The organism is Sinorhizobium garamanticum (assembly GCF_029892065.1).
Lineage (GTDB): Bacteria > Pseudomonadota > Alphaproteobacteria > Rhizobiales > Rhizobiaceae > Sinorhizobium > Sinorhizobium garamanticum.
The window spans coordinates 3,522,684-3,578,306 of the sequence record NZ_CP120373.1 but is presented as its reverse complement, the minus strand read 5'-3'; the positions used below and the strand labels follow the sequence as shown (position 1 = coordinate 3,578,306).

Genomic DNA, 55,623 nt, shown 5'->3' with positions numbered 1-55,623 from the left:
CTTTCCAGAATCTAATGTAATGCCCGCGTCTTAATGGATCAATATCAGGCCGAACCTCAGTACCAGCCGAGCGCGACCTGCGCCTCTTCCGACATACGGTCCGGCGTCCACGGCGGATCGAAGGTCATCGTCACCTCGACGCCGGAAACACCCTCGACGGCGCCGACGGCGTTCTCGACCCAGCCCGGCATCTCACCCGCAACGGGGCAGCCCGGAGCGGTTAGCGTCATCTCGATCTTCACCATCCGATCGTCTTCGATGTCGATCTTGTATATGAGGCCGAGTTCGAAGATGTCGGCTGGGATTTCCGGGTCGTAAACGGTCTTCAAGGCAGCAATGATGTCATCGCTAAGACGCGCCAGTTCTTCGGCCGGAATGGCCGAATGCACGATGCCTTCGCGGACATCGATCTTTTCTTCCGTTGCACCGAGACTCATATCCGTCTCCCTGAGCAGGCTCCGCGAAAGTGTGCCACACCTTTACGGCAAGAACCTGCGACAAACCATATTTTGAACAGACGCTTGGCAGTGTCTGTTCACGCAAAGAACTTCCGAGCGTGCTCCAGCGCATCGGCAAGCGCATCGACCTCGGCCCGCGTGTTGTAGAGGCCGAAGGACGCACGGCATGTGGAGGTGACGCCGAAGCGTTTCAAGAGCGGCTGCGCGCAATGTGTCCCGGCCCTGACAGCAACGCCGGCACGGTCGATCACCATCGAAACATCATGTGAGTGAATGCCGGCGATTTCGAAGGAGAAGATGCTGCCCTTGCCGGGCGCATCGCCGAAGACCCTGAGCGAATTGATCGACGACAGCCGCTCGCGGGCGTAGGCCGTGAGATCCGCCTCATGTGCGCGTATCGCTTCGCGACCGACCTTTTCCATGTAGTCGAGCGCATAGCCGAGACCGATCGCTTGAACGATCGGCGGTGTGCCAGCCTCGAAGCGGTGCGGCGGGTCGTTGTAGGTGACCTCATCTTCGGTCACCACCTCGATCATCTCGCCGCCACCCATGAAGGGGCGCATCTCCTTCAGGCGATCCATCTTGCCGTAGAGCACGCCGACGCCGGACGGACCATAAAGCTTATGGCCGGTCATCACGTACCAGTCGCAGTCGATGTCTTGAACATCGACCGGCATATGCACAGCGCCTTGGCTGCCGTCGACGATGACCGGAATGCCGCGCTCACGGGCGATGCGGCAGATTTCCTTCACCGGCACGACCGTACCGAGCGCGTTCGACATGTGGGTAATGGCAATGAGCTTTGTCCGTTCCGTCAGGCACTTGACAAAATCCTCGATGTGAAACGCGCCGTCGTCATCGACGGGCGCCCAGACGAGCTTTGCACCCTGGCGTTCACGGATGAAATGCCAGGGAACGATGTTGGAGTGGTGCTCCATGATCGAGAGCACGATCTCGTCGCCCTCCCCGAGTTTCGGCATGCCGTAGCCGTGGGCGACCGCATTGATCGCCTCGGTCGAGGACTTCGTGAAGACGATGTTGTCGGCTGATGGCGCATTCAGGAAGCGGCGAACCTTCTCGCGCGCCGCCTCATAGGCTTCCGTCGCGGCGTTCGACAGGAAATGCAGACCGCGATGGACGTTGGCATATTCATTGGCATATGCGTGGGCCACAGCGTCGATAACAAGCTGGGGCTTCTGTGCCGATGCGCCGTTGTCGAGATAGACAAGCGGCTTGCCATAGACCGTCCGCGAAAGGATCGGGAAATCCTTTCTGATCGTCTCTACGTCGTAGGCCGGAACCGGCACAGTATGTTCCATCTCGTTATCCAATCAGGTGTGTTTTTCGAGCCAGGCCGAGATTACGCCCTCGAGCGCCTCGACCAGATCCTCGTCGTCTTCCAGCTCCTCAACGATCTCCGCAACAAAAGCGTTGACGAGCATCGCGCGCGCCTTCTTCTCCGGGATGCCGCGCGCCAGCATGTAAAAGAGTTGGGTATGGTCGATATCCGTTACCGTCGCGCCATGACCGCACTGGACGTCGTCAGCGAAGATTTCCAGCTCGGGCTTTGACGAAAAATCGGCGTCGTCGGACAGGAGCAAAGTGTTGCACGACATCTTCGCGTCGGTCTTCTGCGCGTCCTTAGCGACCAGGATCTTGCCCTGGAAAACACCTCTCGCGCGGTCGAAAACGACGTTGCGGATGATCTCCGTCGACGTCGTATGTGGCACGTCGTGCCCAAGCGTGAACGTCACGTCCGTGTGGCTCTCGCCGCCGAGCAGGTTAATTCCGCGCAACGTGAGGTCAGCGCCCTCGCCGCTCGTTTTGCCGTGGATTTCCTGGCGCACCAGCTTGCCACCGGCATTGATGATAAAGAGGTGCAGCTTCGCGTTCTTGCCGAGGTCGAAGCGGATCTGGCCGAGATGCGTATCGGCCGAACCTTGCTGCTGGAGAATGATCCAGATCACGTCGGCACCCTCGGCGAGCGTGACATCGCTCACCGAAGAAACGAAGCTCGCTTCCGCGTTCATCGACAGATGCCGTTCGATCACCGTCGCCTTGGAGCCAGCGCCGAAGGACACGGGAAAGCGCGTGTGCGCCTGGCCGTGGCTCTGGACGACCTGGATCTCGAGCGGTGCTTCCAGCTCGGCACCGTCCGCAATCTCGATTTCGAGACCGCCGCGAACGAGCCCGCCATTGATCCGGCCGATTGCGTCATCCGAACCGAGGACGGCGAGACCGGCTACCGCCGAACCGTCAAGCAGGCTCTCGGTATAGGAGCGCGCCGTCACACCCTTGGGGAGGCTCTTGAGGTCGGCCTGGCCGCTGCGAACAGCAAGCACGGACGATCCCGGAACGACAGCTTCGACCCTCTCGGCAAAGGCCGACGGATCAGCGGCAGGCACCGCGCGCAGCAAGGTGCGCAGGTCCGTATAGTGCCAGGACTCGACACGACGCGTCGGCAACCCCGCCGTCCTGAGTTCGTGGACAAGCGTGTCGCGGAGCGACAGCACGGCTCCGTCGCCAGGCAGATCACCGATCTGCGCGGTATAGGCATCGACCAGCGCCGTTTCGGCGGCCGTCATCTTGATGGCCTGTTGCATATTCATTCGAACACTCCTTCAACAGGCGTCAGGCTGCCGCCTCGATGAGATCCGCATAACCCTTGGCTTCGAGTTCATGCGCCAGCGTCTTGTCGCCCGACTTGATAACCTGGCCCTTGTAGAGGACGTGAACGGTATCCGGAACGATATAGTCGAGCAGGCGCTGGTAGTGCGTGATCACGACAACAGCGCGATCCGGCGAACGCAGCGCATTGACGCCGTCGGCGACGACCTTGAGCGCATCAATGTCGAGGCCCGAGTCGGTCTCGTCGAGAACGCAAAGCTTCGGCTGGAGCAACGCCATCTGCAGGATTTCCGCGCGCTTCTTCTCGCCACCGGAGAAGCCGACGTTCAGCGGACGGCGCAGCATTTCCGGCGCGATCTTGAGGTCACCGGCCGCTTCCTTGACGAGGCGCATGAATTCCGGTGTCGTCAGTTCCTGTTCACCACGATATTTGCGCTGTTCATTCATCGCCACCTTCAGGAACTGCATGGTGGCAACGCCGGGAATCTCAACCGGATACTGGAAGGCGAGGAAGATGCCCTTTGCCGCACGCTCGGAAGCGTCGAGCTCCAGAATGCTCTCGCCGTTATAGAGGATGTCGCCTTCGGTCACTTCATAGTCTTCGCGGCCGGAAAGCACATAGGACAGCGTCGACTTGCCGGAGCCGTTCGGTCCCATGATGGCGGCGACTTCGCCCGCCTTCACGGTGAGGTTCAGGCCGCGGATGATCTCGGTGCCGTCTTCGGCGATGCGTGCATGCAGGTTCTTGATTTCAAGCATTTAGTGTCTCTCAATCTCTTCTTCCAAACAGGAAACGGTCCAATGTGTCACTCTTGACGTTGGCGCTGAGCCAAAAAACGAGAGCCAAAAGCAGTCCGGAACAAATGCCTATCCCCTTTGCCACTGGCCACTCTGCGATCAGGCCAACGACGCCAAGGAAAAGACCGGCGACGGAAACGAGGATGGTCATCACCATCACTTTCGTCCCCGCCGACAACTCCTTCTGCTCGGCCAAGCGGTTTGCCTCGGATTAACCCACCGAGCCTTCCAGCGAGATGCCGATCAGCTTCTGCGCCTCGACGGCGAATTCCATCGGCAGTTCCTGGATAACCTCCTTGACGAAGCCGTTGACGATCAGCGCGATCGCCTGTTCTTCCGGGATGCCGCGCTGCAGGCAGTAGAAGAGCTGGTCCTCGGAGATCTTCGATGTCGTCGCTTCGTGCTCGAACTGCGCCGTCGAATTCTTTGCCTCGATATAAGGCACCGTGTGAGCGCCGCACTTGTCGCCGATCAGGAGCGAGTCGCACTGGGTGAAGTTGCGGGCGTTCTCCGCCTTGCGGTGGGCCGAAACCTGACCGCGATAGGTGTTGTCCGAAACGCCAGCGGCGATGCCCTTCGAAATGATGCGGCTCGACGTGTTCTTGCCGAGGTGGATCATCTTGGTGCCCGAGTCGACCTGCTGGTGACCGTTGGACACGGCGATCGAGTAGAACTCGCCGCGCGAGCCATCACCGCGCAGGATGCAGGACGGGTATTTCCAGGTGATCGCCGAGCCGGTCTCGACCTGCGTCCAGGAAATCTTCGAATTCTTGCCGCGGCAATCGCCGCGCTTGGTGACGAAGTTGTAGACGCCGCCCTTGCCGTGCTTGTCGCCCGGATACCAGTTCTGCACCGTCGAATACTTGATCTCGGCGTCATCGAGCGCGATCAGCTCGACGACCGCGGCATGGAGCTGGTTCTCGTCGCGCTGCGGCGCGGTGCAGCCCTCGAGATAGGACACATAGGCGCCCTCGTCGGCGATGATCAGCGTACGCTCGAACTGGCCGGTGTTCCGCTCGTTGATGCGGAAATAGGTCGAAAGCTCCATCGGGCACCGGACGCCCTTCGGCACATAGACGAAGGACCCGTCGGTGAAGACCGCGGAGTTCAGCGTCGCATAAAAGTTGTCCGACTGCGGCACGACCGTACCGAGATACTTCTTGACCAGATCCGGATGCTCCCGCATTGCCTCCGAGATCGACATGAAGATCACGCCGGCCTTCTTCAGTTCTTCCTTGAAGGTCGTGACGACGGAAACGGAATCGAACACCGCGTCGACGGCGATCTTCGATTTCTGCACGCCAGCGAGGATTTCCTGCTCCTTCAGCGGGATGCCGAGCTTCTCGTAGACCGCGAGCAATTCCGGGTCGACCTCGTCGAGGGAGCCCGGCCCCGACATGCTCTTCGGCGCGGCGTAGTAATGAATCTCGTTGAAGTCGATCTTCGGGTAGCGGACACGCGCCCAGCTCGGCTCGTCCATAGTCAGCCAGCGGCGATAGGCTTCAAGACGCCATTCCAGCATCCACTCCGGTTCGTTCTTCTTGGCCGAAATGAAACGGATGATCTCCTCGGACAGGCCCTTCGGCGCCTTCTCCATCTCGATATGCGTTTCGAAGCCGTATTTGTACTGGTCCACGTCGATCTTGCGGACCTGATCAATGGTCTCCTGCACGGCAGGCATGTCGTTCTCCAATCTTGCCGGATCCAAGGTCCGGTAGCTTGTCAACACGATGCGAACTTTGCGCACCGCTTATGTAATGGCTAAAAGGCGCTTTTCACCCCATTTGCCAAGCGGAAATTTGCTTTTCCGCAAATTCATTCAATCGTTTTGCCTCATGCGGCCTTTCCGGTTGAGCGACGGCGGGCCGCCACTTTCGCAAACACGGTCGCACAACGCTCGATTTCGGCCTCCGTCGTTGCCTCGCCGATCGAAATACGCAATGCACCCTGGCGAGGATCGTAACCCATCGCCGTCAGCACATGGCTCTGCCCGACCTTGCCAGAGGAGCAGGCCGATCCCGCCGAAAGCGCCACGCCTTCGAGGTCGAAGGCGATCTGGCCGGTTTCAGCTTTCAGGCCCGGAAGCGTGAAATAGGTCGTGTTGCCGATGCGTGAAACATCGCGTCCATGGATCACCACATCCGGCGCAGACGACTGCATTTCGGCCTCGAGCCGATCGCGCAACGCGGCAATGGCAGCCATACGTCCGTCTATATTGCCGGCGACCACACGGGCCGCTGCTCCAAAGCCGGTAAGTGCAGGCGCATTTTCCGTACCCGAACGGTGACCTTTCTCCTGTCCACCGCCGTGGATCAGCGCCGAAGGCATCATGACTTCGCCTCGCGCGACGAGCGCGCCCGCACCTTTCGGCCCGCCGATCTTGTGCGAAGAGACGATGAGGAAATCCGCGCCAAGCGCCTCGATCGACAAAGGCAGACGTCCCGCCGCCTGTACGGCATCGACGACCAGAAGGCCGCCGTGGGCGCGAACGATGGCGGCAACCTCGGCGATAGGCTGGACGATGCCTGTCTCGTTATTGGCAAGCATCACGGCGACCATCGGCAGTCCGGCCTGACGATCATGGGCAGCAAGCAGCGCTTCCAGCGCCGCACAATCGACGACGCCGGCAGCCGTCACCGGCACCTCGCAAACGTCTTCACGCGCGAAGCGACCGCCCTCGCGCACTGCCGGATGTTCGATCGCCGACGCGTAGAGCTTGGCGATCCTGAGCGGCGTGCGCCCCATGCGGAAATCCGGGGTCAGCACCATATTGGCGGCCTCGGTCGCGCCGCTGGTGAAGGTGACCGAGGCGGCTTGCGCGCCGCAAAGCGCAGCGACATCACGTCGCGCGCTTTCGACAAGCGCGCGCACCGCCCTGCCCTCGCCGTGAACCGACGACGGATTGCCGACCTGATCAAGCGCCGACAGGAAGGCCTCGCGCGCTTCAGTGCGAAGCGGCGCCGTGGCGTTCCAGTCCATATAAATGCGCGATCCCGACATCGTTTCTTTCGTTAGGACAAGCGGCTCGGCCGTTACAATCGGTGCCGTTGCATTTTCCTTGAATTTTCCGCGTCGCTTGCCTTATGAGACGAAGCACAAGGCGGAATGCCCGCACCGAAGTTTTGAACGGTTCTAAACTAGGTTTTAGAAAAGCTGACTGCTTTCGTCAAGACAAGATCGGCACTGAAACCGCAATTCGAACCAGAAACATTCCCGGAGAGCCAATGCCCGAGATTATCTTCAACGGACCAGCCGGTCGACTGGAAGGTCGTTACCAGCCTTCGAAGCAGAAGAGCGCCCCGATCGCCATCATCCTGCATCCGCACCCCCAGTTCGGCGGCACGATGAACAACCAGATCGTCTACCAGCTTTTCTACATGTTTCAGAAGCGCGGTTTCACGACGCTCCGGTTCAATTTCCGCGGCATCGGGCGCAGCCAGGGTGAGTTCGATCATGGCGCCGGCGAGCTTTCCGACGCGGCCTCTGCGCTCGACTGGGTGCAGAGCCTGCATCCCGATTCGAAGAGCTGCTGGGTTGCCGGTTACTCCTTCGGCGCCTGGATCGGCATGCAACTCTTGATGCGCCGCCCGGAAATCGAAGGCTTCATGGCGGTCGCGCCGCAGCCGAACATCTATGACTTCTCGTTCCTCGCCCCTTGCCCCTCGTCCGGCCTGATCATCAACGGCGATGCCGACAAGGTGGCGCCCGAGAAGGATGTCAACGGTCTCGTTGACAAGCTCAAGGCGCAGAAAGGCATCCTGATCACACACAAGACCGTGCCCGGCGCGAACCATTTCTTCAACGGCCAGATCGAGACTCTGATGGCCGAGTGTGAGGACTATCTCGATCGCCGTCTCAACGGTGAACTGACGCCGGAGCCGGCCGCCAAGCGCATCCGCTGACATATCGACTGGCCACGCCGTCCTCGCGTGCAGTTCAGCAGGCGAGGACACACTGAGACGTAGCGTCTAGCTTCGTCCTACCCAGTGTGGGACTGCAGGCTTGACGACATGTTCCGGCGTTTCGGCGCACTCCACCCTGTTGCGTCCAGCGGCCTTGGCGGCATAAAGCGCCTTGTCCGCTCGCTGCATGGCCAATTCGAGCGGCTCATTTGCGACAACCGCTGCGACCCCGAAGCTGGCGGTAACCGTCGCCTTTTCAGGCAGGCCATCAATTTGCATCGATGCCATCGCCGCGCGTATGCCGTGGGCGAGCACACGTGCCTCCGATAGGTCCGTCAGGGGTAGAAATACGGCAAATTCCTCGCCTCCGAGGCGTCCGGCAACGGCTCGGCTCGGCATCAGTTCGCGAAGGAGGCTGGAAAACCGCCGGATCACCTCGTCCCCGGCATGATGGCCATAACTGTCGTTCACACGCTTGAAATGGTCGAGGTCGGTAAGAACGAGCGCGCCGGGATTGCCCGCGCCGCGTCTTTCCAGCATCGGAGCAAGACGCTCCACGAAGCCCCGGCGATTGTAGAGGCCAGAGAGGGCGTCGATTTCGGAGCTCGCCCGCGCGTCATCGATGATGTCCTTGACCATGACGCCGAGCATCGCCAGGCCGGTTCCGACGATCAGCATGGCGCCAAGAGCCTGAGAAATCAGCGCGAACGGGCTGGAAACATAATCAGCTGCCGTTCTTCCAGAGCCTGCCGCTATCGCGGCGTAGATCTTCGCAAGATAGTAGGCCGCGCTCAGTACCAGAAGACAGAGCAGAGTCCGGTCGGCGTAATTTTGCCGCCGCGACCGGACGATCGTCGAGGCGCACCACGCCTGAATCAGGAAGAACGGCATCTGGTAAAAGAAGGCATGCTGCAAGGTGCCGCGCGGAAGGTCGTAGATCAGGAGGTCGACGATGACCGATGCGACGAAGAAAGCGGCAAGCAGCGCCGGCTGCACCGGCACCTGATAATGCAGCCCAAGCCCGACGCGAAGCAGGCTGAAGCCTGCGAGGACGCTGGCGAATGCGGCTATCGCGAACAGGCGGGGAAAAGCGCTGAAGGGCAGAACGGCTTCAAACACCGCAGACAAAGAGGCGACAACGAAACAGCCGGCGATCCAGATTGCTGGCCGGCCCGAGCGACTCTTCGCCGCGACAATGAGAAATGCGACCGCAAAGATCTGGGCGACGATGAAATTCACGGCCAGAAGGGAAATCGCACCACCCATTCGACAGCTTCCGAAGAGTCCCCATTGCGAATCACGGATCCGCATAATTCTCACACACCGAAAGCTATCCTACCGGCGGAGTGCAAAGAAACAATTAGAGCAAGACAAGGAAAAGTGCGCTGTCAAGGCCGCTCGACCTGCCTTGTCGCTTGCTCAGCTTCGGCATCCACCGACTTCGATGCAAATCGACCACCGCTCACAGGTCGATCGACACCAGTCGTTTCCGGATAGCTCAACGGCAAGCCGCGCAGCGATCTCACCGCCAGATAGGCCCAGGCTTCAGCCTCCATCGAATCGCCATTCAGTTCCAGCGCTTCGGCGGCCAGCACCCGGCCGCGCGCCGCGCCGGCGAGCTTCGTCAGATCCTTCATGATGATCGGGTTGAGGCGGCCGCCGCCACAGATGACATAGGTCGCCGGGGCTTCCGGAAGATGCCCTGCCGATTTGAGAATGGCCGCGGCGGTGACGTAGGCGAGCGTGCGAGCGCCGTCTTCCAGGCTTGCGTCGGCGTCCGTGGGTGGCGCGAAGTCGTTTCTGTCGAGCGAGCGGCGTTTCTCCCCGGTGAAAAACGCATGAGAAAGATACCGATCCGCGAGTTCCGGCACGATCGTGCCTTCGCTTGCGATCATGCCGCCCTGGTCGTAGGGCACACCGGCATGGGCCTCCACCCATTGGTCGATCAGCGTATTGCCGGGACCGCTGTCATAGGCGACGATTCGCCGGTCGGCGCCAACGAAAGTGAGGTTGGAGATGCCGCCGATATTGACGAAGACAGCCGGCGCGTCGATCTCCTGCTTTTGCGACAAGCCGTTCGCCAGCGCGGCGTGGTAGGCCGGGATGAGCGGCGCTCCCTGGCCGCCATGGACCATGTCGTTGGCCCGCATATCGTAGACGACGTCGATTTGTGTTTCGCGCGCCAGCAAGTCTCCATCGCCGATCTGCACCGTCAACGCCTCGTCTGGGCGGTGCAGGACTGTTTGCCCATGGAAACCGATTACATCAATATTTTCCGGTAACAGATTGTTTTCATGCAGGAATGATCCCACTGCCTCCGCATGGCGCAGCGTCAGGTCTCGCTCCAGTTGGGCGAGTGTCCCCGGCCTTTCCGTCCGCACCGCGATCGATTTGGCATCTTCGAGTCCCTGTTTCAGGCGCGCCCGAAAACGCGCATCGTAGGCGTATCCAGCCGAAGGGCCCCTTTGCACGACGTTCTCGCCGTCGGTTTGGAGCAGCGCGACGTCGATGCCGTCCATGCTCGTGCCGCTCATCAGGCCAATTGCCGTCAAGAGCTTTCCCATTGATTCCTCCGCGCGGGTTGCCTCGATCGATGCGACAGAAACCAGGCATTCTTCCTCGTCCCGCCGACCGCCTTCATAACAAAATGTCCGCCAACCAAAAACGTGCACTTTCGATAAAACAATGATAAACGCCGGCCGCAGACGTCCTACCCAGCCGAAAGAAACAGGTCATGTCCGAGTTCAAGTCCGATTTCCTCCATACGCTCAGCGAGCGCGGTTTCATCCATCAGATTTCCGATGAAACGGGCCTCGACGACCTGCTGCGGAAGGAAACCGTCACTGCCTACATCGGCTACGACCCCACGGCATCGAGCCTCCATGTTGGTCACTTGACGCAGATCATGCTTCTGCACTGGTTCCAGGCGACAGGACATCGACCGATCTCGCTGATGGGTGGGGGGACCGGAATGGTGGGAGACCCCTCCTTCAAGGACGAAGCACGGCAACTGATGACTGTCGAGACCATCGAAAGCAACATAGCCTCGATCAAGCGCGTGTTCGCCAACTACTTGGAATACGACAAGGGTGCCAATCGTGCATTGATGGTCAACAATGCCGAATGGCTGCGCTCGCTCAACTACCTTGAATTCCTGCGCGATGTCGGCCGCCATTTCTCAGTGAACCGCATGCTCTCCTTCGACAGCGTGAAGACGAGGCTCGATCGCGAGCACTCGCTTTCTTTCCTCGAGTTCAATTACATGATCCTCCAGGCCTACGATTTCGTGGAGCTCTGCAAGCGCTACGACTGCCGCTTGCAGATGGGCGGTTCGGATCAGTGGGGCAACATCGTCAATGGTATTGACCTTGGCCATCGCATGGGAACGCCGCAACTGTACGCCCTCACCTCTCCACTGTTGACGACTGCTTCCGGGGCCAAGATGGGCAAGTCCGCGTCTGGTGCCGTCTGGCTGAACGCTGAACTGCTTTCGGTATACGATTTCTGGCAATACTGGCGAAACACAGAGGACGCTGACGTCATCCGCTTTATGAAGCTCTTCACCACCCTGCCGATGGCGGAAATCGACCGACTTGCTGCCCTCGGTGGTTCGGAGATCAATGAAGCTAAGAAAATCCTCGCCACCGAAGTGACCGCGATCCTACATGGGCGGGAAGCTGCGGAAAATGCAGCGGAAACGGCGCGCAAGACCTTCGAGGAAGGCGCCCTTGCCGATAACCTGCCGTCGATCGAGGTCCCCGCCGCTGAACTCGAAGCCGGCGTCGGGTTGCTGACGCTCATCGTGCGCGCCGGCCTTGCGGCTTCGAACGGCGAAGCGCGACGTCACGTCCAGGGCGGTGCTGTGAGAATCAACGACGAAGCGATCAGCGACGAACGTCGGGTCGTTGCCGATGACGACATAGCCGGCGGCGTCATCAAGCTGTCGCTCGGCAAGAAGAAGCATATCCTCGTGCGGCCGGCCTGAGCCGCATCGGAGTGAAGTCAAAGCATTCATGAACGGGATGGGAAGCGTGTAGTTTCCCATCCCGTTCGCGCTTGAATCTGCCGTGGACGACAGCGCCTCGGTGGATCCATGGCAGGAGTGCCGGGATCGGGGCCGATCGTCTCACTGAAACTCGAAGATGTTGCGGAACACGCCCGGCGCGATGATCGACAATGGGTTGATCGTAAGCTGCGGCTGCGTGAATTGGCCTGTCAGCTTGAAGGTGATGCCCAGCAGGCCGCGATCACGACCGTTGCCGAGCAGGACTCCGATCAGCGGCAGTTCGCCGAACAGCCGGTTCAGCCCGTAGGCCGGCATGAAGGTACCCGTCATGTCCATCCGGTCCCGTGCGTCGCGGACGGTGCCCTGAAATGTCGCCCCGACGTCGACGCCGCGCAGGACGCCGCTTTCGACGCGGATCGTGCCCTGATCGAGGAAGAGTTGAGCGAAGCCGCGGTCGAACTGCGCCGTGCTCACGTCGATGTCACGCCGAACCGCCTGGTTGAGGCTGCGGCCATCCTGTCCCGCCGGCGTCGAGACCATGGATTGCAACCGCTGTTCGCCGACGAGCGAGAATTTCCGCACATCCACAGCACCGCGCCAGGAACGTGCGCCACGATCGCGCAATCTCAGATGCATCAGACCGCCGCTCATGTTGCGATAGATATCGGCAAAGCGCGCCAGCGAGCCCGCGTCGCCGGTCGTCAGTTCCAGTATGTTGTCGACGCCGGATTTGGCCATCTTGGCCACAACCGCTTGCCCACTCCTGGTCACGGCAGAGAGGTCGATGTCGTCGATCTGTTGCCCGCGGGCCGAATAGGCGAAACGCACATTGGACAAGACTTCGCCGTTGAAGCCCGTGACCCGGTCAAGCCGGGCGTTGAGCGTGATATTGCCGCTGTCAGCCGAACCGGATCCGGATTTCGCTCGCACCAGCGCCGGCCTGATGTCCGCGGCCCCACCGGTCAGACCAACAGAATAACCGCCCTTGCTGCGATCGATCGTGACGGCGAAATCGTCTCCGTTGGCAAGGCGCACACCGTTCAACTCGGCCGATGCGAGGCCCGCGTCATCGACACGCAGGCGACCTGCAGCCCCGAACCCGTCGCCCGCGATATCGAAATCGCCGATCTCCGTCACGCCCTCGGTTGCCTTGATAGTGAATTGGGCTTTTGCGGGAATACCAGCCCCCTTGCTCCAGCCGATCCAGGGCAGCGACAGCGAAGCCTTGCCGAGGTCCGCCTTGACCGATTGGCTGCCGTCTTCCGCCATCGAAACGTCGACGCCGACCGGCCCGCTGACGATGCCCGACAAGGCCGGAGCGATCTTCCGCCGCGCGGCGTCGTCGAGCGTCCCCGAGATCTCGCGTGTTCGCTTCACGTTTGCCTTGCTGTCCACCGGCTCGGTGAGTGCGATCCGCATCTTGGAACCGTCGATCAGTGCATCGGCCGCAAGCACCGCCTGGGCGTTGTCGATCCGCATTGTGCCCGCCAGATTGGCGATGGAACGACCGGAGATGGGTCGGTTGATCGTCACGTCCTGAAGCTGCATCTCCGCTTGCCAGAGAGGCGACGGCGGCTTCTGATCCGAAACCAGGCCGAACCGCGCGCCTACCAGGGCGGTCATCGGCCCGGTGAAATCCTCCGGCACGAATGGCGTCTTCTGGAGGGCACGGATCGGCTTATAGGCGACAAGCTCGGCAATCGCGTCGGCTTGCCCGCCGACTTCGATCTTCATTTCCGCCATCAGCGGCTTCTTGTAGACGTCGGGAATGATAAAGTCGCCGCCTTTCAACGCGACCGAGCGGCCGGACGGGAAATAGGCGGCACCCTTTCCGACGTCGACGACCATGCGCTCGCCGCTGAGCTTGAAACGCCCCGAGGTGTCACGAAGCGGTGGGATCTCCCCGGCGATGTTGATACGGGTGTCGTCGATGGCGAAGCTGATGTTGAGCTCATGCTCGTCGAGCCTTAGTTCGCCCTGGTTGTTGGCGATCCGTCCCTCGGCAATCGAAACCTCGATCCGCGCGTCGGTCACCGTGCCGCCGAAGAGATTGCCGATCGCCCAGCGTCTCGCTCCCTTGGCGAGCCACCAGGGCCACAATTGCTTGACGGCGGTGGAATGCATCTGCTCGCTGAGCGCGACGAAGCTGATCTGCGGCGACGTCTTGCCGAAGGCGACCGAAAGCGAACCAGCCATGGAGCCAAGCGGGCTCGATATCGCCAGTTGGTCGAAAATAAGCCGGTGGCTGCCGGCCTCGAACCGTCCGCTTGCCTTGGCGTCGAAGGCAAGCGGTTTCTCCTGGATATCTTCAGGGTCCGTGCTTGCGTTCTTCAAGAGAAGGTCGACGGCGAAGCCCGTTTCGCTCGCCTCCGCAACCTTGTCGAGATCGATGAGGGCGCCCGTAAAAGGAAAGCTCGAGCGTCCGATCTTGACGACGGACGGCAATATCTCGACCGAGGCGCGGCCAAAATCATAGGAGACGTTCAGTTCGGACGGATTGAGAGCGGAAACAAGGCCACCGGCATGGAACGAACCTTGCGATGTCCTGACGCCGACTTCCAACTCCGGCTTCTGGCCGTCAGCCGCACGGGTGGCCCTCAGGCTGACGTCCGCCGCCGCCTCGACACCGAAGGCTTCCTCGCTTCCCGACTTGCCGTGATAGAGAAAGGGGGAGAGCGGCAAAGCGCTGACCGTCCCTTCGAAACCGCCGATCCGGCCGTTCTCACCGAGAGCTTTGGCGGTCAATTGCGCTTCGATGCCGTCGATCGCGACAACTCCATCGATGCGCATGGAGCTATTGGGGTCGTGGGTGAACTCCAGCGTTTTCACTTCGACGGGAACGACGCGACCGCGTGACCCTGTGACCGACAGGCTGAAATCCGAGAGCAGCACCGTTTGTGTCGCCCTGCCCGCGGTCAGCCTTGACATGCGGTCCGCCTGCGCGAACAACATCTCGAGCGCATCGCCGACATCCGCGATTCGGATTGTGGTGAGGTCGATCGGTTCGCCGCGTGGCAGCAGTCCCGTATCGAGTTCGCCTTCTTCTGCCTCGAGCCGCGACACGGCTATGCGTCCGGTCATCAGGGCGAAGGGATCTAGCGCTATCGAAATTGCGCCGAGCTTGGCAAGGTGGCGGCCCGACCCGCTTTCCTTAAGCGTCACCCCGCGCGCCTTCAGCGCAAGCGCGCCGCCGCTCGTCATGCGGAGCACCGTGCTCTCGACATCGGCATTGTAGTTTTCGCCAAGCGCGGCGTTCAGCGCCGTGCGCGCACGCGAATTGAGCGGCCCGTCGACCAGGCCGGTTTCGATGATGGCGACAAGGGACGCCACGACGACAAATGTGAGCAACGCGCAGCACAGTATGATCTTGCCGAGAAAACGCAGGGCGCCGCCCGGCCGAGGCGCATGCACGATGACCGGGTCATGGGCTTGCGCCGAAGGCAGTTCGTGCAGTGCGATGATGTCTTCCTTGCGAAAGCAAACCCTTTCGCCGCGGATGTCGCTCATCGGTGCCGGCGCCCTCCACCTAAGTGCGGCATTGCATATTTCCTTGTAAGGCCAGTCGCCGCGCGCGAGGGCCGGACCTTTTGTTCACCCATGTAGATCACAATTTGTCGAGCCACGTCACCACGCGTCCCTACCGATGCTGTGGAAAGGCTCGCTGTCGCCCCGGTTTTTTGCACGACGAAACGCCGACCAGACTCCTAGCCAACAAAGCCGTCCGCAACCTGTCTATCACAAATCCGCTGGACGGCTGTCGCCGATTTTCGGTATGCCCTACCTGCCGAATGTCTGCAAAACTTGGCGTAAGAAAGGTTAAATCATGGCACGATTGGGACCAGGTGATGTCGCCCCGGATTTTGAGCTTCCTCGCGACGGTGGTGGTTCGATCTCGCTCTCTGCCCTTCGCGGCAAGCCGGTGGTGCTCTTTTTCTATCCCAAGGACGATACCAAGGCCTGCACCGAGGAGGCGATCTCCTTCTCCGGCCTTGCCGACGAATTTGAAGCCGCCGGCATTGCTCTGATCGGTCTCTCGCCCGATTCGGTCAAGCGGCACGACCGCTTCGCCAAGAAGCACAATCTAACCGTCGCTCTGGCGGCGGACGAAGAAAAGAACGTCGTCAATGCCTATGGCGTCTGGGTGGAGAAGAGCCTGTACGGGCGCAAATACATGGGGGTCGAACGCACGACATTCCTGATAAACCCCGATGGGACCATCAACCGGGTTTGGGAAAAGGTCAGGGTTGCAGGCCATGCGAGCGAGGTTCTGGCGGCCGCAAAGACGCTTTGAACCGAAAGGGGCCAGAGATGACCGACCTTCCGCAGTTCCACAGCTTGCGAGGCGCTGCCGTCGAGGCGATTCGCTCACCGGACCTCCACCAAAAGACCGAGCTCGCACAGGAGGCGGCGCGACGTTGGCAGGGCAGAAAGCTGTCGCTGCGCTCCCCGCTGGATCGCTCGGTTCCCGAGCGGCCGGGACGTCCGGCGAAGCCTGTGCTCACACCGCCGACTCAGGTCAAGCGGCGCTCGCTCGGCTCATTGAAGGGGCGCATCGCCCTGCTCCATGCGATCGCCCATATCGAATTGAACGCCGTAGACCTGGCGCTCGATATCGTTGCCCGCTTTGCCTCGGAACCGGTGCCCAATTCGTTCTTCGACGGATGGATGCAGGTCGCCTTCGAGGAGGCGAAACACTTTCGGATGATCCGGCGACGGCTGAACGACCTTGGTGCGGACTATGGCGACCTGCCCGCGCATGACGGGCTGTGGCAGGCCGCGCACGACACACGGAACGACTTGACCGCGCGCCTTGCCGTCGTGCCGCTCATACTCGAAGCCCGCGGTCTTGACGTCACGCCGGCTTTGCAGGCGAAAATGCGCGAAACCGGCGATCACGAGAGTGCCGCCGTTCTCGATGTGATCTACGAGGACGAAAAGGGTCACGTCGCCGTCGGCGCAAAATGGTTCCGCTTCCTTTGCGCACGGCAAAAGAAGGATCCGGCCGCAACCTTTCAGGCACTCGTGCGGGCGAATTTTCGCGGACCGCTGAAGGCTCCGTTCAATGACATTGCGCGTGCGGAAGCCGGTTTGACGCCGTCCTTCTACCGCTCGATGACGGCGTCCACCAACATCTGACGCCGATCCTCACTCAATGGTTTGTTAACCCTAATAAAGTGTAATCGCTCCCGGGCAACGCGAGCTAGTTCGCATCCGGCTGGGGGTGATGTGGTGTCTGTTCGTTCGGCAAACGGCGCCTTTCGCAAGCGCAGGCAAAGCCACGTGCTTATCCTGGCGAGCGGCGACAAGGTGCGGCACATGACCGTTCGCCCGTGGATGGCGGCGCTTGTTACATCTGTCGTCGGGGTCTTCAGCATCGGCTATCTGGCGGCCACGACCTATCTGGTCCTGAGAGACGACCTGATCGGCGGCACGATCGCTCGCCAGGCTCGCATGCAGCATGAATACGAAGACCGAATCACCGCGCTTAGGGCGCAGGTAGACCGGGTGACGAGCCGGCAATTGCTGGACCAGCAGGTCGTCGAGGAGAAAGTCGAGAAACTCCTGCAGCAGCAATCGGCGCTATGGTCGCGCAGCGGCAAGCTTGGCGCCTTGGCGGCAAGTGCCGATGCTTCCGACGGCCTCGGTGAGGACACATCTCCTGTGGTCGATCCCCTCGCTTTCGAAAAGCCCGAGGATGGGAATGGTGGGGTGGAGGCAATTGAAGAAATCATGGGCTTGAACGGGCAAGCCGGCGCGACGCCGACGCGCCTCGGCGCCCTCGCCTACGCACCTGCCCTGCCCGAGGGCCGCGAAAGGGAAATCCTCTCGGATCGAGCGGACCGAATTTTTTCCAAAGTTACGCATTCACTCAAAGATGTCGAACGCGATCAGATGGCGCGCATGGCGCATCTGACGAGCAGCGCGACCCGGGCGACCGAAGCGATCAGGACGATCGTCGAATGGACCGGCGTCACGCTATCGGCCGGAAAGCAGGAGGCTTCTGCGAACGAGACCGATGGAAACGCGATCGGTGGGCCGTTCGTCGAACCACAGAATGAGGATCCCTTCGGAAAGTCGCTTGCAGCACTCGATAGCGCGCTTCTGGAACTGGAGGAAACCCGCGACGCCGCCCGCAAGCTGCCGCTCCAAAGTCCTGCGCCCACCAGCGACGTCACCAGCAATTTCGGCAATCGACTGGATCCGTTTCTTGGGCGACTGGCGCTCCACGCGGGCATCGATTTTCGGGCACCGATCGGCACACGGATTCGCTCTGCTGCCGCTGGGACCGTCACAACCGCCGGACCGACAGGCGGATACGGCAATATGGTCGAGATCGATCATGGCAACGGCGTCGTGACGCGTTATGCCCACCTGTCGGTCATTCTCGTCAATGAAGGTGACCATGTGCGAGCATATGACGTCATCGCCAAGTCGGGAAGCACGGGGCGGTCAACGGGTCCGCACCTGCACTATGAAGTTCGCTTGAACGGCCGCGCCGTCGATCCGGTGCTTTTTCTTCGTGCCGGCACGAAGCTTGCGGGCTTGATGAACTGACGTTTACGGACGCCAGCATTGTCTCCTTCCGCTTGACAAGAAATGGGTAGATTCGCAGTCGTTTACCTTTCACCGCTTCAACGTGCTGGATTTCTTGACTTTCGGCGCCTTTCGGCTTAAGAGCGCCGCCACGTGGTGGCGCATTTTCCATCGATCGATCAGAGTTCTATTGAACCGGAACGGAAACAGTTTCCCCTTTGACCAATTTTGCTGACCTTGGCCTGAGCCAAAAAGTTCTCTCCGCCGTTACCGATGCGGGCTACACAACTCCTACACCGATCCAGGTCGGGGCCATCCCTCCGGCGCTGCAGCGCCGTGACATTCTGGGTACTGCACAGACCGGAACCGGCAAGACGGCGTCCTTCGTTCTGCCGATGTTGACGCTGCTGGAAAAGGGGCGCGCCCGCGCCCGCATGCCGCGCACGCTGATCCTCGAGCCGACGCGCGAGCTCGCCGCGCAGGTCGCGGAGAACTTTGACAAGTACGGCAAGAACCACAAGCTCAACATCGCGCTTTTGATTGGTGGTGTTTCCTTTGAGGATCAGGACCGCAAGCTCGAGCGCGGAGCCGATGTGCTGATCTGCACCCCCGGCCGTCTGCTGGACCATTTCGAGCGTGGCAAGCTTTTGATGTCAGGCGTCGAGATCCTCGTCATCGACGAAGCGGACCGTATGCTCGACATGGGCTTCATTCCCGACATCGAGCGCATCGCGAAGCTTATTCCCTTTACCCGCCAGACGCTGTTCTTCTCGGCGACGATGCCGCCGGAAATCCAGAAGCTCGCAGATCGCTTCCTGCAGAATCCGGAGCGTGTGGAAGTGGCTCGCCGCTCCTCAACGGCGACCACCGTTACCCAGCGTTTCGTTGCCGCGCACGCCAAGGACTATGAAAAACGCGCCGCCCTGCGCGATCTGATCCGTTCCCAGGACGAATTGAAGAACGCAATTATCTTCTGCAACCGCAAGAAGGATGTTGCCGATCTCTTCCGTTCGCTCGACCGCCACGGCTTCTCCGTCGGCGCACTGCATGGCGACATGGATCAGCGCTCCCGCATGGCGATGCTCGCCAGTTTCAAGGACGGCAACATCAAGCTGCTCGTCGCTTCGGACGTTGCCGCTCGCGGGCTGGACATTCCGGATGTCAGCCATGTCTTCAATTTCGACGTCCCGATTCACGCGGAAGACTATGTTCACCGCATCGGCCGCACCGGTCGCGCCGGCCGTTCCGGCGCCTCCTTCACGCTCGTCACGAAGCGCGACACGAAGTTCGCCGACGCCATCGAGAAGCTCATCGGCCAGAAGGTCGAATGGCTGAACGGCGATCTTTCCGAGCTTCCGGAACCAATGGAAAGCCATGACACCGGCCGCAAGGATCGTGGCCGCGATCGTCACAAGGACCGCAAAAAAGATGTGGAACGCTCCGGCAGAGGCCGTTCCGATCATAGAACTGATACCGCCTATGCCGATAGTGCGGCTGAACTTGAACCAGTCGCAGAAAGGGCGGAAGCGGTGAAACCGGAACGCAATGCAGACAACGGGCGCGGCCACGCCGGCCGCAACGATCGGCCGGGCCGGACGCAGAATGCCGCCAATGACGACAATCGCGACCGCCGCAACCGGCATCGTCGCGATCATGACGACGGTCCGACGCCGGTCGGTTTTGGCGATGAGATTCCGGCCTTCATGCTGATCGCCGGCAAGGCCTGACACTCGGCCCCATGGCTCTCCCCGGCATCGATTTTCCCGGTGTTGGTTGCGGTCTCGCGATCATGCGCGACGGCAAGATCCTGCTTTGCCGCCGCCTCAAGGCGCCAGAAGCGGGTCACTGGAACATCGTCGGGGGCAAGGTCGACCATATGGAGCGCGCCGAGAATGCGGCGCGCCGGGAGGCGGAGGAGGAAAGCGGTCTTTCCATCCATTCGACCCGCTTTCTCTGCATCAGCGAACAGGTGATCGAAACCGACCAGCAGCACTGGGTTTCGCTGATCTATGTAACGGATGATTTTTCAGGCGAGCCGCGCCTCACCGAACCGGACAAGCTATCCGACATCGGCTGGTTCGATCTCTCCGCCCTACCCCAGCCGCTGTCGCGGTTCGCCGCCGATGCCGTTCGGGCTCTTGGCTAAGTCGGTAGCCCCGCCGGTTCGGCCGCGCCACTCTATTTTCTTGTCCTGAGCGCTGCCGCATAGGCAATCCTCACCCAGCGGGCCATCTCGTCCGGATCGTCGAGTGCCGGATCCGGAATGCTCCAATAGGGCATCTTCACCAGCTTGCCTTTTCCGTCGTACGCCCATTGGCGGCAGCCCGCCTGCTCGTATTCCGGTGCCGATTCGGCATCCCCCTTGAGTAGGATTTCGCCGTCGACCTCGAGCGCGAAAATGACGCCTTCGAAATAGATGCCTTTGCCACCGAACATGCGGCGTATCGTCACCGGTCCCAGCGTTTCGAACATCTCTTCGATCGCAGCATTGTCCATTCTTCACTCCTTCAGTACGCCGCCCGCGGCGATGATCGCTTCCGGGGTGTCGAGGTCGAGGCGCGCTGCTTCACCGAGCTCGACGTCGATGACCGGGAGCCCGCACCGCTCGATGATATGTCGTGCTCCGACATCGCCGACGAGCTGCCGGACCGCGGCGAAGGTCGCTTTCGGCAGAATGACCGGATTGCCGCGCTGGCCTTCCGAGACCGCGCGCACGACCGCTTGGCGTCCCTCGTTGTCGAAGACTTCGATCATCTTTCGCAGGTGATTGGCGGTAATACCCGGCATATCGGCCAGCATCACGAGAACGCCGCCCGCCTCGGTTCCGAGTGCGTTCACGCCGGCCACCAGCGAAGAGCCCATGCCGGCCGCATAATCCGGATTCGAGACAAACTCAACGGGCAGGCCTGCGAGCGCGCCGCGAATATCCGCTTCGCGGTACCCGGTTACCACCACCACCTTCCCGGCATTAGTGGCGAGTGCCGTTTCGACCGACCGCCGGACCAGTGGGACGCCGTCGAACTCGGCCAAGAGCTTGTGACCGCCGCTCTCACCCATCCTGCTTGCCCGCCCCGCAGCCAGGACGACGATTCGTGCCGGATCTCGCGGTGGACTGACGGTTTGCTCACGCGGTTGCGGCCGCGTCGGAATTTCCTTAAGCAGGCCGCCGACACCGAGGCCGGTTATATCTTCAGAATTCGGCCATTCGCCGGCAAGCAGGCGGTCGAGTATCCAGTCGAAGCCGTTCTCTTTGGGACTGCGTGCGCAACCCGGCGCCCCGACGACGGGCAGTTCGGCAATTCGACCCAGGACCAGAAGATTGCCTGGATCGACCGGCATTCCGACATGTTCGACGACTCCGCCGGCCCGCCTGATTGCCGCCGGAATTACGTCGTCCGGATCGGCGACTGCCGATGCGCCAAAGATGATGATCAGGTCATGGGTCGGCTTGAGATCGGCGATGGCTGCGGTGACGGAGCCTTCCGAATGTGCCACGCGACGTTCCGTAACGAGATGGCTTCCGGAGCGCAAGAGCCGGGCAGCGAGAACCGTATGTGTCTTGTCCATGACCTGCCGCTTGAGCGACGGCAACTCGGTTGCGATAAGGGCCGCGCGGTGCGGCACAAAGGGCTTTACCTCGAAGGCTGCCTCCGCCAGCAGCATATTCTCCGCCTGCGCGACGAACCGCTCCGGCACCGCCAGCGGAATGATCTTGATCGTCGCTACCATGTCGCCCGTTGCGACCGCCGTATGATCGGCGAGGCAGGCGAGCGTGATCGCCGGATCGATCCGGTTCACCCGGTCGACGGCGGCGCGGTTTGCGACGAAAAGGCCAGAGATGGTGGCGTGGACGTTCACCCGGCCGGTAGCTGCTTGTGAAAAGCGCAAGTGGTCGGGAGCGATCGCCGCGGCGATGCGCGCCGCCGCCTCGTTTTCGAGCAGGTCATCCGCATCGAGCCGCGCGACAATGACCTCCTCCACACCGGCTTCGGCAAGTGTCGCGATGTCCGTTCGGCTCAGCAGATGTCCTTTCGGCAATCGCTGCGCTCCGGTTTTCATTGCATGCGCAAGAACAGCGCCCTCGGCATCGGCGAGCCGTACGGGACCGAACTTCATTTTGCACCTCCCTCCCGGCCACTCGGATCACGGCGGCGCAAGGATTCGATGATTTCAGCCAGGATGGCGATGGCGATTTCGGCGGGGCTCGCTGCGCCGATGTTGAGGCCGATCGGGGCTTTGATCCGGCCGATGGCGTCAGCAGGCACACCTGCTTGTTCCAACCTTTCCACGCGTGCCGCATGCGTCTTGCGGCTACCGAGCGCGCCCACATAGAAGCATCCCGCTTCCAGGGCCGCCCGGATCGGATAATCGTCGATCTTCGGATCATGCGTGAGCGCGGCGAGTGCCGTGTAGCGGTCCAGTGGCCTCGAGGGCAGAATGTCTTCCGGCCATTCAGCGAGGAGTTCGATAGCGCCGAACCGCTCCGCTGTCGCGAACGCCGTGCGCGGATCTATGATCGTCATGTCGAATCCGGCAACCGCCGCTAATTCGGCAAGCGCTTGGGAAATATGAACGGCACCGATCGCAACGATGCGCGGTGGTGGCAGATGGACATTGACGAAGAGCGATCGTCCTTCTACCGCCGCAACGCCGGCGCGTCCTGAACGCAACGCTTCGACGATCAGGTTATCCCATTCCGGCGGAAAGCTCGCGCCTTCAAGAAAGACCTCACTGGCGCCGTCCGAAAGATCGGTAACGACCACAGCTGCCCGTCGCGCGGCTCGCGCCGCATTGATTGCCTGAAGGGTGGAGCTTTTCATCGTCAGCCATCAATTCTTTCGACATAGACCCGAATGCGGCCGCCGCAGGAAAGGCCGACGCGCCAGGCAGTCTCGTCGGCAACGCCGAATTCGAGGATCTTGGGTGTTCCTGAGTCGATAATCTCCATTGCCTCGGCGATGACGGCGCCTTCGACGCATCCGCCGGAGACGGACCCCTGGAAATTTCCCTCCTCATCGATCACCAGATGGCTGCCGATCGGTCGCGGCGCGGAGCCCCAGGTCTCAATGACCGTCGCAAGCGCCACTTTGCGTCCGTCACTGCACCAGGTTTCGGCGACCTCCAGCGGGTCGAGGATATTGGGCTCTTTCGACATGTTGCCTACCAGTTTTTTGTGTCTCATGCCGCTCGCGTGTGCAGGAAGCGCCGCGGATCGGCGTCTTGCGCGCCATGACCGGACAGCGATTTCACCAGCTCGGCCACAGATTCAAGATTGTGCACCGCCCGGAATTCGTCAACATGCGGCAGCATGGCTCGCACGCCCCGGGCGCGCGCCTCAAATCCGTCGAACCGCAGCAGCGGGTTGAGCCAGATGAGGCGCCGGCAGGAGCGATGCAAGCGATCGACCTCGACCTCGAGTTCCGCTGTATCATCGCGCTCAAGGCCGTCGGTGATCAGGAGGACGATGGCACCCTGACCGAGCACCCGGCGCGACCAACGCCGGTTGAATTCGCGAAGTGTTTCTCCGATGCGGGTGCCGCCAGACCAATCCTTGACCGCCGCCACGCATTCGTCCAGCGCTTCGTCGGGATCGCGATTGCGCATTTGGCGAGTGACATTCGTCAGCCGCGTCCCGAAAAGAAAAATGTGAACGCGTTGTCGCTGTTCCGTCAGCGCGTGCAGGAAATGCAGGAAAATCCGCGTGTACTGGCTCATCGATCCGGAAATATCGGCAAGCACGACGAGCGGTGGATGAACAAGCCGCGGTTCGCGAAAGCGCGGCAGGATCAACTCGCCGCCAAAGCGCATCGCATCGCGCATGGTGGCGCGTGGATCGATCCGTGCCGGCCGATGGGCGGCTCGAAAGCGTCGGGTCCGCACACGATCGAGCGGCAATATCAGCGATGACAATGCCTTCCTGGCCTCGGCGATCTCCGCTGCGGTCATCTGCGCGAAATCCGCCTTGCGGAAAAGCTCGCGACCGGAGCCCGTGTAGCGGGCATCGACCTCGATTTCCGGTTCGTCGCGCGGCGAACGGGCGTCGTCCCTTCCGTCGAGGAGTGCCTCGCGGAGTCGCTCCTCGCCGGCGCGCCTGGTCCGATCTTCACCCCGACGCTCCGGCGCAGTCGGCGACAGAAGCGCGATCATCTTCTCGACGAGGTCGCGCGAGCGCCAAAACAGGTTGAACGCTTCGTCGAATAGAACCTGATCTTCATGACGCTTGACGAAGGTGCATTGAAGGGCGGCGTAGAACTCGCTGCGGGAACCGATCCCGATCAAGGCAACGGCGTTGATGGCGTCGGCAATGGCCGCCGGACCAATTCTCATTCCCGCTCTTCGAAGCGCGCGGGCAAAGAAGACGATGTTGTCAGCAAGTTTGCCGTCGCCAAGCGCGATTGGAGAAACTGTCGTGCGATCAACCTGCTCGTCCACCATGACGGTCAGCCCTGCGCCAGGAGGTCGGCCTTGACGTCGGCAAGCAGCTTGCGCCCCTCCGTGCCCTCGATCCGGGCGATATCGTCCTGGTATTTGAGCAAAGTACCGAGCGTGTCGGCGATCGTTTCCGGATCAAGCGCTAACCGGTCAAGTTCGGTGAGCGCCGTCGCCCAGTCGATCGTCTCCGCCACGCCGGGGTTCTTGAAAAGGTCGATCGCCCGCAGTCTTTGGACATAGGCGACGATTTCCCGCGATAGAGTGGCGTTGCAGCCGGGCACCTTGCGCCGAATGATCTCCAGTTCCTGCGCCGCCCTCGGATAGTCGACCCAGTGATAAAGGCAGCGTCGCTTCAGGGCGTCATGAATTTCGCGGGTGCGGTTGGTCGTGATGATGACGATGGGCGGCTCGTCCGCCCTGATCGTCCCGAGTTCGGGGATGGTGACCTGAAAATCGGAAAGCACTTCCAGAAGGAAAGCCTCGAAAGCTTCGTCGGTGCGGTCGAGCTCGTCGATCAAGAATACTGGAGCCCGCCCCGTGCTGGCGGATATCGCCTGCAGCACCGGGCGGCGGATGAGAAAGCGTTCGGAGAAGATGTCGCCTTCGATCCTTTGGCGGTCGACCATGCCGGCCGCCTCCGAAAGGCGTATCTCCAGCATCTGCGCCGGGTAGTTCCATTCATAAACGGCCGAGGAGACGTCTAGCCCTTCGTAACATTGCAGCCGGATCAGGGGGCGATCGAGCGAACGGGCAAGGACCTTGGCGATCTCGGTCTTGCCGACGCCCGCTTCGCCTTCCAGAAACAGCGGGCGCTTCATTTTCAGGGCCAGGAAAAGCACCGTCGCAAGCTGAGTTCCGGCGAGGTAATTCTGCGCCTCCAGCATTGCCAGGGTCTCATCGATGGATTGCGGCAGCTTTCCCGTCTCGTGCTTCGCCATGTTTCCTCCGTGGCCCGAGAAAACTTATAGCGTGTGATATCCCCGGTCCACATAAATGAGCGGCGGCTGCTTCTTCCCGAGGTGCAGGTCGACGACTTCGCCGAAGAGGATGAGATGGGTCGCCATGATCTTGACCTCGATGAGGCGGCAGTCGAAGGCGACAACGGCGTCGGCTAGGATGGGCGCGCCGGTGGCAAGCTGCGTCCATTGGCCGAGCGCGAAGCGCCGGTCCATGTCGAGCTGATCGCGACCGGAGAAGGCATGGGCGAGCGCCCTGTGCGGCTCGCCAAGCACGTTAAGCGCGAAAGCACCAGAGCGAGCGAAGATATCATTGCGAGGATTTGCGGCATTGAGGCATGCAAGGATCGTCGGAGGATCATCGGACACGGAGCAGGACGCCGTAATCGTGACGCCGCGCCGCGCCCGCCCATCGGCCGTGGTGATGAGTTGCACATGAGCAGACATGCGGCTCATCGCGTCGCGGTAACTTATCGGGTCCAGTCGGGTCTTCTCCAACACATCTCTCTCCGGATCGATGTCTTGCACATACATAGACTCTCACGGAAAATATGAAACCCGGCGGCGCGAGATTCTTGCGAGGCAGCGGCATAGTCATGGCGTGTTCAGAATGACGAGCTCTTGCGGTGCGATCTTTTCCTTTGACGGAGAGAGACACATGCTTAAAACATGGCGTCGTTGCGGGAAAAATACATGTTTAGATTGATTATTAAGAGCATCGTCGTCGTCGGATTGATATCGGCCTCCCCTGCCTTTGCCGCAGGCCTGAAAGTTGCCGTCGTGGCTCCCATGGACGGACCTTTCGCCACGCTTGGAAAGCAGATGGTGGACGGCGCCGCCTTTCAGGCGGACGAGCGTGGAAGTCAGATTATCCCGATCGCCGAAAGCTGTGATCCCGCAGGCGGCGAGGCGCTGAAGAAGGCGCTTCTGGCGAGCGGGGCGGAGGCAGCGATCGGCTTTCTCTGCACGGAGAGCCTCGAAGCTGCCCTGCCCGCCCTTGCCGAGGCTCGCATTCCCGCCATCACACTTAGCGTCCGCTCCAACATTCTGATGGAGGACGCACTCAAGAAGAATTGGCCGTTTTTCCGGCTGGCGCCAAACGGAAAGGCCGAAGCCGCGGCAATCACCGACGTCATCGTCGCGAACTGGAAGGGCAAACCGCTCGCGCTCATCGACGACGGCACGATCCATAGCCGGGAGCTTGTCGAAAGCGTTCGAAACGCGCTTGCCGAGATCGGCGTGACACCCGTGTTCACCGACACCTATCGCCCGGCGCAGGAACAGCAGGTTGGCCTCGTCCGTCGACTGGCGAAGAGCGGCGCCACCCACATCTTTACCGGAGGCGACCGCTACGACACCGCCGTGATCGCGCGTGATGCGAAGGCTGAGAAGGTCTCGATAACCCTGCTTGGCGGCGACGTACTGAATGCCGCCGACATTGATGTGCCGCTCGAGAGCGGAGTGCTCGCCGTGACGGTTCCGGAGGCGTCTCGGTCGAACGAAGCTGGAGCCGTCGTCAAGGCGATGCGCGCGAGCGGAATCGAACCGGAGGGTTATGTCCTGCCGGCCTTCGTCGCCATGTCGCTGCTCGAACAGGCGAAGGACCAGGCTGCCAAGGACGGGAGCGCGCTTCCCGAAGCCCTGCTGAAGGGGCCTTATGCAACAATCCTCGGGCCAATAAAGTTCAACGACAGCCACGAAAGAACCGATACGCCCTACCGGCTGATGGAATGGCGGGACGGCCGATTCGTCGCGGCCACGGGCGCGGGCGGTGCGGACTGATGCGCAAGGGGCCGAACAATCTGATTACCGATGTCGCGGGCCTTTTGGTCGGCAACGCCGAAGACCACCGACTGAAGTCCGGTGTCTCGGTCGTGCTTTGCGAACAGCCGGCAACGGCAGCGGTTCAGGTTCTCGGCGGCGCGCCGGGCACGCGGGAGACGGATCTGCTCGCGCCGGAAAATACCGTCCAGACGGTGGACGCCATTGTGCTTTCCGGCGGTTCGGCCTTCGGTCTGGACGCCGCCTCCGGGGTACAGGCGGCCCTTCGGGAGATGGGACGCGGTTTCGAGGTCGGCCCCCACCGCATTCCGATCGTTCCGGCGGCAATTCTGTTTGATCTCGTCAATGGTGGCGACAAGGATTGGGGACGCTTTTCGCCCTATCGCGACCTCGGTTACGACGCCGTGCGGGCTGCTGGTGCCACATTTCTGACCGGGACCGCCGGTGCCGGTACGGGCGCACTGACGGCTACCTTCAAAGGCGGCCTGGGCTCGGCGTCGACGGTGCTCGCCAATGGCATCACGGTCGGCGCGCTCGTCGCCGTCAATGCGCTCGGCTCGGCCACGATCGGCAGCACACGCCATTTCTGGGCCGCGCCCTTCGAGCTTGACGACGAGTTCGGCGGGCTCGGATATCCGGCCCCCATGCCGCCGGATGCGGCGCTGCCGCGCCTCAAGTTCCGTGAGAGGCAATCGGCCGCTGCGAATACGACGATCGCCGTCATCGCGACCGATGCGGTGCTCAGTAAGGCTGAGGCGAAACGGCTGGCCATCGCCGCCCATGACGGCTTTTCTCGCGCGCTATGGCCGTCGCATACGCCGCTCGACGGCGACCTTGTCTTCGCGCTGGCGACCGGAGCGAGCGGCAAGGCGCCCCTGCTCGAAGATTTCATCGATCTTAGCGCTGCCGCGGCCTCTACGATGGCGCGCGCGATCGCACGCGGCGTTCACGATGCTGTTGCGGCCGACAACGATACGAGGCCGTCCTGGTCGCAATAGAGCGGGATGAGGAAAAGGGTGCGCGGTTTTCCGCCTGCATCCCCTCTAATCTATTGGAATCGATTTAACCTGAAATCATCGCGATCCAGGCGTTGGGCCGCAGGCTTGCTTCGGATGTTGTTTGCGCGTCGGCGGAATGCTATGGCGCGGGAAACATCGGAGCCTGTCATGACCCATCCCATTCGCATTGCCCCGTCGATCCTGGCGTCCAACTTCTCCAAGCTCGGCCAGGAGGTTCGCGATGTCGTCGAAGCCGGCGCCGACTGGATCCATCTCGACGTCATGGATGGTCATTTCGTGCCAAACATCACTTTCGGCCCGGACGTCATCAAGTCGCTGCGTCCGCATACGGACGCGACTTTCGACTGTCATCTGATGATTTCGCCCGCCGATCCCTATCTCGAAGCTTTCGCCAGGGCCGGCTGCGACATCATGACGGTGCACGCCGAGGCCGGCCCGCATTTGCACCGGTCGCTGCAGACCGTGAAGTCGCTTGGCAAGAAGGCCGGCGTCTCGCTTAATCCGGCAACCCCGGAAAGCGCAATCGAATATGTGCTGGACATGGTCGATCTGATCCTGGTGATGACGGTCAATCCTGGCTTCGGCGGACAGAAATTCATCCACGCCACCGAAGAGAAGATCCGGCGGATCAAGGCCATGGTCGGCGACCGGCCGATCGAGATCGAGGTCGATGGCGGTATCACGCCGGAGACAGCCGCGCTGCCTGTCAAGGCCGGTGCCAACGTGCTGGTCGCGGGCTCGGCCGTCTTCAAGGGCGGTTCCGTCGAGACCTATCGCACTGCCATCGAGGCGATCCGCAAATCCGCGGAAAAGGCGCGCGAATGAGCATGCGGACGGTAGTCACCACAACGCTTCTGGCGGCGACGATTGCGGCCGCTGAGGTGCGTGCTGGAGACTTTGCCGCCCTGCAGCCGATCGGATTTTCGTCTGATGGCAACGTCTTCGCGTTCGAGGAATATGGCGTCCAGGACGGCTCCGGCTTTCCCTATTCGACGATTTATGTCCTCGACACGCGCAAAGACACCTTCCTCCCTGGCGCACCTGTCCGCGCCGTCATCGAGAAAGATGGTGGCGCACAGCACGAAGCGCGCCGCGAGGCGCACAGCCGTGCCGCACCACTGATCGATGCTTACCGCTTGGCGGACACGCCTGGGATACTGGTCGCGTACAATCCTGTAACTGAAAGAAGCAGCGCGGCGCACACGCTGAGCTATGATGCCTTTCCGGCCAATGAGCCGTTCCGCAAGAGTTACGCGCTGAAGCTCGAGGAGAAGAGCTTCGAGCCTCAGGGCGTGTGCAGCAGCTTCTTGAAGGAGGTGAAGGGCTTCCGGCTGGTGATGACGGAGAAGGCCGGGAAACCTGCGGCGGAGCTGCTGCAGGAGGACACGCGCATCCCTGAAAGCCGTCGCTGCCCGACGGGTTATCGCATTGGCGGCGTCGTAACCCGCATCAATAATGACGGATCCGAAGTCCACGTGGTGATGATCCTGGTCAAATCGCTCGGTTTCGAGGGTTCAACCGATGGCCGCTGGATTGCGCTACCGGTCCGGCTTCCCAAATGACAAGTGACGAGCAGGCCGCCAAATCGCCAGTGCTCCCTTCGGATGTCGCACCGTCAAAACGATCCCGCTTAGTGCGTTCCCTTCCCAAGCCGCATGAAGTGCTGATCGGTGCCCCCAGTTGGGCCGGGGCAATGGCGACATCTGCCTGGCTGGCGCTTTGGCTGCGTGGCGACGAGGCGGCCTTCCACATCAGGGACATCTTGCTGCTCTACGCGCTCGGCGGCCTGTTGGCGTGGCCGATTTCACTGTTTGCGGCGCGGTTTGCAGCACAGGAGCGAGTGGCCGAGACCCGCTTCTCGGCCTTTTTCCTGTGCCTCATCGCAGGCACGGTCGGTACGACGGCGTGTCTCTTCGCCTTTGACTACCGGATATTCTATGCGCAGTGGCATGCGGCCACGGGCACGCGCATATGGCTCTTCCAGTTCCTGTTCACGTCGCTCGCCGCGCTCTACCAGTTTCTGGTCCTGGGCGTTCGGCTCTACCTGCCGCTCGGACTTGCCGTCCTTGTCGCCGCCAGCCTTTGGCTTGCGCGATCGGACATGCACCAACGGCGTTGAGCTTGACCAACATCTTTGATAGAGGCACAGCCATCCTTCACTGATGACGAAAGCTTAAGCCCATGATCCCCCGTTACTCCCGGCCGGAAATGGTGGCCATCTGGTCGCCGGAAACGAAATTCCGTATCTGGTTCGAGATCGAGGCGCATGCCTGCGATGCTCTCGCCGAAATCGGCGTCATCCCCAAGGAAGCGGCGAAGACGATCTGGGAAAAGGGCGGCGCGGCAAAGTTCGACGTTGCCCGGATCGACGAGATCGAGGCCGTCACCAAGCACGACGTCATCGCTTTTCTCACTCATCTTGCGGAATTCGTCGGGCCGGACAGCCGTTTCGTCCATCAGGGCATGACCTCGTCGGACGTGCTCGATACCTGCTTCAACGTGCAGCTCGTTCGCGCGACGGACCTCTTGCTCGCCGACCTCGACAAGCTGCTTGAAGCCCTGAAGCGCCGTGCTTTCGAGCACAAGGATACGGTCACCATCGGCCGTTCGCACGGCATCCACGCCGAGCCCACCACCTTCGGCATCAAGCTGGCGCTTGCCTATGCGGAATTCGATCGCTGTAAGCAGCGCCTCCTGGCCGCCCGCGAAGAGGTTGCGACCGGCGCCATTTCCGGTGCTGTCGGCACCTTTGCCAATATCGATCCACGAGTCGAGGAGCATGTCGCAAAGGCTCTCGGCCTGAAGCCGGAACCGGTCTCGACGCAGGTCATCCCGCGCGACCGCCACGCCATGTATTTCGCGACGCTCGGCGTCATCGCCTCCTCGATCGAGCGTCTTGCGACGGAAATCCGCCATCTGCAGCGCACCGAGGTGCTGGAAGCCGAGGAATATTTCTCCCCGGGCCAGAAGGGCTCTTCGGCCATGCCGCACAAGCGCAATCCGGTGCTGACGGAAAACCTCACCGGTCTCGCCCGAATGGTCCGCGCCTTCGTCGTGCCAGCAATGGAAAACGTGGCACTTTGGCATGAACGCGATATTTCGCACTCCTCGGTCGAACGCATGATCGGACCGGACGCGACGGTGACGCTCGATTTCGCACTGGCGCGGCTTACCGTCGTGATCGACAAGTTGCTCGTCTATCCCGAGAACATGATGAAGAACTTGAACAAGTTCCGCGGTCTTGTTCACTCGCAGCGCGTGCTGCTTGCGCTCACCCAGGCCGGCGCTTCACGAGAGGACGCCTACCGGCTCGTTCAGCGCAATGCCATGAAGGTCTGGGAACAGGGCAAGGATTTCCTGGAGGAGCTGCTGGCCGACACTGAGGTGCGGGCCGCACTTTCGGAAGAGGAAATTCGCGAGAAGTTCGATCTCGGGTATCACACCAAGCACGTCGACACGATCTTTAAGCGCGTCTTTGGCTGACAGGAATAAGACAGCCTGCTGCATGTTTCCTTAAATCGTATCCGATTTAAGGACAAAAACATGCAGCAAATCAAAGTGCTACAGCGACCTTTGCGCGTCTAATTAGACGCGCGGCGCTGTAGTCTCGCTGCGGGACATGATGACGTTGTCCATGAATACAAACGCTCGCATTCGGTGCATTTTGTTCGAGTGCGGGCGAGCTTATTAGCAAGTTGTTTAGAAGTGGTGTGAGAGCTTCCAGAACTGTCTAATCAGGTTTCGAGGAAGCCATGACTTACAGGGACAGTGTTCAGCGCGGATCACCGCGCACGCAGACGAAAATAACAGGTAAGGTTACCTGCAAATTCGGGTCCAGCAACGGGGTTGTCAGGGACCTTTCCGACGAGGGTATCTGTTTCCAGCTCCTGTTCGATATCGGGGCGCAAACGGGACAGGAAGTCACCATTCAAAGTGAAGAGCTCGGCTATCTGACGGGGATAGTGCGCTGGTATCGCGGCGACAAGATCGGCATCAAGCTCAAGCTTTCGTCGAACACCGCAGCGCAGATATCATCCTACTATAAGTTCTTCCGCCAATAACCGCGCCGTTGTCGGGCGGCGAACCGGTGAACTCTCGCAAAAACAATCGCGGCGATCTTGGGTCATTCAAGATCGCCGCGATGTCATTGGAGGACCTGCCGTTCAGCTTTTGCGGCCGGCCGGCTCTGGCTCCACGATCTTGCGATAGAGATGCCACGTGGCGTGGCCAAAGATCGGCATGATAACGGCCAGGCCGACGAAGACCGGAATCGAGCCGATCACCAGTCCCGCTGCTATGATGAGGCCCCAGCAGGCGACCGGCACCGGATTGGTAAGCGTCGCCCGGATCGAGGTCTCGACGGCCACGACGGCGCCGACATCGCGGTCAAGCAGCAACGGGAATGTAACCACGCTGATCGAGAGCACGATGACGGCGAAGACAAAGCCGACGGCGTTGCCGATAACGATGAGATTCCAACCCTCTGGCGTGCCGATAATGCCGTTCCAGAAGGCCGAAATCGAATTCGGCGGCGTCGTTCCGAAAATTCTGACGTAAAGCGCCTGTGCAACCAGAAGCCAGGCGATGAAGATAACGAACAGCACGGCGGCGACCGCCAAAATGGAAGGCAGCGCTGGTGAACGGTAGAGCCGCAAAGCGTGCGGCCATGACGCATCCATGCCCAATTCACGGCGCCGGCTGATCTCATAGAGGCCGATTGCCGCGACAGGACCGATGAGGGCGAAGCCGGACGCAAGCGGATAGAGTAGCGGCAGCATATTCGCGCCCGCGCTCCAGGTTATCAGTACTGCACCGGCGATAGGGTATATCAAGCACAAGAAAACATAATGCGACGGCTTCTCGCGAAAATCATTGAACCCGAGACGCAACGCATCAAACACATCCGCAATGCCAATCTTTCGTATACCGGGATGCGAGGCTCTCGCATTCGCCCCCGACAGGACATGGAAGGTTGTCATGGCTCACACTCCTCAACGAACCAGAGCGGCCACGGACTCGCGACAGCGATAAAACTCGCCGCTGTCAACCGCGACCGGCGTCTTGGATTATACAGAAAATGCGGCCTCTGTCGCCTGTGCCTTGACTTCGGCGCTTTTCACCTCCAAATCGCCGCAATCATGAAGGTTTCAGAAGCTGACATCCTGATCGTGCCGGGCTACACCAATTCCGGCCCGGCCCATTGGCAAAGCCGTTGGGAGCGAAAGCTGTCGACCGCGCGCCGCGTCGAACAGGCTGAGTGGTCGAAGCCTGTGCGCGAGGATTGGGTGGCGCGGATGGTCGGGGCCGTCAATGCCGCGCAAAAGCCGGTCGTCATCGTCGCACATTCGCTGGGGGTCGCCACGGCGATCCATGCCCTGCCCCATTGCGCGAACGCGAAGAAGATCGCAGGCGCTTTCCTGGTCGCGCCGCCGGACGTCGCCAATCCCAAGATCCGACCGAAGCATCTGATGACCTTCGGCCCGTACCCACGCGATCCTCTACCCTTCCCGTCGCTGATGGTGGCAAGCCGCAACGATCCCTTCGGATCCTATGAGCACGCCGGAGACATCGCCAACGCGTGGGGCTCGTTGTTGGTCGATGCCGGCGAAGCCGGTCACATCAATACCGAATCCGGCCACGGCCCGTGGCCCGAGGGCACGATGGTTTTTGCCCAGTTCCTCAGCCGCCTGCGGTCATAATGGTTATCGGCGGAACCGCGCACCATTAATCTGAATTTCATTGCTAGGAGATCATGATAGGCTGGCAACTCTCAGGATCCGGGATAAGTGACCGAACCGCGGGAACCAATCGACACCGGCAATGAGCCGACGACACAAGACAGCTTGGCGGGCGCAATGGATCAAATCCCGGCGGGCATCATTCTTATTGATGCGGACGATGTCATATGCGCCGCCAATGCCCTCGCACTCGAGATGCTTGGGCGAACCTCCGACGAACTCATCGGCACACCGATCGCCGCATTCGTGGATGACGAAGATCTTCCGGCAGTTGTGCCTATCCCGGAAACGCAGCGATCGGCGGAGCCGGCGGTCGTGCGCTTTCTCGGCGCATCCGCCTCTCGTTCCATGCTCGTTTCGCTGGCGCCTCTTCCTGCTGCACAAGGAGCCGAGGCGAAGAGGATGCTGGCGATGCTTCCGGCCGATAGCGTGGTTTCGCAAATCGCTAACCTGCGCAAGGACGAGACACGCTGGAAGTATGCCCTTGAAAGCGCGTTGGAAGGTGTCTGGGATCACGACTACGAAAGCGGCAATCTATTCTATTCCTCAACCTGGCGACGTCTACGAGGACTGGCGGATGACGCGGAGGTCGATGGCACGCTGGAGAAATGGATCGAAAACGTCCATCCGGATGACCGAGCGCACGTTCTCGCGTGCATCGAACGCCAAGATTCGGGCGAGGCTCAGTTCAACACATTCGAGTATCGTGAGCGCCATGCCGACGGACGCTGGATCTGGATCGAGAGCCGGGGCGCATCGGTCGCTTATGGCCCTGACGGCAAGCCGTGCCGCATCATCGGCACCGATACCGACATAACCGCGCGCAAGGAAGCGGAGGCCCGGCTCGAAGAAGTTTCGCGCCGCCTGCAACTGGCGCTCGATATTTCGAGGATTGGCGTCTTCGAACACAATCTCGACACTGGCGTCTCGCTCTGGGACGAAGCCATGTTGAGGATGTATGGCCTGGACCCTGCCGGCAAAGCGCCCTCCTCGGCCGGTTGGGAGAACTTTCTGCATCCGGAGGACAAGGCTGCTGCGATTAAACGCGTCAATGACGCGATCGCCAGCGGCACGCCTTTCACCAACGCGTTCCGCATCATCAGGCCCGATGGGGTCGTCCGCCACATCCGGTCCAACGCCGCGTTCCATACCGACCTGGATGGTGCAGGGAGGCTCGTTGGCGCCAATTGGGACGTGACCGATGATATCGCCCTGCAGGAGGAGTTGAGGCGGGCAAAATCCTTTGCCGAGGCGCGCAACTGCGAACTCGAAGCGGCGCGTGTCAGCATCGAGTACAACGCGCTGCACGATCATCTGACGGATTTGCCGAACCGCCGCTATCTCGATCGGATCCTGACGGAAGCGCGTGTCGTCAACGCCATACTTCATATCGACCTGGATCGCTTCAAGCAGATCAACGACACGCTCGGTCATCAGGCTGGCGACGCAATGCTCGTGCATGCCGCGACCGTGCTGAGGTCGCACTCCGAGCGGGACGATTTCATCGCGCGCATCGGTGGCGACGAATTCGTCATCGTATGCCGCAGCGGTCGGGATTCGACGCAACTGGCAGAGCTTGCCGCACGCATCATTCAGGCCTTCCGCCGTCCCGTCCCCTACGGCGGGCAATTGTGCCGCCTTGGCGCAAGCATTGGCGTTTCGCTGGATGAAGGCAGGCTCACCGATCCCAGGCAGCTTCTGATGGACGCCGACATCGCGCTTTATCGCGCCAAGAGCCTTGGCCGCGACCGTTTTGAACTCTTTTCCGACGAGATGCAGAACGAGATCCTGACTGCGAAGCGGATCGGCGACGAGCTGCGCGAAGCACTCGAAAAGAGACAGTTCGTTCCCTTCTACCAACCCCAGTTCGACGCCCGCACTCTGGAGATCACGGGGGTCGAGACGCTGGTGCGCTGGAACCACCCGGAACGCGGGGTCCTGGCGCCCGTGCAATTCCTTAAGGTCGCCGAAGACATCAATCTGCTCGCAGCAATAGACCGGATGGTGGTCGATATGGCCTATGCCGACTTCCGCGCTTGGCAGCGGCAGGGGCTCGCCATCCCCAAGATCTCGGTCAATATTTCCTCGCGCCGTTTGCGCGACCCTCAACTCGTGGCCGATCTGCGGGAAATGAACATCCCGCACGGCGTCATGTCGTTCGAACTGCTCGAATCGATCTTTCTCGACGAGTTCGAGGATGAAGTTGCGGAGACGATCGCGGCCTTGAACGAGCTCGGCATAGATATCGAGATCGATGATTTTGGAACCGGTCACGCGTCGATCATCGGGCTCCTCAAACTCAATCCGGCGCGCCTCAAGATCGATCGCGCACTGGTAGGGCCGGTCACGGAAAGCAGCAAACAGCAAAAGCTGGTGCGCGCGATTATCGACATCGGCCATTCGCTGAACATCGAAGTTGTCGCCGAAGGCGTCGAAACCTGGGCCCACGCCGCACTTCTCGCCGATCTTGGCTGCGACATCCTGCAAGGCTATGCGCTGGCGAAACCAATGAGCCGGCAGGATTTCGAGACGTTTGCCCGGGAAGGTTTCGATGTGCCGCGGAGCTTTTCAGAGGCGCGCAGGATGCGCTGAGCATCGAGGCGCCGCAAAATCCGGGTGAAGCTTCGCTCGATACAAAAAAGCCGCCCGATTCTGCTGCCGGGCGGCGCCACCATGTCTCTTTTCGCTGGCTGCGAGATCAGTTGTTCTGAAGCTGCTCTATCGCTTGGGCCAGAAATTCCAGCATCCGCAAGCGGATTTCGTCTTCCGACTGTGCGATGCCGGCGGCGTCGAAATCTGCCTTAATCTTGCGCACCACGTCCTCGTGGCCAATTTCTGCGAGGTCGGCGGTGATGACTTCCCTTGCATAGGCGTCCGGGTCGGCCTTGTTCAAGAGACCAGCCGCCCAAAGACCGAGCAGCTTGTTGCGTCGCGCCACTGCCTTGAACCTCAGCTCTTCGTCCAGCGCAAACTTCGCCTCAAAACCCTTCTCGCGATCCTGCATCGTGGTCATCGATAAACTCCCTGAGAATTTCGTCCCGGTAACAGTTATCGCCATAACACTACTGAAAGCGCAATGCGAAGTTTTCGTCTTCGGTGACTTTCATGATACCCTAATCTAAATCGGGGGATGGGAAGATACGCCGATTGTGAAATGCGTTCTTTTCAGATATGGACCCGCTGAGAAAATTCCAATTGCGCGACCCAAGAGCGCCACCAACCAACAGAGATAAAATCCATGAATCGTCGCCGCCGTATCTACGAGGGCAAGGCCAAGATCCTTTACGAGGGTCCGGAACCGGGCACGCTCATCCAGTTTTTCAAGGATGACGCGACCGCTTTCAACAAGAAGAAACACGATGTCATCGACGGTAAGGGTGTGCTGAACAACCGGATTTCTGAGTACATCTTCACCCATCTGAACAAGATCGGCATTCCGACGCATTTCATCCGCCGCCTGAACATGCGCGAGCAATTGATCAAGGAAGTGGAAATCATTCCGCTCGAGATCGTCGTGCGCAACGTCGCCGCCGGTTCGCTCGCGAAGCGCCTTGGCATCGAGGAAGGCACCGTGCTGCCGCGCTCGATCATTGAGTTCTATTACAAGGCCGACGCGCTTGACGACCCGATGGTCTCCGAAGAGCACATTACTGCCTTCGGCTGGGCAAGCCCGCAGGAACTCGACGACATCATGGCGCTTGCCATCCGCATCAATGATTTCCTTTCCGGCCTCTTCCTGGGCGTCGGCATCCAGCTCGTCGATTTCAAGATCGAATGCGGGCGCCTGTTTGAAGGCGACATGATGCGCATCGTCCTTGCCGACGAGATTTCTCCGGATAGCTGCCGCCTCTGGGATGTCGAGACAAAGGAAAAGATGGACAAGGATCGCTTCCGCCGCGACATGGGCGGTCTCGTCGAAGCCTATCAGGAGGTGGCGCGCCGCCTCGGCATCATCAACGAGAACGAGCCGCCGCGCGGCTCTGGTCCGGTGCTGGTCAAGTAATTCAGGGAAAAGCAAAGTGATCAAAGCGCGTGTAACCGTGACGCTGAAGAACGGCGTTCTCGATCCTCAGGGTAAGGCAATCGAGGGTGCACTCGGTGCGCTCGGTTTTGACGGCATCGGCCAGGTTCGCCAAGGTAAGGTCTTCGATCTGCAGATCGAAACGGCGGACAAGGCCAAGGCCGAATCCGACCTCAAGGCCATGTGCGAGAAGCTGCTGGCTAACACCGTGATTGAAAACTACACCATCTCCCTCGCCTGAGGCGGGGGGAATGGTCTTTGCTGGTGATCCGCTGGTCGCCTGCCTTAAATCCCTTTTTTGGCGGCCTTAGCTGGATTGACTGACCAGCGCTACACTGCGCATTGAAACCGCCTCGAACTGCTCAGACGCCGAGGCCAAGGCAAGGTTTGAACATCCCATGAAGTCTGCCGTCGTCCAGCTCCCCGGTCTCAACCGCGATCGCGACATGATCGCGGCGCTCACCAAGATCTCCGGCCATAAGCCTGCGACCGTTTGGCAGACGGAAACGGAAATTCCGGACGTCGACCTGATCGTCATACCGGGCGGCTTTTCCTATGGCGACTACCTGCGCTGCGGTGCGATCGCCGCGCGGATGCCGGTGATGCAGGCGATCAAGGCCAAGGCCGATCAGGGCGTCAAGGTCCTCGGCGTCTGCAACGGCTTCCAGATCCTGCTTGAAGCAGGCCTCCTGCCCGGCGCGCTGATGCGCAATGCGTCGCTGAAGTTCGTCTGCCGCGAAGTGAAACTGGAAATCGTCAACGCGGACACCGCGTTCACCCGCGCCTATTCCAAGGGCCAGGTGATCCGCAGCCCCGTCGCTCACCACGACGGCAATTATTTCGCAGATGCGGAGACGCTGAAGGCGATCGAGGGCAATGGTCAGGTCGTGTTCCGTTACGCCGAAGGCACCAATCCGAACGGATCGATCAATGACATTGCCGGCATCATGAATGCCAAGGGCAACGTGCTTGGGATGATGCCGCATCCGGAAAACCTGATTGAGGCGGCACATGGCGGTTCGGACGGACGCGGGATTTTCGCTTCCGCCCTCGACGTAATCGCTGCTTAACCATCGCGCTGATAGAAGACGGCCTCCCGCCACCGACCGACGATCGAGACCGCCGATGCCTTCATTCTCCTCCGTACGCCTCCCGGTGCTTGCCTGCGCCATCGCGAGCTTCACGCTTGTCGCCGGTTGCCAATCGAATCGTCCGGCTGCGCCGCCGGCGAGCTCCGCCGCATTGCCGACGATGGAGCGCGTGGCGCTCGGCGCCAATGGTTGCTGGTTCAAATCGGGTGACCCGGCCTTCAAGGCCTATCGCCTCGCGCCCGAGCTCAACTCCTTCTCGGGCCGTCCGCGCATCCTGATCGTGCCGCGCAAGTCGCCCGAGGCGCGCCCGCTCGCCGTCATCCAGGCCGAAGGGCACCCTGCCCGCCTGCAGGCTTTCGGTCCGCTCCTGAGCGAGCCGGTGGGCGCGCGCATGACGACGGATGTCCGCCGTTGGGCGGCCGGCGGCGAGGGCTGCAACTGATCTCGGGTCGCAGGGATCCTGCGGCTCACGAAGCTGACGGTTGCGGGCTGTCGTAACCCTCGACGATTGCCAGATCCATCACCGATTTGCCCTGCCTGAGCGCCATGGCTTTCGCATATTCGGGCGAACGATAGCACTCCAGCGCCGAGCTGTAGGTGGGGAACTCGATCACGACGATGCGAGAGCGCAGCTTTCCTTCGGGCATCTCACATTGGCCACCACGGGTAAGAAAGCGCGCGCCGTACTTTCGAAAGACGTCAGCGTTCTCGGCTTTGTAAGCCTTGTATCCCTCTGGATCGGTTACATCGACGGACGCCACCCAATATCCCTTTGTCATCGCTGCTCCCCCAGTTCCTGTAGGGACGCAACAATACCATTCTGCTATACGCATCGCTACCGCCAGAACGGAACGGCCGCCTCGCGCCGCGCCTCGGTTTCCGTCAGACCGATATCCTTAAGCAGGTGCGGGCTCAGTTCTTCGAGAGCCAGGCGGCTGCGTCTTTTCGCGGCTAGCGTGCAGTAAAGGTGCCAGAGCCGCGACAGCACATTCCGCTGCGGCCGTTGGAGGCCATAGCCGAAGCGTGCCTCGCGAGCCGCGATTTCTCGCCACGGCGAAAGATGGATTGTATCAATTGTATTCATTGTCTATACCATTGCGTCGCTTTCCTCTATTGATTAGAGATAATTGACATGGCCGGCGGTGCAATATAGACAATTGTCACTATGACAACTTGGCTACCCGATATTCAGCAGGGCCAAGGCCCCCTCTACGCCCGGATCGCCGATCAGATCGAGCAGGCGATCGGCAGCGGGACCTTGCCGGTGGGAGCGAAGCTTCCGCCGCAGCGCAATCTAGCCTTCGACATAGGCGTGACGATCGGCACGATCGGCCGGGCATACAACATTGTCCGCGAACGAGGACTTGTCAGTGGCGAAGTCGGCCGCGGCACCTATGTCCTCGATCGCCCGGAAAGCCGCCCGCCCGAACAGTCCGATCCTCTGACGACCTCGTTGGCTGGAACGCGGCCGATCAATGCTCCGGCTGGCAAGTTGCGTTTCGACAGCACGGCTGCGCCGGACGTCGGCCAAGGTGACATTCTGGCGAAATTGCTGGGTGACATCAGCCGTGAGCACCATGCGGACATTGCGAGTTATGCCCGCAATTTCCCGGATGACTGGTTCGAGGCGGGCTGCCAATGGCTGGCACGCGGCAATTTTCGGCCGGCCCGCGAAACCATCGTGCCGACGCTCGGTGCCCATGCCGCCGTCATTGCCGTAATCTCCGCGGTCACCTCCCCCGGTGACCGGATCGCCTTCGAAACATTGACCTATTCGCAGGTCAGCCGCAGTGCGGGTCTGATTGGTCGTCGAACGGCATTGGTGGAAAGCGACGAATTCGGCTTCGTTCCGGGCGATTTCGAACGTGTTTGCGCCCAGCAGCATCCGAAACTCGCCTTCCTCATGCCGAGCGCGCAGAACCCGACCGTCGCCGTCATGCCGTTGGACAGGCGCCGGGCCGTCGCCGAGATCGCGCGAAAATACGGCGTCTGGCTGGTCGAGGATGAAGTCTATGGTTCGATGACGGGCGATCAGGTGCCGTTGCTCGCGGAACTGGCGCCGGAGCGGACCTTCCTTGTCGGCGGCTTGTCGAAGTCCGTTGCCGCCGGCGTGCGCGGCGGCTGGGTCGCCTGCCCGCCGAACTTTAGCCAGCGAATCCGCATCGCGCACAAGATGGTGAGCGGCGGTCTTCCCTTCATTCTCGCCGAGCTTTGCGCGCGCTTGGTTCTTTCGGGCGCAGCATCCGCCTTGCGCAACCGCGCCGTCGAGGAAATCACCGCGCGTGAAACGATGGCGCGCGAAATCTTTTCCGGACTGGAGTTCAATTCCCACCCGAAGGTGCCCTTCCTCTGGCTGAAGTTGCCGGATCCCTGGCTTTCGGGAACCTTCAAGCAAGCGGCGCTGCAGGAAGGCGTGCTGGTCGACGACGAGGACGAGTTCAAGGCGGGGCGCGCGGAGCGCGTCTTCCATCGTATCCGCGTCGGCTTTTCTTCGCCGCCCGAGCGGTCCGAGGTGCAGAGAGGATTTCAAATCCTGCGTCGGCTACTCGACAGCGGTCGCACCGGCTACGACAGCTTCGATTGAAGTCACTTTTTTTGGAGGGGGACTTCGACGATCATTGGAATCTCTCGGCCACTCTCGAACATGCCTCGAACGCAAATCTTTGCAACGGCCCCAACGATGGCCTGACGCGCGCGGGTCTGATGCTCGGGTACAAGTTTTAATAGCACGAATTTTCCCGCATTCGCCTCGGCATGCACGCTCCCGCGCCCTGTTGATCGACCTTATTTTTCTGTCGCGCCGCGCCGCAGCATAGGCTAAAGAAGCCGCAAAGCGCCCCCTACAGCGCCGCGCGTCTCAATCGACGCACAAAGGTGGCTGTAGCACTTTGAGTCTGTTGCGGTTCGCACGCGCCGTGTCCCTTGGAAGGGTTGCGCGCCGCCCGAAGGATTGACGGTCGACGATGACGATTTCCAACACCCGCCCCATCACCCCGGACCTTATCGCCTCCCACGGGCTGAAGCCTGATGAGTACGAGCGCATCCTGAATCTCATCGGGCGCGAGCCGACATTTACCGAACTCGGTATTTTCTCGGCGATGTGGAACGAGCATTGCTCCTACAAGTCTTCGAAGAAGTGGCTGCGGACACTGCCGACCAAGGGGCCGCGCGTCATTCAGGGGCCGGGCGAAAACGCCGGCGTTGTCGATATCGACGATGGTGACTGCGTCGTCTTCAAGATGGAGAGCCACAACCACCCGTCCTATATCGAGCCCTATCAGGGGGCAGCGACCGGCGTCGGTGGCATCCTGCGCGACGTCTTCACCATGGGCGCACGTCCTATCGCCGCGATGAACGCGCTGCGCTTCGGCTCGCCGGACCACCCAAAGACCCGCCATCTGGTGTCCGGCGTCGTGGCTGGTGTCGGCGGCTACGGCAACTCCTTCGGCGTTCCGACCGTGGGCGGCGAGGTTGAGTTCGACGCGCGTTACAATGGCAACATTCTCGTCAACGCATTCGCCGCCGGCCTCGCGAAGAGCGATGCGATCTTCTATTCGAAGGCGGAAGGTGTCGGCCTGCCGGTCGTCTATCTCGGTGCCAAGACCGGCCGCGATGGCGTCGGCGGCGCGACCATGGCGTCGGCCGAATTCGACGAGTCGATCGAGGAGAAGCGCCCGACCGTGCAGGTCGGCGATCCCTTCACCGAAAAATGCCTGCTCGAGGCCTGCCTCGAACTGATGCAGACAGGCGCGGTGATCGCCATCCAGGACATGGGGGCGGCAGGCCTTACCTGCTCTGCGGTCGAGATGGGCGCTAAGGGCGATCTCGGCATCGAGCTCGATCTCGACAAGGTGCCGGTGCGCGAAGAGCACATGACGGCTTACGAGATGATGCTTTCCGAAAGCCAGGAGCGCATGCTGATGGTGCTGCGCCCGGAAAAGGAAGACGAAGCCAAGGCGATCTTCGTCAAGTGGGGGCTCGATTTCGCGATTGTCGGCAAGACCACGGACGATCTGCGCTTCCGCATCCTGCACCAGGGCGAGGAAGTGGCAAACCTGCCGATCAAGGAACTCGGCGACCAAGCGCCGGAATATGATCGTCCTTGGACGCCGGCAACGACCCCCTCGCCGCTCGCCACCAACGACATCCCGCAGGCAGACGTCGCAGAAGCGCTTCTCAAGCTTGTCGGCTCCGCCAACAATTCGTCGCGCCGCTGGGTCTACGAGCAATACGATACCCTGATCCAGGGCAATTCGCTGCAATTGCCGGGCGGCGATGCCGGCGTCGTCCGTGTCGAAGGTCATGAGACGAAGGCGCTGGCCTTCTCATCAGACGTGACGCCGCGCTATGTCGAGGCTGATGCTTTCGAGGGCGGAAAGCAGGCGGTTGCCGAGTGCTGGCGTAACCTCACGGCAACCGGTGCGCTGCCGCTCGCTGCGACCGACAACTTGAACTTCGGCAATCCCGAGCGCCTGGAGATCATGAGCCAGTTCGTCCATGCCATCAAAGGCATCGGCGAAGCCTGCCGCGTGCTCGACTTCCCCATCGTTTCGGGCAACGTGTCGCTCTATAATGAGACCAACGGCCAGGCGATCCTTCCGACCCCGACGATCGGCGGCGTTGGTCTGATCAAGGACTGGTCGAAGATGGCGCGCATCGGCTTTGCGGCAGCGGGCGAGACGATCCTGCTTGCTGGCGCACCGGAAAGCTGGGGCAGCCATATCGCCCAGTCGGTCTACATGCGCGACATCCACGGCCGCACCGACGGTCCGGCACCGCATGTCGATCTTGCGCATGAGCGCAAGGTCGGCGATTTCGTTCGCGGTCTGATCGAAGCGGGCCTTGCGACGGCGGTGCATGATTGCTCCTCCGGCGGCCTCGCCCTCGCGGTGGCGGAAATGGCGATGGCGTCCGCCATCGGGGCGACGATCGATGCCCCGGCGGGGCATGATCCCATTCCGGTTTTCTACGGCGAAGACCAGGGACGCTACGTTGTGACCGTTGCTGCCGGCAATCTTGATGCGGTGCTGGAGCGCACGAAGGCTGCGGGCGTTTCGGTCCCGGTCATCGGCAAGACCGGCGGCGACACCGTCAAGCTCGGTGAAGCGCGAGCGGTCGCAATCAATGACCTGCGCTCTGCGCATGAATCCTGGTTCCCGGACTACATGGGCGGCGATCTCGCGCCGGACAATTAATGCATGTCGCGCAAAAGTGTGCAGCGGTTTTGCGATAACGACATGCATGAAGACATGATCTAAAGCCTGTCCGTGAATTCTTTTTCACGCGACAGACTGTAGCCGCGGAGACTTCGGGAATAGGCCGATTCAGCATTTGCTTTCAGCACCTGAATCGTGGTTCCCTGAAAATATGAAAGGCGTCGGCAGCGCAGCCGACGCAGAATAAAAGGGAGTTGGCGTACCATGCCCATGACACCAGGCGATATCGAAGACTTGATCAAGGCCGGGATCCCCGGTGCAAAGGTCACGATCCGCGATTTGGCCGGTGACGGCGACCACTATGCCGCCGAAGTCGTGGCTGAAGCGTTTCGCGGCAAGACCCGCGTGCAGCAGCACCAGATGGTCTACAACGCATTGAAGGGCAATATGGGTGGCGTGCTTCACGCACTCGCTCTCCAGACCAGCGCGCCGGAGTGAGCCGGAATGGCGGATCTGATCAAGGAACTCGTCAGCGGTGTTGTTGACAGCGCGCTGAAGGAGATCCTGAAGAAGACCGGTGCGAGGCGTACCGCAACGAAGCGGACGAAGCGCCGGACCAGGAAAGCCGCGTCGGGCGGTCTGCTCGCGGAGATCATCGAAGCTGCGGTGCGCAAACCCGCGAAGAAACAGGTGAGTCGTCGCCGTACGGCGGCCGCGAGGAGCAAGCTGCGCCGCCGCTCCTCGTAGCGAGTGGCATCAAGGCCACATTTTGAGGACCATCAATATTTGTTGCGATGGGGTGGTGAAAATCACGCGCACGCATGCTATCTAAGCCCCAATCGACATCCGGTCCTTGAAACCGGCGCAGGAAGGAAGACAAAATGAGCGGAATTCACGATTTCATCGATAACGAAGTCAAGACGAACGACGTCGTTCTCTTCATGAAGGGCACGCCGCAGTTTCCGCAGTGTGGCTTCTCCGGCCAGGTTGTCCAGATCCTCGATTATATCGGCGTCGACTATAAGGGCATCAATGTGCTCGCGGATGCGGATCTTCGCCAGGGCATTAAGGACTACTCCAATTGGCCGACCATTCCGCAGCTTTATGTGAAGGGCGAATTTGTCGGCGGCTGTGACATCGTACGGGAGATGTTCCAGGCCGGCGAATTGCAGTCGCATCTTCAGGGACAAGGTATTTCTGTGAAGGGTGCCGCCTGACCCGGAAGGCATCCTTCCAAATATCGGGAAAGGCGGGCGACCGCCTTTTTTGATTCTGAAGCTATATTTCGACTGTCTAATTTCTAATGTGCTTCTTGAGCAGTCAGGCAATTTCCGGCTGCGGGAAGCGTTCTCGATAGCCTGATATAAGCTGCCCGCGAGGGGCACCTTTCCATTCAAGGGCACCAAAAGGCGGATATCGCTTTGCCCGGACCTCCGCTCGCCGCTCGTTCTGACGAGCGAGCGCGTCCCACCTCCATACCCGACGTGACGATCGGTGCTCGCCGGTCGCCTGTCCTTTCGGAGTCACTGACCGCATCGTTCGGGCCGGACGCGGCCCGCAGCAGATGCGGAAACTCAACGCGTTGCAGCCCTCTCCCGCTCGGAGAGCAAATAGTTTTCAAGACCGATTGCCAAACCCCGGCCATCAGCAGGACAAGTGAGATGACGAGGCCCATTGATCAGACCGCCACCCTCTCGGGACTGACGAAGTTCCAGTTCATTGCGCTGATGGCAATGCTGATGTCGATCAACGCGGTCTCCATCGACATCATGCTGCCGGGCCTGCAGGAGATTGGTGCGAGTCTCGGCGTAGCCGACGAAAACGACCGGCAGTTTGTCATCACGGCCTACCTCATCGGCATGGGCTTCGCGCAACTGTTCTTCGGCCCACTTTCCGACCGCTTCGGGCGAAAGGGGCCGCTGCTGGGTGGGCTCGCCTTGTACGGCCTCTGCGCGCTTGCAATCGTGTTCGTGCCGACCTTCGCTGCGCTCCTTTTCTTTCGCTTCGTGCAGGGTGTGGGCGCGGCCGCAACCCGCGTCATCACCGTTTCCGTCGTGCGTGACGTGTATGGCGGCCGCCAGATGGCGGAGATCATGTCGCTGGTCATGATGGTGTTCATGACCGTTCCGATCGTCGCGCCGAGCATCGGTCAGTTGATCATGCTCTTTTCGGAATGGCACATGATCTTCGTCGTGATCGCGCTGTTCGCAGTAGCCATCGCCGTACCTGTAGCCTTTCGGCTTCAGGAGACGCTGGCACCGGCCAATCGACGCGCCTTCACGTCTACAGTGATACTGGACGGCTTCCGCATCGTGCTGACGAACCGGTTGGCGCTCTTTTACACGCTGGCGACAGCCGCCCTCCTCGGCGGCCTCTTCGGCTTCGTCAATTCGGCCCAACAGATCCTCGTGGGCATATACGGGCTCGGCATCTGGTTCCCGGCGGTTTTCGCAGCCTTCGCCGGAATGATGGCGGTCGCGTCCTTCACCAATTCGCGCCTCGTCCAGCGATTTGGCATGCGGACGCTGTCGCACGCGGCACTTCTCGGTTTCACTCTGGCAAGCTTCGTCTGGGTGTCCCTGTCGCTGATGGGGCCGCTGCCGCTGCCGCTCTTCATCATTCTGCAAGCCGCGACGATGTTCCAGTTCGGCCTGATCGCGGCGAATTTCAACGCCATGGCGATGGAGCCACTTGGCCATGTAGCCGGAACGGCCTCCTCTGTGCTGGGCTTCACGCAGACGATCGGCGGCGGGATCATCGGTGCATTTATCGGCCAGGCCTTCGACGGCACCGTGACGCCGCTTGCCGCCGGATTTTTCATTGTCGCCGTTTTCGCCCTCGCCTTCGTGCTGATCGCCGAGGGCGGCCGGCTCTTCAAACCGCACAATCCGGCGGGGTAGCCCGAAATGCGGCATGGAGGCGTCCCTCGCCTCCGCCGCGGACGCGCCGGTCCGATGTCTCCTCCCAAGCTCATATTACGGATATTTCGACAATGTCTTCCGTCTCAGAACGATCCTCCATCCCTCAAAAAGCCGAACATGGCGATGGGCTTTCGGGCGCGGCACGCATCCGTATGGGCATCGCCGAGTTCATCGTGACAATCGCGCTCATGACCGCCAGCGTCGCGCTCGCAATCGACAGTATGCTGCCCGCGCTTCAAAGCATCGGCCAGTCGTTCGACCTTGCGAATGCGAACGACGCGCAGCTCGTCATCGGCATCTTCCTGCTTGGATTCGGCCTCTCGCAGATCTTCTTCGGTAGCCTTTCCGATGCCTTCGGTCGACGCATCGTTCTGTTCGGCGGCCTGGCCTTCTTCACGCTCACCTCATTCACGGCGTCGCAGGCCTCAAGTTTCGAAGCGCTGCTTGTGATGCGCTTCGTCCAGGGGATCGGAGCTGCCGCCATCCGCATCACGACGATGGCAATCGTGCGCGATTGTTTCGGTGGCCGCGAGATGGCACGAGTCATGTCTTACGTGATGATCGTCTTCATGATCATCCCGATCGTCGCTCCTTTCCTTGGCCAACTTGTGCTCGCCTCTGCGAGTTGGCACTGGATCTTCATCCTGATTGGCGGCATTGGGGCAGTCCTCTTCACCTGGGCGCTGACCCGGATGAAGGAGTCTCTGCCGGTAGAGGAGCGTCTGCCGCTTTCGGTCGGCGCCGTCCTCTCCGGATTCCGCACGGTACTGACGAACCGCATAACCTGCGGCTATATGATCGGCCTTACGCTCTTCTCCGCCGTGATCTGTGCCTACATCGTCAGTGTTCAGCAGGTCTTCGGGGAGGTCTATGGTCTTGGCGATTGGCTGCCGATCGCCTTTGCAGGGACCGCTGGCGGTATTGCAGTCGCCAACTTCGCCAACGGCTTCTTCGTCCGCAGCTTCGGTATGCGCCGCATCTCACATGCGGCGATGATCCTCTTCACGTCGCTGGCGTCGATCGGTTTCGTGCTGTCGCTCGCAGGCACGCCCGCCTTCGTCATCAGCTATCTGCTTTTCTCGATACTGCTGATGTTCTTCGCCGTCATCGCCACGAACTTCACCGCCATCAGCCTTGAGCCGATGGGACACGTTGCGGGGACGGCAACCGCGATTACCGGCTTCGTTTCGACGACGGGCGGCACGCTACTCGGCGCCGCCGTTGGCCAGCTCTTCAATGGTACGCTGCAGCCCTTGTTCGGTGGCTTTGCGCTGTTCGGCCTGTTCACCATTCTCGCCACGCTCTGGGCAGAGAACGGCAAGCTCTTCACGCATCCCGGTGACAAGGACATGGCGCACGAGCACGGCGGCCACGTCTAGTTCTCAGTTCACATCCAGCGGCGGCCCGGTGAACCGCAGATTGTGCCGACCTGCGGCCTCCACGATTGCCGGCATATCGTCGGGAATGGAGAACTGGCCCGCCGCCATTTCCGCGAAGAACTCCTCGAAGCCGCCGGGCGTCAGGGTCACGAGATGGCGGCAGGAAATATCTCCGATGACCTGAAAGGTGTGCTCCGATCCGCGCGGGATAAATACCGCCTCTCCCGGTCCTCGCATGAACTCTTCGCCTTCCAGCCAGAATTTGCACCGGCCCGTGAGGATCACGAAAACCTCGTCTTCCGCCTCGTGGACGTGCCGCGGAGGTCCGCTTCCGATCGGAGAGAGGCTGTCAACGATCGACAGTTTGCCGTCGGTCGCCTTGGTGGACAGAATTGTCCTGTATTTGACGCCATTCCAATCGATGGCATTGGCGCAAAAGATCTCGTGCATGCTCAGCTCCGTCAAAGCGTTCTTATTGACTCGAGCTTATGCGGCGGGACACTATCGATCCAACCGATTGTACAGATACAAGCTATCGTGAAAGTCAATTTCGCAACGTTCGACCTTAACCTTATGCGCGTGCTCGACGCCATTCTGCGCGAAGGCTCGACTGTTCAGGCGGGCAAGCGGCTGAACATGTCCCAATCGGCAGTGTCGGGCGCACTGGCCAGATTGCGGCACGCGTTGAAAGACGAGCTGTTCGTCCGCCATGGCAACCGCCTGGTTCCGACCGACTATGCAAGGTCCATCGAATTGCCGCTCAGGGAGGAATTGGACCGACTTGCAGTCCTTTTTGCGCCGCCGAGCACGTTCGAACCCGCAACGGCCGAGGGAACCTTTCGGATCACGGCAAGCGATTTCTTCGCCGAGATGCTGATGCCGGCGCTCGCGGACCTGCTGCGCAAGCAGGCGCCCAATATCAGGGCCCAACTCGTCGATCTCGTTCCAAACAGCTATATCGACAGCCTCGAGAAGTATCATGCCGATTTGGCCTTGATCCCGAACCAGCCCGTTCCAGACTGGGCCAGCAGCCAGCCGCTCTTTTATTCGACCTTCGTCGTGATCACGCGACGCAGCCATCCCCAACTGACAGCGGCGGGGTTAGGACCAGGCGAAATCGTTCCGATGGACCTGTTCTGCGAGATTGGACACGTGCTTTTCTCGCCCGAGGGAAATTTCTCGGCCATGGGCGACGCCGCCCTGGCCAAGGTGGGCCGCCGCCGAAAGGTCATGATGACCTTGCCGGTGTTCTCGGGCGTTTGCCGCGCAGTTGCGGCAAGCGACCTGATCGCGTTGGCGCCGCGTCAGCTGGCCGAGCGGGTCGCCCCGCAGATCGGCCTGGACATCTACCACCCGCCGATGCCGATTGTTCCGCCCTTGATCATCGCGGTCTGGCACCGACGTTCGACGGCCAGCCCGCTGCACAGATGGATGAGGGAGAAGATCATCGGGTTGATGCGCCCCCTCAACGAAGGCGAACGGACGGCCATCGCCTAGATGTCAGACGGTGAAAACCTCTCGCCGCAGCGCGTCCCAGCTCTCCTTGTCGGTTGCCAGAAGCAGGCCGCCGTTCGTATGGGCGGGCAGATAGCGCGAGCCATCGAAGCGCGCGGCATAGGCGCCCGCCTCTTCGGCGATCAACGTACCGGCCAGATGGTCCCACGGCATCAGCTTCTGGTACATCAGGAAATGCAGATGGCCGCCGACAAAGATGCGATACTCGTGCGCCGCGCAACGGTAACTCGTCGCAATCCTGACCTTGGCCAAATTGCCCATGACGATCCGGCGGTCGTCTTGCTTGTAGAAGGCCGTCGAAGCACCGCCGACCATGGCCTCGAGTGGCACGCCGGCAGTCACCGCCAATTTCTCCTGCGATCCGTCGGGCCGGCAAAGCCAGGCGCCCGCCCCCTTCTCGGCAATGACCCAGTCGTTGCCAAGCGGATCATAAATGATGCCGGCGACGGTCTCGCCTTTGGCGACCACGCTTGCCATCACGCCAAAGAGCGGCAGGCCGGCCGCGAAATTGAACGTTCCGTCGATCGGGTCGACGACGATGGCGAGATCGGCATCGGCAAGCTTGTCGAGAAGCGCCGGCTCGGCGGCGACGGATTCCTCGCCGATGAAGACAGCACCGGGCGCGACCGTGTCGATCTTGGCCTTGATGAGCCTTTCCGCTGCTTCATCCCCCTCAGTGACGAGATCGATCGCCTCCGACTTCATGCGTACATCGCCTGAACCAAGATTGCGGAAGCGCGGCAGGATTTCCTTGACCGCCGCCTCCTGCAGAAGGTTGGCAAGCGCAGCGATGTCGACCGATTGGCTCATTCTTTGGGCTCCGGGGAAAGGGATTGGAAATCGAAAAGTCTCGGATCAAGCAGGTGCGACGGGTTCACGTGTCCGAGCGCCCGCAGCATCGTGTCCTTGCGGCCCGGCATGCGCCGCTCGATGTCGGCAAGCATCGCCTTCATCGCATTTCGTTCGAGACCATCCTGCGAACCACAGAGGTCGCAGGGGATGATCGGAAATTCCATGGCGGCTGCGAACTTCGCGAGGTCGTCTTCCGCCGCATAGGCAAGCGGTCTCAGAACCATGAGATCGCCCTCGTCGTTGAGAAGCTTTGCCGGCATCGATGCGAGACGCCCGCCATGGAAGAGGTTCATGAAGAAGGTTTCGAGAATATCTTCGCGATGATGACCGAGGACCAGGGCATCACACCCCTCCTCCCGCGCGATGCGATAGAGATTGCCGCGTCTCAGCCGCGAACAGAGCGAGCAGTAAGTCGCGCCGGCTGGCACCTTTTCCTTCACGACGGAATAGGTGTCGCGGTACTCGATCCGGTGCTTGATGCCGATCGAAGTCAGGTATTCCGGCAGGATATGCTTTGGGAAATTCGGCTGGCCCTGATCGAGGTTGCAGGCGATGAGTTCGACCGGGAGCAACCCGCGCCATTGCAGGTCCATCAGCAGTGCGAGCAGGCTGTAGCTGTCCTTGCCGCCGGAAAGACCGACCAGCCAGCGCTTCGCGCCCTTCAGCATGCCGAAATCGTCGAGCGCCTGACGCGTCTGCCGCAGCAGGCGCTTGCGAAGCTTGTTGAAGGAAACAGACGACGGCATCCGGGCAAAAAGCGGATGGGCGCCGGCGTCGAAGCCGGTGTCTTCCTCGTCGACGATGATGTTCATCCCATCGCGCTCTGACGATCGTGCGAGTTCCATAGCGACAGTCTCGGATTAGGCGGGCCGCAACAGCTGCGCCCAGGTGCATCAACCAGCACTTGCCCTGTCCGGCGCCGGAGATCAAGGGGAAACGGTCCGGAACGGCATTATCAAGGGCCAAACACGGACCAGCCCGTGCGCGCGGCCAGCATTTCGAGAGCCAGGGAGCCGAGCAGCGAATTGCCGTTCTCGTTGAGACCCGGTGACCAGACGGCGACGGAAGCCTTGCTCGGCGCGACTGCCATAATCCCGCCGCCGACGCCGCTCTTGCCTGGCAGACCGACGCGATAGGCGAAATCGCCGGAGCCGTCGTAGTGTCCGCAGGTCAGCATCAGGGCATTGATGCGGCGCGCACGTTGACGCGAGACGACGGAATGCCCCGTCAGGGGGTTGGCGCCGCCGGCTGCCAGGAACAAGCCGGCCTTGGCGAGTTGCACGCAGGTCATCGCCAAGGCGCAATGATGGAAATAGACGCCGAGCACGTGCTCGGCCGGATGATCGAGTTTGCCGAAGGAACGCATGAAATTGGCAAGCGCGACATTGCGGAAGCCGGTTGCCGTCTCCGAGCGCGCTACCTCGTGGTCGATCACGATCGTGTCGTCGTCGGCAAGATAGCGGACGAACTGCACGATTTCGCCGATCAGCTCCTTGGGCGTGTGGCCTGCCAGGATGAGGTCGCTGATGGTGATCGCGCCGGCATTGATGAAGGGATTGCGTGGCTTGCCGCCTTCGTGCTCGAGCTGCACGATCGAATTGAAGGCGGAGCCGGACGGCTCGCGCCCGACACGGTGCCAGATATTCTCTCCATGCTTGCCGAGCGCCAGTGTCAGCGTGAACACCTTGGAAATGCTCTGGATCGAAAACGGCACCTCGGCATCGCCAACCCGATAGATCTGGCCGCCCGTCGTGACGATTGCCATGCCGAAACGGCGGGAGTCGACGCGCGCGAGTTGCGGGATGTAGTCGGCCACCTTGCCTTCGCCAAGCCTTGGCGTCAGTTCGCGGTAAATGTCATCGATGATCGCCTGCAGATCTTGCGGCGCTTGCTGCTCCGGCATGCGGCATCCCTCGACACGGATTGATCGGTATTTCGTACAAAAAAACCGCCCGTCTCCGGGCGGTTTTTCGAAAGCTCACAAGGCCAAAGCCCGGATTAACGCGAATAGAATTCGACGACCAGGTGCGGTTCCATGACGACCGGATACGGAACGTCGGTGAGAACCGGAACGCGGACGAAGGTCGCGACCATCTTGTTGTGGTCCGCATCGATGTAGTCCGGAACGTCGCGCTCAGCGAGCTGTACGGATTCGAGAACCGAAACGAGCTGCTTGGACTTTTCCTTGACTTCGATGACGTCGCCCGGCTTGCAACGGTAGGAACCGATGTTGACGCGGACACCGTTGACCTTGACGTGGCCGTGGTTGACGAACTGGCGTGCAGCGAAGACGGTCGGAACGAACTTGGCGCGGTAGACGATCGCGTCGAGGCGCGATTCGAGCAGACCGATCAGGTTTTCCGGGGTGTCACCCTTGCGGCGCGAAGCTTCGGCGAAGATCGCGCGGAACTGCTTTTCACGGATGTCGCCGTAGTAGCCCTTCAGCTTCTGCTTGGCGCGCAGCTGCACGCCGAAGTCGGAAAGCTTGGACTTGCGGCGCTGGCCGTGCTGGCCCGGGCCGTATTCACGGCGGTTGACCGGGGACTTCGGACGACCCCAGATGTTTTCGCCCATGCGGCGGTCAATTTTGTACTTGGACGATTCGCGCTTGCTCATCGCATTTCCTTTCAATCAGTTACACCGGCTTGTTGCCAAGCCGGATCAAGGAAACACGCCCTCCTCTGAACCCATTTTGGGAGTTCTGACAGGCCTCTCACGATCACGCGGACGCAAGAAACCACGGGACATGTCAAATGAAACACCGGACATCGCTGCCCGGCGTTGGGCGGGTCTTTACGCATCGGTCGCTGGTTTGTCAACGGAATATGACAGAAACATAGCGATTTTCGCCAGATAGCGTCACTCGGCGGCCGCCTGTTCCCCATTGCCGACATCCGGACCATTCGCATCGCCCGGCGCGGTTTCGCTCCCGAGATCGGGGAAAGCGACGATACGCTTGCCGGAGAAATCCGCATGCACGACGATCAGGCCGTGTTCCTCGAAATAGCCGAGCAACCGCCGCGCGCGGCGGGCGGAATGGGTTCCATAGGCGCGCGCGATCATCGCGTCCGAAGGACATGGCAGGCTGCGCACGGCCGCCTGCGCCATCATCAGGAACACGGCTTGCAAATCCTCGCTCACGCGGTCGGCAAGCCGGAGCGCCGATGCCCATGTCTCGGTCGCAGCCGTCTCGGCGTCGACGCCGGACCGGGCGACGGCCATCTTGCGGCGGAAGGCGCTCAAGGAGAGCGCGGGCCCGGGCACGCGGCGAATACGGCAGCGCACGAGAAAATCCTGGAACAGTTCGGCGTCTGGGCGGAACGCCGCGTCCGGATTGGCCAGGATCTCGGCAAACAGGCTGTCGAGCAACGCCTCGCGCTCCTCCGGCGACATTTCCGGCGGGGCTGGCTTGGTCTCCACCGGCGCCAAAGGCTCGGGGCGTGGCCGTGACAGTTCGGCGAGGATATCGGTCGCCGGACGTGGCTGCGGAGCCGGCCGGCGCATGATCGGCCGTGTCAACTCTTCCAGATCCGGCGTGAAGATCAGGTCCTCGACATCCTGCGGCGCTTCCGGCAGCGGCATCAACTTCGGGCTGGTGGAGCGGGCGGAGGTCTCGACGGAGCCGATCGTTACCTTCAGGGGCCGACGCGACAGCGCGGGCCCGAGCGCGACGAAAGAGCCGCGTTTCAGGTCGCGGAACATCTCGGCGGTGCGGCGGTCCATGCCGAGGAGATCGGCGGCGCGCAGCATGTCGATATCGAGAAAGGTGCGCCCCATCAGGAAATTCGAGGCTTCGGCGGCGACATTCTTTGCGAGCTTCGCCAAGCGCTGCGTGGCGATAACGCCGGCAAGCCCCCTCTTGCGGCCGCGGCACATGAGATTGGTCATCGCGCCAAGCGATACCTTGCGGGCTTCTTCCGAGACATCGCCGCCGACCGATGGCGCGAACATCTGCGCCTCGTCGACGACGACGAGGACGGGATACCAGTATTCGCGATCCGCATCGAACATCGCGTTCAGGAACACGCCGGCGCTGCGCATCTGTTGTTCGATGTCGAGACCTTCCAGCGAAAGGACGCAGGAGACGCGGTGCTGGCGGATGCGCGTCGCGATGCCGATCAACTCCGCATCCGTGCGCTCGCCATCGATGACAACATGGCCGAACTTGTCGGCGAGGGTAACAAAATCGCCTTCGGGATCGATGATGCACTGCTGCACCCATGGCGCGGACTGTTCGAGCAGACGGCGCAAGAGATGCGACTTTCCGGAGCCGGAATTGCCCTGCACCAGGAGACGTGTTGCCAGAAGCTCCTCGATATCGAGCGAGGCCGAAGTCCCTTCGGACGTCGTTCCCATGTCGATGCCGACTTTCATTCCCACCTCTTCGTCACGGATTGATTCGCGATCCGCCGGGATCGTCAAACGGGCGACACCT

General features: G+C 61.1%; 55 protein-coding genes and 1 pseudogene. 29 read left to right on the top strand and 27 right to left on the bottom strand.

What is annotated here, in order from left to right; all coding sequences use genetic code 11:
* Nucleotides 1-56: 56 nt before the first annotated feature.
* The 7 genes from PZN02_RS16850 to PZN02_RS16820 all read right to left on the bottom strand — a co-directional run bounded on the left by PZN02_RS16850 (nucleotide 57) and on the right by PZN02_RS16820 (nucleotide 6,884).
* Nucleotides 57-437 carry an SUF system Fe-S cluster assembly protein gene (locus PZN02_RS16850; protein WP_280659097.1) on the bottom strand — a complete coding sequence of 127 codons (381 nt, stop codon included), beginning with the start codon at nucleotides 435-437 and terminating at the stop codon, nucleotides 57-59.
* A 98-nt stretch (nucleotides 438-535) separates the two neighbouring features.
* Nucleotides 536-1,777 carry a cysteine desulfurase gene (locus tag PZN02_RS16845; protein WP_280659096.1) on the bottom strand — a complete coding sequence of 414 codons (1,242 nt, stop codon included), beginning with the start codon at nucleotides 1,775-1,777 and terminating at the stop codon, nucleotides 536-538.
* 12 nt (nucleotides 1,778-1,789) lie between these two features.
* The gene (sufD, locus tag PZN02_RS16840; protein WP_280659095.1) at nucleotides 1,790-3,067 is read right to left on the bottom strand and encodes a Fe-S cluster assembly protein SufD; all 1,278 of its coding nucleotides are present in this window, start codon (nucleotides 3,065-3,067) and stop codon (nucleotides 1,790-1,792) included.
* A gap of 22 nt (nucleotides 3,068-3,089) precedes the next feature.
* Nucleotides 3,090-3,845 (bottom strand): Fe-S cluster assembly ATPase SufC, encoded by a 756-nt coding sequence (gene sufC, locus PZN02_RS16835; RefSeq protein ID WP_280659094.1) that lies wholly within the window; start codon nucleotides 3,843-3,845, stop codon nucleotides 3,090-3,092.
* A gap of 10 nt (nucleotides 3,846-3,855) precedes the next feature.
* Complete coding sequence (locus PZN02_RS16830) at nucleotides 3,856-4,080, bottom strand: hypothetical protein (protein WP_280659093.1); 225 nt, start codon at nucleotides 4,078-4,080, stop codon at nucleotides 3,856-3,858.
* A 15-nt stretch (nucleotides 4,081-4,095) separates the two neighbouring features.
* The gene (gene sufB / locus PZN02_RS16825) at nucleotides 4,096-5,565 is read right to left on the bottom strand and encodes a Fe-S cluster assembly protein SufB (protein WP_280659092.1); all 1,470 of its coding nucleotides are present in this window, start codon (nucleotides 5,563-5,565) and stop codon (nucleotides 4,096-4,098) included.
* Nucleotides 5,566-5,717: 152 nt separating this feature from the next.
* On the bottom strand, nucleotides 5,718-6,884 hold the full coding sequence (locus PZN02_RS16820; protein ID WP_280659091.1) for a cysteine desulfurase family protein: 1,167 nt from the start codon (nucleotides 6,882-6,884) through the stop codon (nucleotides 5,718-5,720).
* A gap of 224 nt (nucleotides 6,885-7,108) precedes the next feature.
* Between PZN02_RS16820 and PZN02_RS16815 the strand changes: the two genes are divergently transcribed.
* Nucleotides 7,109-7,786 (top strand): alpha/beta hydrolase, encoded by a 678-nt coding sequence (locus PZN02_RS16815; RefSeq protein ID WP_225106982.1) that lies wholly within the window; start codon nucleotides 7,109-7,111, stop codon nucleotides 7,784-7,786.
* A 66-nt stretch (nucleotides 7,787-7,852) separates the two neighbouring features.
* Here the strand turns inward: PZN02_RS16815 and PZN02_RS16810 are convergent, their stop codons facing one another.
* Complete coding sequence (locus PZN02_RS16810) at nucleotides 7,853-9,052, bottom strand: GGDEF domain-containing protein (RefSeq protein ID WP_280659090.1); 1,200 nt, start codon at nucleotides 9,050-9,052, stop codon at nucleotides 7,853-7,855.
* A 122-nt stretch (nucleotides 9,053-9,174) separates the two neighbouring features.
* Nucleotides 9,175-10,350, bottom strand: a complete 1,176-nt coding sequence (locus PZN02_RS16805) for an anhydro-N-acetylmuramic acid kinase (protein WP_280659089.1) — start codon at nucleotides 10,348-10,350, stop codon at nucleotides 9,175-9,177.
* A 170-nt stretch (nucleotides 10,351-10,520) separates the two neighbouring features.
* Between PZN02_RS16805 and tyrS the strand changes: the two genes are divergently transcribed.
* Nucleotides 10,521-11,771, top strand: a complete 1,251-nt coding sequence (gene tyrS, locus PZN02_RS16800; RefSeq protein ID WP_280659088.1) for a tyrosine--tRNA ligase — start codon at nucleotides 10,521-10,523, stop codon at nucleotides 11,769-11,771.
* A 141-nt stretch (nucleotides 11,772-11,912) separates the two neighbouring features.
* Here tyrS and PZN02_RS16795 read toward each other — a convergent pair whose 3' ends face one another.
* Nucleotides 11,913-15,299 carry a YhdP family protein gene (locus PZN02_RS16795; protein WP_280659087.1) on the bottom strand — a complete coding sequence of 1,129 codons (3,387 nt, stop codon included), beginning with the start codon at nucleotides 15,297-15,299 and terminating at the stop codon, nucleotides 11,913-11,915.
* A 316-nt stretch (nucleotides 15,300-15,615) separates the two neighbouring features.
* Between PZN02_RS16795 and PZN02_RS16790 the strand changes: the two genes are divergently transcribed.
* The 5 genes from PZN02_RS16790 to PZN02_RS16770 all read left to right on the top strand — a co-directional run bounded on the left by PZN02_RS16790 (nucleotide 15,616) and on the right by PZN02_RS16770 (nucleotide 20,472).
* Nucleotides 15,616-16,083 (top strand): peroxiredoxin, encoded by a 468-nt coding sequence (locus tag PZN02_RS16790; RefSeq protein WP_280659086.1) that lies wholly within the window; start codon nucleotides 15,616-15,618, stop codon nucleotides 16,081-16,083.
* Nucleotides 16,084-16,100: 17 nt separating this feature from the next.
* A complete protein-coding gene (locus PZN02_RS16785) occupies nucleotides 16,101-16,928 on the top strand; it encodes a ferritin-like domain-containing protein (RefSeq protein WP_280659085.1) in 828 nt (275 codons plus the stop codon).
* 93 nt (nucleotides 16,929-17,021) lie between these two features.
* Complete coding sequence (locus PZN02_RS16780) at nucleotides 17,022-18,347, top strand: M23 family metallopeptidase (RefSeq protein WP_280659084.1); 1,326 nt, start codon at nucleotides 17,022-17,024, stop codon at nucleotides 18,345-18,347.
* 197 nt (nucleotides 18,348-18,544) lie between these two features.
* Nucleotides 18,545-20,053, top strand: coding sequence for a DEAD/DEAH box helicase (locus tag PZN02_RS16775; protein ID WP_280659083.1), 1,509 nt, complete (start codon nucleotides 18,545-18,547; stop codon nucleotides 20,051-20,053).
* Nucleotides 20,054-20,064: 11 nt separating this feature from the next.
* A complete protein-coding gene (locus tag PZN02_RS16770; RefSeq protein WP_280659082.1) occupies nucleotides 20,065-20,472 on the top strand; it encodes an NUDIX hydrolase in 408 nt (135 codons plus the stop codon).
* Nucleotides 20,473-20,504: 32 nt separating this feature from the next.
* Here the strand turns inward: PZN02_RS16770 and PZN02_RS16765 are convergent, their stop codons facing one another.
* The 7 genes from PZN02_RS16765 to PZN02_RS16735 are packed head-to-tail and all read right to left on the bottom strand — an operon-like array spanning nucleotide 20,505 to nucleotide 26,248.
* On the bottom strand, nucleotides 20,505-20,822 hold the full coding sequence (locus tag PZN02_RS16765; RefSeq protein ID WP_280659081.1) for a TfoX/Sxy family protein: 318 nt from the start codon (nucleotides 20,820-20,822) through the stop codon (nucleotides 20,505-20,507).
* 3 nt (nucleotides 20,823-20,825) lie between these two features.
* On the bottom strand, nucleotides 20,826-22,442 hold the full coding sequence (locus PZN02_RS16760) for an NTP transferase domain-containing protein (protein WP_280659080.1): 1,617 nt from the start codon (nucleotides 22,440-22,442) through the stop codon (nucleotides 20,826-20,828).
* A complete protein-coding gene (locus PZN02_RS16755; RefSeq protein ID WP_280659079.1) occupies nucleotides 22,439-23,146 on the bottom strand; it encodes an XdhC family protein in 708 nt (235 codons plus the stop codon). Before PZN02_RS16755 ends, PZN02_RS16760 begins: the two co-directional genes overlap by 4 nt.
* A 2-nt stretch (nucleotides 23,147-23,148) precedes the next feature.
* The gene (locus PZN02_RS16750; protein ID WP_280661524.1) at nucleotides 23,149-23,481 is read right to left on the bottom strand and encodes an XdhC family protein; all 333 of its coding nucleotides are present in this window, start codon (nucleotides 23,479-23,481) and stop codon (nucleotides 23,149-23,151) included.
* Nucleotides 23,482-23,504: 23 nt separating this feature from the next.
* Nucleotides 23,505-24,761 (bottom strand): vWA domain-containing protein, encoded by a 1,257-nt coding sequence (locus tag PZN02_RS16745; protein ID WP_280659078.1) that lies wholly within the window; start codon nucleotides 24,759-24,761, stop codon nucleotides 23,505-23,507.
* A gap of 5 nt (nucleotides 24,762-24,766) precedes the next feature.
* On the bottom strand, nucleotides 24,767-25,696 hold the full coding sequence (locus PZN02_RS16740) for an AAA family ATPase (protein ID WP_280659077.1): 930 nt from the start codon (nucleotides 25,694-25,696) through the stop codon (nucleotides 24,767-24,769).
* Between the two features lie 24 nt (nucleotides 25,697-25,720).
* Nucleotides 25,721-26,248 carry a flavin reductase gene (locus PZN02_RS16735; RefSeq protein ID WP_280659076.1) on the bottom strand — a complete coding sequence of 176 codons (528 nt, stop codon included), beginning with the start codon at nucleotides 26,246-26,248 and terminating at the stop codon, nucleotides 25,721-25,723.
* Between the two features lie 159 nt (nucleotides 26,249-26,407).
* Between PZN02_RS16735 and PZN02_RS16730 the strand changes: the two genes are divergently transcribed.
* From PZN02_RS16730 to PZN02_RS16700, 7 genes are all read left to right on the top strand, one after another.
* Nucleotides 26,408-27,496: a branched-chain amino acid ABC transporter substrate-binding protein gene (locus PZN02_RS16730; RefSeq protein WP_280659075.1), complete on the top strand. Its 1,089-nt coding sequence runs from the start codon at nucleotides 26,408-26,410 to the stop codon at nucleotides 27,494-27,496.
* Entirely contained in the window at nucleotides 27,493-28,494 is a 1,002-nt protein-coding gene (locus PZN02_RS16725; protein ID WP_280661523.1) for a P1 family peptidase, read from the top strand. Before PZN02_RS16730 ends, PZN02_RS16725 begins: the two co-directional genes overlap by 4 nt.
* A 168-nt stretch (nucleotides 28,495-28,662) precedes the next feature.
* Nucleotides 28,663-29,340 carry a ribulose-phosphate 3-epimerase gene (gene rpe / locus PZN02_RS16720; protein ID WP_280659074.1) on the top strand — a complete coding sequence of 226 codons (678 nt, stop codon included), beginning with the start codon at nucleotides 28,663-28,665 and terminating at the stop codon, nucleotides 29,338-29,340.
* 2 nt (nucleotides 29,341-29,342) lie between these two features.
* Entirely contained in the window at nucleotides 29,343-30,077 is a 735-nt protein-coding gene (locus PZN02_RS16715) for a DUF2259 domain-containing protein (protein WP_425336295.1), read from the top strand.
* The gene (locus PZN02_RS16710) at nucleotides 30,074-30,634 is read left to right on the top strand and encodes a hypothetical protein (RefSeq protein ID WP_280659072.1); all 561 of its coding nucleotides are present in this window, start codon (nucleotides 30,074-30,076) and stop codon (nucleotides 30,632-30,634) included. The genes PZN02_RS16715 and PZN02_RS16710 overlap by 4 nt, the downstream gene beginning before the upstream one ends.
* 62 nt (nucleotides 30,635-30,696) lie before the next feature.
* Nucleotides 30,697-31,998, top strand: a complete 1,302-nt coding sequence (purB, locus tag PZN02_RS16705; protein WP_280659071.1) for an adenylosuccinate lyase — start codon at nucleotides 30,697-30,699, stop codon at nucleotides 31,996-31,998.
* Between the two features lie 269 nt (nucleotides 31,999-32,267).
* Complete coding sequence (locus tag PZN02_RS16700) at nucleotides 32,268-32,576, top strand: PilZ domain-containing protein (RefSeq protein ID WP_280659070.1); 309 nt, start codon at nucleotides 32,268-32,270, stop codon at nucleotides 32,574-32,576.
* 102 nt (nucleotides 32,577-32,678) lie between these two features.
* Here PZN02_RS16700 and PZN02_RS16695 read toward each other — a convergent pair whose 3' ends face one another.
* Entirely contained in the window at nucleotides 32,679-33,494 is an 816-nt protein-coding gene (locus PZN02_RS16695; protein WP_280659069.1) for a DUF2189 domain-containing protein, read from the bottom strand.
* 159 nt (nucleotides 33,495-33,653) lie between these two features.
* Here PZN02_RS16695 and PZN02_RS16690 point away from each other — a divergent pair, with 159 nt between their 5' ends.
* Together PZN02_RS16690 and PZN02_RS16685 are read left to right on the top strand one after the other, a co-directional pair.
* The gene (locus tag PZN02_RS16690) at nucleotides 33,654-34,214 is read left to right on the top strand and encodes an RBBP9/YdeN family alpha/beta hydrolase (RefSeq protein ID WP_280659068.1); all 561 of its coding nucleotides are present in this window, start codon (nucleotides 33,654-33,656) and stop codon (nucleotides 34,212-34,214) included.
* Between the two features lie 156 nt (nucleotides 34,215-34,370).
* Entirely contained in the window at nucleotides 34,371-36,845 is a 2,475-nt protein-coding gene (locus tag PZN02_RS16685; RefSeq protein WP_280659067.1) for a sensor domain-containing protein, read from the top strand.
* A gap of 106 nt (nucleotides 36,846-36,951) precedes the next feature.
* Here the strand turns inward: PZN02_RS16685 and PZN02_RS16680 are convergent, their stop codons facing one another.
* Entirely contained in the window at nucleotides 36,952-37,266 is a 315-nt protein-coding gene (locus PZN02_RS16680; RefSeq protein WP_280659066.1) for a DUF1476 domain-containing protein, read from the bottom strand.
* 225 nt (nucleotides 37,267-37,491) lie between these two features.
* Here PZN02_RS16680 and purC point away from each other — a divergent pair, with 225 nt between their 5' ends.
* The 4 genes from purC (at nucleotide 37,492) to PZN02_RS16660 (ending at nucleotide 39,807) form a co-directional block, all read left to right on the top strand.
* Nucleotides 37,492-38,256, top strand: coding sequence for a phosphoribosylaminoimidazolesuccinocarboxamide synthase (gene purC / locus PZN02_RS16675; RefSeq protein ID WP_180941342.1), 765 nt, complete (start codon nucleotides 37,492-37,494; stop codon nucleotides 38,254-38,256).
* Nucleotides 38,257-38,272: 16 nt separating this feature from the next.
* The gene (gene purS / locus PZN02_RS16670; RefSeq protein ID WP_173513265.1) at nucleotides 38,273-38,515 is read left to right on the top strand and encodes a phosphoribosylformylglycinamidine synthase subunit PurS; all 243 of its coding nucleotides are present in this window, start codon (nucleotides 38,273-38,275) and stop codon (nucleotides 38,513-38,515) included.
* Nucleotides 38,516-38,672: 157 nt separating this feature from the next.
* Nucleotides 38,673-39,344: a phosphoribosylformylglycinamidine synthase subunit PurQ gene (gene purQ / locus PZN02_RS16665; protein ID WP_280659065.1), complete on the top strand. Its 672-nt coding sequence runs from the start codon at nucleotides 38,673-38,675 to the stop codon at nucleotides 39,342-39,344.
* A gap of 55 nt (nucleotides 39,345-39,399) precedes the next feature.
* Nucleotides 39,400-39,807 carry a hypothetical protein gene (locus PZN02_RS16660; protein ID WP_280659064.1) on the top strand — a complete coding sequence of 136 codons (408 nt, stop codon included), beginning with the start codon at nucleotides 39,400-39,402 and terminating at the stop codon, nucleotides 39,805-39,807.
* A gap of 25 nt (nucleotides 39,808-39,832) precedes the next feature.
* On the opposite strand, the gene PZN02_RS16655 is transcribed toward PZN02_RS16660, so the two are convergent.
* Complete coding sequence (locus PZN02_RS16655) at nucleotides 39,833-40,144, bottom strand: DUF1330 domain-containing protein (RefSeq protein WP_280659063.1); 312 nt, start codon at nucleotides 40,142-40,144, stop codon at nucleotides 39,833-39,835.
* 56 nt (nucleotides 40,145-40,200) lie between these two features.
* Nucleotides 40,201-40,449 (bottom strand): DUF1127 domain-containing protein, encoded by a 249-nt coding sequence (locus PZN02_RS16650; RefSeq protein WP_280659062.1) that lies wholly within the window; start codon nucleotides 40,447-40,449, stop codon nucleotides 40,201-40,203.
* Between the two features lie 81 nt (nucleotides 40,450-40,530).
* On the opposite strand from PZN02_RS16650, the gene PZN02_RS16645 reads away from it, so the two are divergent.
* From PZN02_RS16645 to PZN02_RS16610, 8 genes and pseudogenes are all read left to right on the top strand, one after another.
* Nucleotides 40,531-41,949 (top strand): aminotransferase-like domain-containing protein, encoded by a 1,419-nt coding sequence (locus PZN02_RS16645; protein ID WP_280659061.1) that lies wholly within the window; start codon nucleotides 40,531-40,533, stop codon nucleotides 41,947-41,949.
* A gap of 23 nt (nucleotides 41,950-41,972) precedes the next feature.
* Nucleotides 41,973-42,089, top strand: a pseudogene (locus PZN02_RS16640) (acyloxyacyl hydrolase); the annotation flags it as partial.
* 239 nt (nucleotides 42,090-42,328) lie between these two features.
* Nucleotides 42,329-44,560: a phosphoribosylformylglycinamidine synthase subunit PurL gene (gene purL, locus PZN02_RS16635; RefSeq protein ID WP_280659060.1), complete on the top strand. Its 2,232-nt coding sequence runs from the start codon at nucleotides 42,329-42,331 to the stop codon at nucleotides 44,558-44,560.
* A gap of 225 nt (nucleotides 44,561-44,785) precedes the next feature.
* On the top strand, nucleotides 44,786-45,019 hold the full coding sequence (locus tag PZN02_RS16630) for a BolA family protein (protein WP_180941351.1): 234 nt from the start codon (nucleotides 44,786-44,788) through the stop codon (nucleotides 45,017-45,019).
* Between the two features lie 6 nt (nucleotides 45,020-45,025).
* Nucleotides 45,026-45,268 (top strand): hypothetical protein, encoded by a 243-nt coding sequence (locus PZN02_RS16625; RefSeq protein WP_280659059.1) that lies wholly within the window; start codon nucleotides 45,026-45,028, stop codon nucleotides 45,266-45,268.
* 134 nt (nucleotides 45,269-45,402) lie between these two features.
* A complete protein-coding gene (grxD, locus tag PZN02_RS16620; protein ID WP_153440927.1) occupies nucleotides 45,403-45,738 on the top strand; it encodes a Grx4 family monothiol glutaredoxin in 336 nt (111 codons plus the stop codon).
* 444 nt (nucleotides 45,739-46,182) lie between these two features.
* Nucleotides 46,183-47,421: a multidrug effflux MFS transporter gene (locus PZN02_RS16615; RefSeq protein ID WP_280659058.1), complete on the top strand. Its 1,239-nt coding sequence runs from the start codon at nucleotides 46,183-46,185 to the stop codon at nucleotides 47,419-47,421.
* Nucleotides 47,422-47,513: 92 nt separating this feature from the next.
* Nucleotides 47,514-48,821: a multidrug effflux MFS transporter gene (locus PZN02_RS16610; RefSeq protein WP_280659057.1), complete on the top strand. Its 1,308-nt coding sequence runs from the start codon at nucleotides 47,514-47,516 to the stop codon at nucleotides 48,819-48,821.
* Between the two features lie 3 nt (nucleotides 48,822-48,824).
* Here the strand turns inward: PZN02_RS16610 and PZN02_RS16605 are convergent, their stop codons facing one another.
* Complete coding sequence (locus PZN02_RS16605) at nucleotides 48,825-49,271, bottom strand: cupin domain-containing protein (RefSeq protein WP_280659056.1); 447 nt, start codon at nucleotides 49,269-49,271, stop codon at nucleotides 48,825-48,827.
* 87 nt (nucleotides 49,272-49,358) lie between these two features.
* Between PZN02_RS16605 and PZN02_RS16600 the strand changes: the two genes are divergently transcribed.
* Nucleotides 49,359-50,318, top strand: a complete 960-nt coding sequence (locus PZN02_RS16600) for a LysR family transcriptional regulator (RefSeq protein WP_280659055.1) — start codon at nucleotides 49,359-49,361, stop codon at nucleotides 50,316-50,318.
* Between the two features lie 3 nt (nucleotides 50,319-50,321).
* Here the strand turns inward: PZN02_RS16600 and PZN02_RS16595 are convergent, their stop codons facing one another.
* The 5 genes from PZN02_RS16595 to PZN02_RS16575 form a co-directional block, all read right to left on the bottom strand.
* Nucleotides 50,322-51,146: an inositol monophosphatase family protein gene (locus PZN02_RS16595; protein ID WP_280659054.1), complete on the bottom strand. Its 825-nt coding sequence runs from the start codon at nucleotides 51,144-51,146 to the stop codon at nucleotides 50,322-50,324.
* Nucleotides 51,143-52,033 carry a tRNA 2-thiocytidine(32) synthetase TtcA gene (gene ttcA, locus PZN02_RS16590; protein ID WP_280659053.1) on the bottom strand — a complete coding sequence of 297 codons (891 nt, stop codon included), beginning with the start codon at nucleotides 52,031-52,033 and terminating at the stop codon, nucleotides 51,143-51,145. The genes PZN02_RS16595 and ttcA overlap by 4 nt, the downstream gene beginning before the upstream one ends.
* A 110-nt stretch (nucleotides 52,034-52,143) precedes the next feature.
* Nucleotides 52,144-53,091 (bottom strand): glutaminase, encoded by a 948-nt coding sequence (locus PZN02_RS16585; RefSeq protein ID WP_280659052.1) that lies wholly within the window; start codon nucleotides 53,089-53,091, stop codon nucleotides 52,144-52,146.
* A gap of 95 nt (nucleotides 53,092-53,186) precedes the next feature.
* Nucleotides 53,187-53,804: a 30S ribosomal protein S4 gene (gene rpsD, locus PZN02_RS16580; RefSeq protein ID WP_280659051.1), complete on the bottom strand. Its 618-nt coding sequence runs from the start codon at nucleotides 53,802-53,804 to the stop codon at nucleotides 53,187-53,189.
* A 243-nt stretch (nucleotides 53,805-54,047) separates the two neighbouring features.
* The gene (locus tag PZN02_RS16575) at nucleotides 54,048-55,562 is read right to left on the bottom strand and encodes a helicase HerA domain-containing protein (protein WP_280659050.1); all 1,515 of its coding nucleotides are present in this window, start codon (nucleotides 55,560-55,562) and stop codon (nucleotides 54,048-54,050) included.
* Between the last annotated feature and the right edge of the window lie 61 nt (nucleotides 55,563-55,623).

Bases quoted from the DNA above. Each gene is read 5' to 3' on its own strand.
- PZN02_RS16850 (WP_280659097.1), bottom strand. From the start codon at position 437: ATGAGTCTCGGTGCAACGGAAGAAAAGATCGATGTCCGCGAAGGCATC.
- PZN02_RS16845 (WP_280659096.1), bottom strand. From the start codon at position 1,777: ATGGAACATACTGTGCCGGTTCCGGCCTACGACGTAGAGACGATCAGA.
- sufD (WP_280659095.1), bottom strand. From the start codon at position 3,067: ATGAATATGCAACAGGCCATCAAGATGACGGCCGCCGAAACGGCGCTG.
- sufC (WP_280659094.1), bottom strand. From the start codon at position 3,845: ATGCTTGAAATCAAGAACCTGCATGCACGCATCGCCGAAGACGGCACC.
- sufB (WP_280659092.1), bottom strand. From the start codon at position 5,565: ATGCCTGCCGTGCAGGAGACCATTGATCAGGTCCGCAAGATCGACGTG.
- PZN02_RS16820 (WP_280659091.1), bottom strand. From the start codon at position 6,884: ATGTCGGGATCGCGCATTTATATGGACTGGAACGCCACGGCGCCGCTT.
- PZN02_RS16815 (WP_225106982.1), top strand. From the start codon at position 7,109: ATGCCCGAGATTATCTTCAACGGACCAGCCGGTCGACTGGAAGGTCGT.
- PZN02_RS16810 (WP_280659090.1), bottom strand. From the start codon at position 9,052: ATGGGTGGTGCGATTTCCCTTCTGGCCGTGAATTTCATCGTCGCCCAG.
- PZN02_RS16805 (WP_280659089.1), bottom strand. From the start codon at position 10,350: ATGGGAAAGCTCTTGACGGCAATTGGCCTGATGAGCGGCACGAGCATG.
- tyrS (WP_280659088.1), top strand. From the start codon at position 10,521: ATGTCCGAGTTCAAGTCCGATTTCCTCCATACGCTCAGCGAGCGCGGT.
- PZN02_RS16795 (WP_280659087.1), bottom strand. From the start codon at position 15,299: ATGAGCGACATCCGCGGCGAAAGGGTTTGCTTTCGCAAGGAAGACATC.
- PZN02_RS16790 (WP_280659086.1), top strand. From the start codon at position 15,616: ATGGCACGATTGGGACCAGGTGATGTCGCCCCGGATTTTGAGCTTCCT.
- PZN02_RS16785 (WP_280659085.1), top strand. From the start codon at position 16,101: ATGACCGACCTTCCGCAGTTCCACAGCTTGCGAGGCGCTGCCGTCGAG.
- PZN02_RS16770 (WP_280659082.1), top strand. From the start codon at position 20,065: ATGGCTCTCCCCGGCATCGATTTTCCCGGTGTTGGTTGCGGTCTCGCG.
- PZN02_RS16765 (WP_280659081.1), bottom strand. From the start codon at position 20,822: ATGGACAATGCTGCGATCGAAGAGATGTTCGAAACGCTGGGACCGGTG.
- PZN02_RS16760 (WP_280659080.1), bottom strand. From the start codon at position 22,442: ATGAAGTTCGGTCCCGTACGGCTCGCCGATGCCGAGGGCGCTGTTCTT.
- PZN02_RS16755 (WP_280659079.1), bottom strand. From the start codon at position 23,146: ATGAAAAGCTCCACCCTTCAGGCAATCAATGCGGCGCGAGCCGCGCGA.
- PZN02_RS16750 (WP_280661524.1), bottom strand. From the start codon at position 23,481: ATGTCGAAAGAGCCCAATATCCTCGACCCGCTGGAGGTCGCCGAAACC.
- PZN02_RS16745 (WP_280659078.1), bottom strand. From the start codon at position 24,761: ATGGTGGACGAGCAGGTTGATCGCACGACAGTTTCTCCAATCGCGCTT.
- PZN02_RS16740 (WP_280659077.1), bottom strand. From the start codon at position 25,696: ATGGCGAAGCACGAGACGGGAAAGCTGCCGCAATCCATCGATGAGACC.
- PZN02_RS16735 (WP_280659076.1), bottom strand. From the start codon at position 26,248: ATGTATGTGCAAGACATCGATCCGGAGAGAGATGTGTTGGAGAAGACC.
- PZN02_RS16730 (WP_280659075.1), top strand. From the start codon at position 26,408: ATGTTTAGATTGATTATTAAGAGCATCGTCGTCGTCGGATTGATATCG.
- rpe (WP_280659074.1), top strand. From the start codon at position 28,663: ATGACCCATCCCATTCGCATTGCCCCGTCGATCCTGGCGTCCAACTTC.
- PZN02_RS16715 (WP_425336295.1), top strand. From the start codon at position 29,343: ATGCGGACGGTAGTCACCACAACGCTTCTGGCGGCGACGATTGCGGCC.
- PZN02_RS16710 (WP_280659072.1), top strand. From the start codon at position 30,074: ATGACAAGTGACGAGCAGGCCGCCAAATCGCCAGTGCTCCCTTCGGAT.
- purB (WP_280659071.1), top strand. From the start codon at position 30,697: ATGATCCCCCGTTACTCCCGGCCGGAAATGGTGGCCATCTGGTCGCCG.
- PZN02_RS16700 (WP_280659070.1), top strand. From the start codon at position 32,268: ATGACTTACAGGGACAGTGTTCAGCGCGGATCACCGCGCACGCAGACG.
- PZN02_RS16695 (WP_280659069.1), bottom strand. From the start codon at position 33,494: ATGACAACCTTCCATGTCCTGTCGGGGGCGAATGCGAGAGCCTCGCAT.
- PZN02_RS16690 (WP_280659068.1), top strand. From the start codon at position 33,654: ATGAAGGTTTCAGAAGCTGACATCCTGATCGTGCCGGGCTACACCAAT.
- PZN02_RS16685 (WP_280659067.1), top strand. From the start codon at position 34,371: ATGGATCAAATCCCGGCGGGCATCATTCTTATTGATGCGGACGATGTC.
- PZN02_RS16680 (WP_280659066.1), bottom strand. From the start codon at position 37,266: ATGACCACGATGCAGGATCGCGAGAAGGGTTTTGAGGCGAAGTTTGCG.
- purC (WP_180941342.1), top strand. From the start codon at position 37,492: ATGAATCGTCGCCGCCGTATCTACGAGGGCAAGGCCAAGATCCTTTAC.
- purQ (WP_280659065.1), top strand. From the start codon at position 38,673: ATGAAGTCTGCCGTCGTCCAGCTCCCCGGTCTCAACCGCGATCGCGAC.
- PZN02_RS16660 (WP_280659064.1), top strand. From the start codon at position 39,400: ATGCCTTCATTCTCCTCCGTACGCCTCCCGGTGCTTGCCTGCGCCATC.
- PZN02_RS16655 (WP_280659063.1), bottom strand. From the start codon at position 40,144: ATGACAAAGGGATATTGGGTGGCGTCCGTCGATGTAACCGATCCAGAG.
- PZN02_RS16650 (WP_280659062.1), bottom strand. From the start codon at position 40,449: ATGAATACAATTGATACAATCCATCTTTCGCCGTGGCGAGAAATCGCG.
- PZN02_RS16645 (WP_280659061.1), top strand. From the start codon at position 40,531: ATGACAACTTGGCTACCCGATATTCAGCAGGGCCAAGGCCCCCTCTAC.
- purL (WP_280659060.1), top strand. From the start codon at position 42,329: ATGACGATTTCCAACACCCGCCCCATCACCCCGGACCTTATCGCCTCC.
- PZN02_RS16630 (WP_180941351.1), top strand. From the start codon at position 44,786: ATGCCCATGACACCAGGCGATATCGAAGACTTGATCAAGGCCGGGATC.
- PZN02_RS16625 (WP_280659059.1), top strand. From the start codon at position 45,026: ATGGCGGATCTGATCAAGGAACTCGTCAGCGGTGTTGTTGACAGCGCG.
- grxD (WP_153440927.1), top strand. From the start codon at position 45,403: ATGAGCGGAATTCACGATTTCATCGATAACGAAGTCAAGACGAACGAC.
- PZN02_RS16615 (WP_280659058.1), top strand. From the start codon at position 46,183: ATGACGAGGCCCATTGATCAGACCGCCACCCTCTCGGGACTGACGAAG.
- PZN02_RS16610 (WP_280659057.1), top strand. From the start codon at position 47,514: ATGTCTTCCGTCTCAGAACGATCCTCCATCCCTCAAAAAGCCGAACAT.
- PZN02_RS16605 (WP_280659056.1), bottom strand. From the start codon at position 49,271: ATGCACGAGATCTTTTGCGCCAATGCCATCGATTGGAATGGCGTCAAA.
- PZN02_RS16595 (WP_280659054.1), bottom strand. From the start codon at position 51,146: ATGAGCCAATCGGTCGACATCGCTGCGCTTGCCAACCTTCTGCAGGAG.
- ttcA (WP_280659053.1), bottom strand. From the start codon at position 52,033: ATGGAACTCGCACGATCGTCAGAGCGCGATGGGATGAACATCATCGTC.
- PZN02_RS16585 (WP_280659052.1), bottom strand. From the start codon at position 53,091: ATGCCGGAGCAGCAAGCGCCGCAAGATCTGCAGGCGATCATCGATGAC.
- rpsD (WP_280659051.1), bottom strand. From the start codon at position 53,804: ATGAGCAAGCGCGAATCGTCCAAGTACAAAATTGACCGCCGCATGGGC.
- PZN02_RS16575 (WP_280659050.1), bottom strand. From the start codon at position 55,562: ATGAAAGTCGGCATCGACATGGGAACGACGTCCGAAGGGACTTCGGCC.